General features: G+C 71.2%; 47 protein-coding genes and 2 riboswitches (2 of these 49 only partly in view). Of the genes, 18 read left to right on the forward strand and 29 right to left on the reverse strand.

The window, feature by feature from the left end; translation table 11 throughout:
• The 6 genes from ACPXBU_RS02105 to ACPXBU_RS02130 all read right to left on the reverse strand — a co-directional run.
• Positions 1–1,099: the 5' portion of an ABC transporter substrate-binding protein gene (locus ACPXBU_RS02105; RefSeq protein ID WP_425755977.1), read on the reverse strand. Its footprint begins 95 nt before the window's first position; the window shows 1,099 of its 1,194 coding nt (coding positions 1–1,099); its start codon is at positions 1,097–1,099; the stop codon falls past the left edge of the window.
• Between the two features lie 49 nt (positions 1,100–1,148).
• Positions 1,149–1,553, reverse strand: coding sequence for a roadblock/LC7 domain-containing protein (locus ACPXBU_RS02110; RefSeq protein WP_184185936.1), 405 nt, complete (start codon positions 1,551–1,553; stop codon positions 1,149–1,151).
• A gap of 16 nt (positions 1,554–1,569) precedes the next feature.
• Positions 1,570–3,960, reverse strand: a complete 2,391-nt coding sequence (locus ACPXBU_RS02115) for a sensor histidine kinase (RefSeq protein ID WP_393368647.1) — start codon at positions 3,958–3,960, stop codon at positions 1,570–1,572.
• A gap of 253 nt (positions 3,961–4,213) precedes the next feature.
• A complete protein-coding gene (locus ACPXBU_RS02120) occupies positions 4,214–4,696 on the reverse strand; it encodes a helix-turn-helix transcriptional regulator (protein WP_393368649.1) in 483 nt (160 codons plus the stop codon).
• A gap of 246 nt (positions 4,697–4,942) precedes the next feature.
• Positions 4,943–6,235, reverse strand: coding sequence for a cytochrome P450 (locus ACPXBU_RS02125; RefSeq protein ID WP_425755980.1), 1,293 nt, complete (start codon positions 6,233–6,235; stop codon positions 4,943–4,945).
• Between the two features lie 390 nt (positions 6,236–6,625).
• Positions 6,626–8,980 carry an AbfB domain-containing protein gene (locus ACPXBU_RS02130; protein WP_425755982.1) on the reverse strand — a complete coding sequence of 785 codons (2,355 nt, stop codon included), beginning with the start codon at positions 8,978–8,980 and terminating at the stop codon, positions 6,626–6,628.
• A gap of 286 nt (positions 8,981–9,266) precedes the next feature.
• Here ACPXBU_RS02130 and ACPXBU_RS02135 point away from each other — a divergent pair, with 286 nt between their 5' ends.
• Both ACPXBU_RS02135 and pdxY read left to right on the forward strand, forming a co-directional pair.
• Positions 9,267–10,061: a S1 family peptidase gene (locus ACPXBU_RS02135; RefSeq protein ID WP_425755984.1), complete on the forward strand. Its 795-nt coding sequence runs from the start codon at positions 9,267–9,269 to the stop codon at positions 10,059–10,061.
• Positions 10,062–10,200: 139 nt separating this feature from the next.
• Positions 10,201–11,052: a pyridoxal kinase PdxY gene (pdxY, locus tag ACPXBU_RS02140; RefSeq protein ID WP_425755986.1), complete on the forward strand. Its 852-nt coding sequence runs from the start codon at positions 10,201–10,203 to the stop codon at positions 11,050–11,052.
• An 87-nt stretch (positions 11,053–11,139) separates the two neighbouring features.
• Here pdxY and ACPXBU_RS02145 read toward each other — a convergent pair whose 3' ends face one another.
• From ACPXBU_RS02145 to ACPXBU_RS02185, 9 genes are all read right to left on the reverse strand, one after another.
• Positions 11,140–11,472, reverse strand: a complete 333-nt coding sequence (locus tag ACPXBU_RS02145; RefSeq protein ID WP_393368664.1) for a putative quinol monooxygenase — start codon at positions 11,470–11,472, stop codon at positions 11,140–11,142.
• A 10-nt stretch (positions 11,473–11,482) separates the two neighbouring features.
• Positions 11,483–14,791: an ATP-binding protein gene (locus ACPXBU_RS02150; RefSeq protein ID WP_425755988.1), complete on the reverse strand. Its 3,309-nt coding sequence runs from the start codon at positions 14,789–14,791 to the stop codon at positions 11,483–11,485.
• Positions 14,788–15,519, reverse strand: a complete 732-nt coding sequence (locus tag ACPXBU_RS02155; protein WP_425755990.1) for a hypothetical protein — start codon at positions 15,517–15,519, stop codon at positions 14,788–14,790. The genes ACPXBU_RS02150 and ACPXBU_RS02155 overlap by 4 nt, the downstream gene beginning before the upstream one ends.
• Positions 15,516–16,619 (reverse strand): endonuclease domain-containing protein, encoded by a 1,104-nt coding sequence (locus ACPXBU_RS02160; RefSeq protein ID WP_425755991.1) that lies wholly within the window; start codon positions 16,617–16,619, stop codon positions 15,516–15,518. The genes ACPXBU_RS02155 and ACPXBU_RS02160 overlap by 4 nt, the downstream gene beginning before the upstream one ends.
• A gap of 74 nt (positions 16,620–16,693) precedes the next feature.
• Complete coding sequence (locus ACPXBU_RS02165) at positions 16,694–18,112, reverse strand: WGR domain-containing protein (RefSeq protein ID WP_393368676.1); 1,419 nt, start codon at positions 18,110–18,112, stop codon at positions 16,694–16,696.
• 141 nt (positions 18,113–18,253) lie between these two features.
• Positions 18,254–19,300 carry a polysaccharide deacetylase family protein gene (locus tag ACPXBU_RS02170; RefSeq protein ID WP_425755994.1) on the reverse strand — a complete coding sequence of 349 codons (1,047 nt, stop codon included), beginning with the start codon at positions 19,298–19,300 and terminating at the stop codon, positions 18,254–18,256.
• 419 nt (positions 19,301–19,719) lie between these two features.
• On the reverse strand, positions 19,720–20,304 hold the full coding sequence (locus tag ACPXBU_RS02175; RefSeq protein WP_425755996.1) for a histidine phosphatase family protein: 585 nt from the start codon (positions 20,302–20,304) through the stop codon (positions 19,720–19,722).
• The gene (locus ACPXBU_RS02180; RefSeq protein WP_393368682.1) at positions 20,301–21,071 is read right to left on the reverse strand and encodes a CbtA family protein; all 771 of its coding nucleotides are present in this window, start codon (positions 21,069–21,071) and stop codon (positions 20,301–20,303) included. The genes ACPXBU_RS02175 and ACPXBU_RS02180 overlap by 4 nt, the downstream gene beginning before the upstream one ends.
• Complete coding sequence (locus ACPXBU_RS02185; RefSeq protein WP_393368685.1) at positions 21,062–21,265, reverse strand: CbtB domain-containing protein; 204 nt, start codon at positions 21,263–21,265, stop codon at positions 21,062–21,064. Before ACPXBU_RS02185 ends, ACPXBU_RS02180 begins: the two co-directional genes overlap by 10 nt.
• Before the next feature lie 57 nt (positions 21,266–21,322).
• Positions 21,323–21,397: riboswitch (cobalamin riboswitch) on the reverse strand.
• Between the two features lie 292 nt (positions 21,398–21,689).
• Between ACPXBU_RS02185 and ACPXBU_RS02190 the strand changes: the two genes are divergently transcribed.
• The 4 genes from ACPXBU_RS02190 (at position 21,690) to ACPXBU_RS02205 (ending at position 25,795) form a co-directional block, all read left to right on the forward strand.
• Positions 21,690–22,568, forward strand: coding sequence for an amidohydrolase family protein (locus ACPXBU_RS02190; RefSeq protein ID WP_425755999.1), 879 nt, complete (start codon positions 21,690–21,692; stop codon positions 22,566–22,568).
• A 308-nt stretch (positions 22,569–22,876) separates the two neighbouring features.
• Positions 22,877–23,884 (forward strand): ABC transporter permease, encoded by a 1,008-nt coding sequence (locus ACPXBU_RS02195; RefSeq protein WP_393368691.1) that lies wholly within the window; start codon positions 22,877–22,879, stop codon positions 23,882–23,884.
• A gap of 40 nt (positions 23,885–23,924) precedes the next feature.
• Positions 23,925–24,977 (forward strand): ABC transporter substrate-binding protein, encoded by a 1,053-nt coding sequence (locus ACPXBU_RS02200; RefSeq protein ID WP_393368693.1) that lies wholly within the window; start codon positions 23,925–23,927, stop codon positions 24,975–24,977.
• Positions 24,977–25,795 (forward strand): ATP-binding cassette domain-containing protein, encoded by an 819-nt coding sequence (locus tag ACPXBU_RS02205; protein ID WP_393368696.1) that lies wholly within the window; start codon positions 24,977–24,979, stop codon positions 25,793–25,795. Before ACPXBU_RS02200 ends, ACPXBU_RS02205 begins: the two co-directional genes overlap by 1 nt.
• Positions 25,796–25,899: 104 nt before the next feature.
• On the opposite strand, the gene ACPXBU_RS02210 is transcribed toward ACPXBU_RS02205, so the two are convergent.
• Entirely contained in the window at positions 25,900–26,622 is a 723-nt protein-coding gene (locus tag ACPXBU_RS02210) for a FadR/GntR family transcriptional regulator (RefSeq protein ID WP_393368698.1), read from the reverse strand.
• Positions 26,623–26,631: 9 nt separating this feature from the next.
• A complete protein-coding gene (locus ACPXBU_RS02215) occupies positions 26,632–28,026 on the reverse strand; it encodes an L-fuconate dehydratase (protein ID WP_393368701.1) in 1,395 nt (464 codons plus the stop codon).
• Positions 28,027–28,581: 555 nt separating this feature from the next.
• Positions 28,582–28,798, forward strand: a riboswitch (cobalamin riboswitch).
• A 196-nt stretch (positions 28,799–28,994) separates the two neighbouring features.
• Here ACPXBU_RS02215 and ACPXBU_RS02220 point away from each other — a divergent pair.
• Positions 28,995–31,313, forward strand: a complete 2,319-nt coding sequence (locus ACPXBU_RS02220) for a ribonucleoside-diphosphate reductase subunit alpha (protein WP_425756681.1) — start codon at positions 28,995–28,997, stop codon at positions 31,311–31,313.
• Between the two features lie 47 nt (positions 31,314–31,360).
• Complete coding sequence (locus ACPXBU_RS02225) at positions 31,361–32,356, forward strand: ribonucleotide-diphosphate reductase subunit beta (RefSeq protein WP_393369115.1); 996 nt, start codon at positions 31,361–31,363, stop codon at positions 32,354–32,356.
• 126 nt (positions 32,357–32,482) lie between these two features.
• On the opposite strand, the gene ACPXBU_RS02230 is transcribed toward ACPXBU_RS02225, so the two are convergent.
• Positions 32,483–33,403: a MerR family transcriptional regulator gene (locus ACPXBU_RS02230; RefSeq protein WP_425756002.1), complete on the reverse strand. Its 921-nt coding sequence runs from the start codon at positions 33,401–33,403 to the stop codon at positions 32,483–32,485.
• 118 nt (positions 33,404–33,521) lie between these two features.
• Between ACPXBU_RS02230 and eno the strand changes: the two genes are divergently transcribed.
• The 3 genes from eno (at position 33,522) to ACPXBU_RS02245 (ending at position 38,255) form a co-directional block, all read left to right on the forward strand.
• Positions 33,522–34,787, forward strand: a complete 1,266-nt coding sequence (eno, locus tag ACPXBU_RS02235; protein ID WP_425756004.1) for a phosphopyruvate hydratase — start codon at positions 33,522–33,524, stop codon at positions 34,785–34,787.
• 93 nt (positions 34,788–34,880) lie between these two features.
• Positions 34,881–35,378, forward strand: coding sequence for a GNAT family N-acetyltransferase (locus tag ACPXBU_RS02240; RefSeq protein WP_425756006.1), 498 nt, complete (start codon positions 34,881–34,883; stop codon positions 35,376–35,378).
• A gap of 261 nt (positions 35,379–35,639) precedes the next feature.
• Positions 35,640–38,255 carry an ATP-binding protein gene (locus tag ACPXBU_RS02245; protein WP_425756008.1) on the forward strand — a complete coding sequence of 872 codons (2,616 nt, stop codon included), beginning with the start codon at positions 35,640–35,642 and terminating at the stop codon, positions 38,253–38,255.
• Between the two features lie 61 nt (positions 38,256–38,316).
• Here ACPXBU_RS02245 and ACPXBU_RS02250 read toward each other — a convergent pair whose 3' ends face one another.
• Both ACPXBU_RS02250 and ACPXBU_RS02255 read right to left on the reverse strand, forming a co-directional pair.
• The gene (locus tag ACPXBU_RS02250) at positions 38,317–39,831 is read right to left on the reverse strand and encodes a cellulose binding domain-containing protein (protein ID WP_425756010.1); all 1,515 of its coding nucleotides are present in this window, start codon (positions 39,829–39,831) and stop codon (positions 38,317–38,319) included.
• A 129-nt stretch (positions 39,832–39,960) separates the two neighbouring features.
• On the reverse strand, positions 39,961–40,314 hold the full coding sequence (locus ACPXBU_RS02255) for a TraR/DksA family transcriptional regulator (protein ID WP_425756012.1): 354 nt from the start codon (positions 40,312–40,314) through the stop codon (positions 39,961–39,963).
• A 109-nt stretch (positions 40,315–40,423) separates the two neighbouring features.
• Here ACPXBU_RS02255 and ACPXBU_RS02260 point away from each other — a divergent pair, with 109 nt between their 5' ends.
• Together ACPXBU_RS02260 and ACPXBU_RS02265 are read left to right on the forward strand one after the other, a co-directional pair.
• Complete coding sequence (locus tag ACPXBU_RS02260; protein ID WP_425756014.1) at positions 40,424–41,014, forward strand: TetR/AcrR family transcriptional regulator; 591 nt, start codon at positions 40,424–40,426, stop codon at positions 41,012–41,014.
• 120 nt (positions 41,015–41,134) lie between these two features.
• On the forward strand, positions 41,135–41,485 hold the full coding sequence (locus tag ACPXBU_RS02265) for a DUF1330 domain-containing protein (RefSeq protein ID WP_393368721.1): 351 nt from the start codon (positions 41,135–41,137) through the stop codon (positions 41,483–41,485).
• A 63-nt stretch (positions 41,486–41,548) separates the two neighbouring features.
• On the opposite strand, the gene ACPXBU_RS02270 is transcribed toward ACPXBU_RS02265, so the two are convergent.
• The 5 genes from ACPXBU_RS02270 to ACPXBU_RS02290 form a co-directional block, all read right to left on the reverse strand.
• Complete coding sequence (locus ACPXBU_RS02270; protein WP_425756017.1) at positions 41,549–42,766, reverse strand: ferritin-like domain-containing protein; 1,218 nt, start codon at positions 42,764–42,766, stop codon at positions 41,549–41,551.
• Positions 42,763–43,608 (reverse strand): phosphate/phosphite/phosphonate ABC transporter substrate-binding protein, encoded by an 846-nt coding sequence (locus ACPXBU_RS02275; protein ID WP_425756019.1) that lies wholly within the window; start codon positions 43,606–43,608, stop codon positions 42,763–42,765. Before ACPXBU_RS02275 ends, ACPXBU_RS02270 begins: the two co-directional genes overlap by 4 nt.
• The gene (locus ACPXBU_RS02280; protein WP_425756021.1) at positions 43,608–44,777 is read right to left on the reverse strand and encodes an acyl-CoA dehydrogenase family protein; all 1,170 of its coding nucleotides are present in this window, start codon (positions 44,775–44,777) and stop codon (positions 43,608–43,610) included. Before ACPXBU_RS02280 ends, ACPXBU_RS02275 begins: the two co-directional genes overlap by 1 nt.
• A 76-nt stretch (positions 44,778–44,853) precedes the next feature.
• On the reverse strand, positions 44,854–45,801 hold the full coding sequence (locus tag ACPXBU_RS02285) for an ion transporter (RefSeq protein ID WP_425756022.1): 948 nt from the start codon (positions 45,799–45,801) through the stop codon (positions 44,854–44,856).
• Between the two features lie 88 nt (positions 45,802–45,889).
• Positions 45,890–46,747 carry an SDR family oxidoreductase gene (locus ACPXBU_RS02290; protein WP_425756024.1) on the reverse strand — a complete coding sequence of 286 codons (858 nt, stop codon included), beginning with the start codon at positions 46,745–46,747 and terminating at the stop codon, positions 45,890–45,892.
• 97 nt (positions 46,748–46,844) lie between these two features.
• Between ACPXBU_RS02290 and ACPXBU_RS02295 the strand changes: the two genes are divergently transcribed.
• Positions 46,845–47,240 (forward strand): winged helix-turn-helix transcriptional regulator, encoded by a 396-nt coding sequence (locus ACPXBU_RS02295; RefSeq protein ID WP_425756683.1) that lies wholly within the window; start codon positions 46,845–46,847, stop codon positions 47,238–47,240.
• 38 nt (positions 47,241–47,278) lie between these two features.
• Here ACPXBU_RS02295 and ACPXBU_RS02300 read toward each other — a convergent pair whose 3' ends face one another.
• The gene (locus ACPXBU_RS02300; RefSeq protein ID WP_425756026.1) at positions 47,279–48,241 is read right to left on the reverse strand and encodes a helix-turn-helix transcriptional regulator; all 963 of its coding nucleotides are present in this window, start codon (positions 48,239–48,241) and stop codon (positions 47,279–47,281) included.
• 62 nt (positions 48,242–48,303) lie between these two features.
• Between ACPXBU_RS02300 and ACPXBU_RS02305 the strand changes: the two genes are divergently transcribed.
• Positions 48,304–49,146 carry an NAD(P)H-binding protein gene (locus tag ACPXBU_RS02305; RefSeq protein ID WP_425756028.1) on the forward strand — a complete coding sequence of 281 codons (843 nt, stop codon included), beginning with the start codon at positions 48,304–48,306 and terminating at the stop codon, positions 49,144–49,146.
• 25 nt (positions 49,147–49,171) lie between these two features.
• Here ACPXBU_RS02305 and ACPXBU_RS02310 read toward each other — a convergent pair whose 3' ends face one another.
• Together ACPXBU_RS02310 and ACPXBU_RS02315 are read right to left on the reverse strand one after the other, a co-directional pair.
• Complete coding sequence (locus ACPXBU_RS02310) at positions 49,172–50,107, reverse strand: phosphotransferase family protein (RefSeq protein ID WP_425756685.1); 936 nt, start codon at positions 50,105–50,107, stop codon at positions 49,172–49,174.
• 139 nt (positions 50,108–50,246) lie between these two features.
• Positions 50,247–51,209: a helix-turn-helix transcriptional regulator gene (locus ACPXBU_RS02315; RefSeq protein WP_425756030.1), complete on the reverse strand. Its 963-nt coding sequence runs from the start codon at positions 51,207–51,209 to the stop codon at positions 50,247–50,249.
• A 427-nt stretch (positions 51,210–51,636) separates the two neighbouring features.
• Between ACPXBU_RS02315 and ACPXBU_RS02320 the strand changes: the two genes are divergently transcribed.
• From ACPXBU_RS02320 to ACPXBU_RS02330, 3 genes are all read left to right on the forward strand, one after another.
• Positions 51,637–52,299 carry a hypothetical protein gene (locus tag ACPXBU_RS02320; RefSeq protein WP_393368748.1) on the forward strand — a complete coding sequence of 221 codons (663 nt, stop codon included), beginning with the start codon at positions 51,637–51,639 and terminating at the stop codon, positions 52,297–52,299.
• 129 nt (positions 52,300–52,428) lie between these two features.
• Entirely contained in the window at positions 52,429–54,423 is a 1,995-nt protein-coding gene (locus tag ACPXBU_RS02325; protein ID WP_425756032.1) for a Xaa-Pro dipeptidyl-peptidase, read from the forward strand.
• 198 nt (positions 54,424–54,621) lie between these two features.
• A complete protein-coding gene (locus ACPXBU_RS02330; RefSeq protein WP_425756034.1) occupies positions 54,622–56,130 on the forward strand; it encodes a phosphoesterase in 1,509 nt (502 codons plus the stop codon).
• A 103-nt stretch (positions 56,131–56,233) separates the two neighbouring features.
• Here ACPXBU_RS02330 and ACPXBU_RS02335 read toward each other — a convergent pair whose 3' ends face one another.
• Positions 56,234–56,567, reverse strand: the 3' portion of a protein-coding gene (locus tag ACPXBU_RS02335; RefSeq protein ID WP_393368756.1) for a MarR family winged helix-turn-helix transcriptional regulator. The gene runs 248 nt beyond the window's last position; 334 of the gene's 582 nt are visible here — the last part of the coding sequence; the start codon falls outside the window, past its right edge; it ends in the stop codon at positions 56,234–56,236.

The following is a 56,567-nucleotide window of genomic DNA, read 5'->3' on the forward strand; positions in this document are numbered from 1 at the left end:
AGTGCGTGGTGGTGGAGAACTGCCAGGTGCCACGCGGGCTGGCGATCTGACCGAGCTGGCCGATGGCCGTGTTGATGGCGTCCGGAGTCGGGTTGCTCCCGGCGGCGCCGACCGCCCGGTCCAGGACGGCCGCCGCGTCGTACGAGGCGAGCGCGTAGGTCGTCGGCGACCCGTCGTGCTTGGCCTTCCACGCCGCCACGAAGGCGCGGTTCTCCGCGTTGTCCAGGTCAGGTGAGTAGTTGAGCACCGAGAAGATGTCCCGGGCCGCGTCGCCCTGCGCGTTGAGCACGCCGCCCTCGGTGAGGAACCCGGCCGCGTACAGCGGGACGTCCTTGATCTCGGACTGCGCGTACTGCTTGACGAAGTCCACGGCGGCGCTGCCGGCGTAGAAGGTGTAGACGGCCGCCGCGCCGGAGGCCTTGATGCGGGCGAAGTACGGGGTGAAGTTGGTGGTGGTTGGAAACGGGGTGAAGGTGGTCTTGCCGTCGGTGTTCGCGAGTTTCCCGCCGATCTTGCCGAACGTGTCGGTGAACCCCCGCAGCTCGTCCCAGCCACCCTGGTAGTCCGGGCCGATCGCGTACACCGAGCCCTGCACGTTGTCGCGGACGTGTTGGGCGATCGCCTCCCCGGGCTCGTCGGAGAGGTATGAGGTGTGCCAGACCCGGGAGACGTCCTTGAGTTCCGGTCGCCCGTTGGAGCCGACGAGCGGCACCTTCGTCTCGTCGAGCAGCGGGGTGACCCCGGCGACCGAGCCGCCGCCGACGATGCCGGTGAGCACTGACACCCGGTCCTGCTTGAGCAGTTTGGTCGCCGCCGGGACCGCGGTCTGGGCGCCGTTGCCCTCGTCGGCGACGACGAGGTCGACCTGTCGACCGCCGAGCTTGCCGTCGTGGGTGTCCAGGTAGAGCTGGAAGCCGTCGCGGATCTCCGTGCCGACCGCCTGGTACGTCCCGGACAGCGACGCGAGCAGGCCGATCTTTATCGGGCCGCCGGCACTCGTGCCCGGCGCGTCGTCGCCGCAGGCCGTGCTGGCGGTCAGGACGACCGCGAGCAGTGTGGCGGTGAGGGCATGGCTGCGCCCAGAGGTGAGGTGAGGCATGTCTGAACTCCAGAGGAAGAGGGTCTCCGGCGTGGGGGCGCCGGGGCGGTCAGCGGCTGCGGGCGAGTGCCGCCCGGGCCGCGGGGGTCAGGGCGTCCCCGATGCGGTTGGCCAGCTCGGTCATCTCGTAGGAGACCTTGCCCACGTCGCACTCGGGCGCGGCGAGCACCAGCAGCGAGGCGCCGTCGTTGAAGGCCATGGAGAACATGAACCCGCCCTCCAGCTGCGTGACGTTGGAGATCACCGCGCCGGCGTCGAAGAAGGCCGCCGCCCCGCGCAGCAGGCTGACCAGTCCGCTGCCCGTCGCGGCCAACTGGTCGGCCCGGTCCGGGGGCAGGTCACGGGTGGCCGCCACCATCAGGCCGTCGCTGGAGATGGCGATCGCATGGCTGACCTCGCTCGCGCGCGCGGCGAAGCTGTCCAGCAGCCAGCCGAGGTCCTGTTGGTCGCTCACGTGCTCTCCTGTCGCGTCATGTGTTGCCGAGGTTGATCGGGGTGCGCCTGCGGTTCGCCACACCCCGCGCGTACGCGGCCATCGCCGTCGCCACCTGGGCCGGGTCGCGGTACTCGGACCGCTGTTGCTGGTGGGGCACGCTCACGCCGCCGGGCACGAGATGCCGTTGCGGCTCCCGTTTGGGCAGGCCGGCCGTGGTGGTCGTGGCGACGTCGGGGGTGTGCGCCTGGGCGGCGGTGTGCCAGGCCTCGTCGGCGGGGCTGGACCACTCTCGGTCGTCGGTGCCGTCGGCGGCGTCCGTCTGGAACCAGTGGTTGACCTCTTCGAAGATGAGCAGCTCCTCGGTGGGCGCGTCACCCCGGTCCGGGGGTGGGGGAGTCGGTCGGAACACCGGCGCCGCCGGCAGGACCCGGTCGGCCGGGGGACGTCCGGCGGTGGGCTCGGGACGCGGCTGGTACGGCGGCGGCGGGCTGGCCGTGCGCGCCGCCCGCCGCGAGAGGCGGCCGGGCGCGAGCAGGTACTCCTCCGGTGGCAGCGACCGGATGATCGCCGCGGGCAGCGTCGCCTCGGCGAGGGTGCCGCGTCGGGGGCCGCGTCGCAGTTGGACGGTCGCGCCCAGCCGGGCCGCGAGCTGGCCCACGACGACGAGTCCCATCGCCCGTACGGCCGCCACGTCGATCGCCGGTGGGCGGGCCAGGAGGTCGTTGAGCTGCTGCATCCGCTGCGGGGACAACCCCATGCCCTCGTCGCTGATCTGGACGATGACACGGTCGCCCAGGCTTCGACCGCTCACCCAGGTCTCGCTGCCGGGCGGCGAGTACGTCGTGGCGTTGTCCATGAGTTCGGCGAGCAGGTGCACGACCTCGTCGACGGTCTTCGCCGCCACCGCGACGTCCCCGTCGATCATGCCGAGCCGGATCCGCGCGTAGTGCTCGATCTGGGACAGCGCCGCCTGCAGCACCTGTTGCAGGGGGACGTCGCGCTGGCGTACGCGGCCGACACCGACGCCGCCGAGCACGAGCAGGCTGGCGTTGATCCGTCCCATCCGGGTGGCCAGGTTGTCCAACGTGTACAGCTGGTGCAGCCGGTCGGGATCGGTCTCGTCGCGTTCGACCAGGTCGACCTGGGCCAGCACGGCGTCGACGAGTCGCTGTTCGCGGCGGCTCAGGTGGATGAAGATGTCGGCGGTGTTGGCGCGCATGACGGCCTGCTCGGCGGCGGTCCGCACGGCGGCCTGGTGCACCGCGCTGAACGCCTGACCCAGCTCGCCGATCTCGTCGTCGCTGGACGGTTCGAGGGCGGCGGAGGCCTGTTGGCGGGCCAGCCGGTGCGGGTCGACGGCGGCGCTGCCCGGTTGCTGGAGCTGGGCCACCACGGCGGGGAGCTGTTCGAAGGCCACGGCGTTCGCCGCGTCCCGTAGGCGACGCAACCGTCGGGTGATCTGCCGGGCGACGGCCCAGGTCACCAGCGCGGTGAGGAGCAGCGCCAGCAGGACGCCGACGGCCTCGGCCACGGCCCGGCGGCGCTGGTCGGCGTGCGCGGCCCGGACGTCGTCGCCGACCGCGGCGTCGGCCCGTGCGCGCAGGTCGGCGAGGCGGGCGGCACGCGCCTGGGTGGTGGAGACCCAGCCGGCGGTCTCCAGTTGCAGTCGTGACCCCGGCTGGGCCCGCGACACCTCGTCCTGCATTCGTTGCAGGGTGAGCGCCTCCTTGCCGGTGCCGGCCTGCTCCCACCAGACGCTCCACTCGGGCGGGGCCAGGGCCAGGAACGACAGGCTCGACTCGGTGTAGCTGGTCCGGGCCGCGGTGATGTCCTGTTGCATGGCGGGGGTGAGTTCGCCGCCCGCGACCGCGCGCAGCACGGCGACCTGCTGTTGACCGAGGGCCTCGGCCGTCTTCGACAGGGCCGCCGAGGCGCGGATCCCGTCGGCGAGCGCGGTGTTGACCACGCCGTGCGAGATGTTCTCCCGGAAGCTGATCAGGTCGGCGATCGCGATCCGGTAGCTGAAGGTCATCGCCGACACCGAGGCGTGCGCCGCGGTGCGTACCTGGGTGCGCAGCGGGGCGAGGCTGTCCAGGGCCGCGTCGATGCGGCTCAGGAGAGCGCGGTTGGTGCCGGCGTCGGCCGGCAGCCGGTCGCGCTGTGCGCGGTAGCGCGCGACGGCGTCGTCGGTGGCGGCCAGCTCCACGCCAAAGGTGTCCTGCTGCTCCGGCGTGGGGTAGGTGAGCAGGTCGGCGGCGGCGATGCGTTCGCGTTGCAGCCGGTAGGCCAGGTCGCCGGCCTCCGCGCCGACCTGTGCCAGGATCCGCAGGTCGCTGGCGCGTACGGTCTGCCGTGCGCTCTCGGTCAGCGCGAGACCGGCGAAGCCGATCACGGCGACGAGGGGTGCCGCGACGATGAGGCGCATCCGCCCGGCTATCTTCCAGCCGCGTTGGCGCGTCGGGTAGGGTCTGGCCGCGTGGGACCGGGTGCTCGACGCCAAGATTGACTCCCACGACTCGTCGATGACGGTCTATCCGCACGTTGCCGAATGCAAGTCCCATTCGGCCGGAAGCCGCGCTCGTAGACCAGACCTGGCCGTGGTACAAACTGCCCGTACCAGCATCTGTACCCATCGTCAGCGCCCGGTGACGCCGCGAGACCGATCGGGAACGGTGTGGTCAGCGCTGGTCGTCGAGCGGGTCGGCCCGGGGGTGTCGCCGCTCCGCGTCGTCCTGGTCCGGTGGGCCGTTGAGCACCTGACCGATCAGTTCACGCAGCTCGTCGATCGCGTCCACCACGGCGCCCGGGTCGCGCGCGTCGCGCCGGGCGCGCTGGCGCGGCACCGGCTGATCCCGCCGGGCTGGCTCCGGGGCGCGGGGTCCGCGGCGGCCGTCGGCCGCCAACTGCTCGGCGGCCACCTGTGGCCACAACGCCGCGAGCCGGCCGCCGGTCCCGAGTACGTCGTCGCAGCGCAGCGCGAACTCGTGACTGCCGAACCGGCGACCCGACTCGACCGCCGCCACCGTCTCCCGGCTGAACCGCACCAGATCCGCCAGGGCCCGTTGGGTCAGGCCCCGGCGAACGCGGCAGTTGCGCAGTTCCCAGCGGAACCGTTCGCTGGCCACGGAGGGAGCAGAGCTCGACGGGGACGTGTGCTCCATGCGCTCACCTTCGTGGCTACGGGGAATCAGCAGCGGACGCCAGATCGAGATTCGCCGATGAGCTGAACAATCATAGAGGGCAATTCTTAACCCAGGATGCGATGGGTGTGAAGACGTTCACCGACATGAATCGCCGGGCAATGCGGAAAAGGTGTCCGCGCGGGCCGAGCTGCGCCGGGCCAGGTGAGCCGCGCCCCCGGTCCGCGCTCGGCCGGCGCAGGTGAGCCCGCTGGCACACGCTCACGGTCAGGCGGCAGCCGCTTCGGTGGCCGCCGCACCGCGCGTCGCCGCACCGTCGGCGGGCGCCCTGATATCGATGACCGCGACCAGCGCGTGGTGGGCGCGAAACGCGACATTGGGTTTGTACGACCGTTGTTGCGCAGTCGCCAGACGGAGACCGGGAATGGCTTCGGTGAGTCTGGTGATGGCGATCTCGGCCTCCAGTCGCGCCAATCCCGCGCCGATGCAGAAATGCGGGCCGTGGCCGAACGACAGGTGATTGCCCACGTCCGCCCGGTCGGGCGCGAACCGGTCCGGGTGGGCGAAAACCGCGGGGTCGCGGTTTGCCGCCCCGATCAGCAGCAGGCAACGCGCCCCGGCGGGAATCGTCACCGTCCCCAGGGTGACGTCGCGGCTGGTCACCCGCAGCCAGCCGTCGATGGCGGGCGCGAACCGCAGGGTCTCGGCCACGAACGCGGGGACAGCACTACGGTCGGCGGCGAGGTCCGTCCAGTGCCGGGGACTGGACAACGCCTGGTCGAGGGCGTGCGCGAGCAGGCCGGCGGTGGTTTCGTGGCCGGCGACCAGGAGGTTGAAGGCCAGGCTCGCCACCTCGGGCACGGTCAGCACCGCGTCGTCGTCGTCCCGGTAGGCCAGGGCGCGGCCGATGAAGTCGTCGCCCGGGTGTCCACCGTCGACGCGCCGGCGGACCAGATCCTCGCAGTAGCGCCAGAAGTCCAGCAGGCCCTGCGCCAGGCGCACCTGCTCGGCCGGGTCCGGTTGCCCCCAGACCAGAGCGATCTGACCGTCCGCCCAGCTCCGGATCCGCGCGACGTCGACGTCGGGCACCCCGAGGATGTCCAGGACCACGAGCAGGGGAAGTTCGGTGGCGAGTTCCGGGATGAGGTCGACCCGCTCGCCCTGGCGGGCGGCGAGCCGGGAGACCAACTGCTCGACCCGCCGCCGGACGATCGCGCCGTACTCGGCCTCGACCCGCTCGGTGGTGTTCGCGAAGGTCGCCCGCAGTGCCCGGCGGGTGCGGGGATGCACGGGCGGGTCCGCGGCGGCCGTGGTGGGTGGCGCGTCGAGCTGCATGAGCACGCTCATCGCCTCCGGGCACACCTGGTAGACCGGGGCGAGGGTGAGGGCGTTCGTGAACGTCGTGGCGTCGGCGAGGGCACGTCGGACGTCGGCGTGCCTGCTGATCAACCACAGGTCCAGGTCCTCGGCGTAGTGCACCTCGCCGGGGTCGTCGAGAATTCGCCGCCACATGCCTGCCGGATCGGTGAGATAAACTCCGACGAACGGATCCAACCGCATGAACGCCTCCTGGTGAACGCGGCGCGAAAACCCGGCAGCGCCTCCATTCGGCGATCCACGTCAGTCGGGCCGATAATGGCGCGCAACTGCCTCTGACTCTTCACGGTGCGCTGAGCGGATGCGCAAGTCAAGATTGGCAAGCATCTATTTATTGCAGGCCTGATTGCGTATTGCAATGGACGGCTGAGGTCGGCTGGATGCAAGTTGCGCCTCGGTCCTTGCCACCGTCCCCATGACCGGAGAAACGACAGCCGGTACGCCAGGTGACGCCCGTGCCCGGTCGTGGCCCGACCGGGACGCGCGCCAGCGGCCCGGCCCGTCGCGGGAGGCTCTCCGCCAGGCCGGAGCCTCCCGCGACGGGCCGACGTCACGTGGTCGTCGCCTGCGGGGTCAGGGCGCCCACGGGGTGGCGACGGCCCAGGTGCTGTCGGCGGCCCACAACGTCGGTGTGTTGTACGCGTCGCCGCCGGTGCCGTTGCTGAGCCAGATCTCCGAGTCGTAGTGCCGCAGGTACCTGCCCCGGAAGTTGTACGACTCCAACGACACGCCCGTGCCGGTCAGTCCGACGCGCGCGCACCAGGTGGCGTCGGCCCGCAGGAGCGCCGAGCCGTCGTCGGGTGAGTTGCGGACCCGCGAGTTCTGGTGGCGCAGGTACTGCCCCGGGAAGTTGACCGACTCGAACGAATAGCAACCGGTGCCGGCCAGCCCGGCCCGGATGGTGTACGTGGCGTCGGCCTTGAGCAGGCTGGAGCTCGCGGCGTCGACCACCTCGGTGTAGGCCAGGCTGTCCCGGTGGCGCAGGTAGCGGTTGGTGAAGCCGGGCGTGGTCACCCGCAACGACCGCCGGGTGTCGACCGGCAGGGCCACCGGCGCCGAGCTGCCGACGGTCTTCGAGGCGTTGATCAGGGCGGTGTTGGCGGCGCGCACCCGCGCCTGATCCATCTTGATCACCTGCCGGTCGTAGGTGAGGAACCCGTTCAGCTCGCCCTCCAGATCGGTGATCTCGGTGTAGATCGACGCGCTGAGCCCCTTGCCGAGCATCAGGTTCTGGCTGCCCTGCACCAGCCCCACGTACCGGTCGGTGAGGGCGCTCGAAGTCGACTGCCACTCGTAGGCGAAGAAGCCGCCGCTCGGGCTGTACTCGTGGCCCGGGGTGTGCAGGCCCAGGCCACCGAACTCACCGAGCACGGCGATCCGGCTGCTCGACGGCACGGGGGAGTCCGGCCCGAGGTAGACGTGCCAGTCGTCGATGTCGCCGTTGCCGGGGTCGCCGAGGGACTGACAGCAGTTGTGGCCGCTGTGCGGGTTGACCAGCCGCGTCGGGTCCTGGTTCTTGATGTTCTGCGCGACCCGCCGGGTGTCGGTGAGGGACCGCTCACCCCAGCCCTCGTTGTAGGGCGTGTACGCGACGACGGCGGGCGAGCTGCGGTGCTCGTCGACGATCTCGCGTGCCTCGGCCTCGAACTGTGCCTGCTGGGCGTCGGTCGGGTCGACGTCCTGCGCGGTCAGCGACGGGATGTCCTGCCAGACAAGCAGGCCGAGGCGGTCGGCGTGGTAGAACCAGCGCTGCGGTTCGACCTTGATGTGCTTGCGCACCATGTTGAAGCCGAGATCCTTGTGCTTGCGCAGGTCGAAGGCGAGCGCGGCGTCGGTCGGGGCGGTGTAGAGCCCGTCCGGCCAGAAACCCTGGTCGAGGGTGCCGACCTGGAACACGAACTGGCCGTTGAGCTTGGGGCGCAACACCCCGTTGACCAGGCCGGTGGTGATCTCCCGCATGCCGAAGTAGTGCGTGGTCCGATCCACCGCGCTGCCCCCGGCGCCGCGCAGGGTCACCCGGAGGTTGTAGAGGAACGGGTCGTCGGGTGACCAGCGGCGGGCGTTCGGCACCGGGACGCTGAACTCGCTGAAGCCGCCGCTGGCCGAGCCGACCACTGTGCTCCCGTTCAGCGCCTCGGCGAGCACGCTGTGGCCGCTCACGTCGCCCCGGGCGAAGACCCGGACCCGCAGGGTGTTGGTGGCGAGGTTGGGCTGGACGTCGACGCTGGCGATGGAGGTGGTGGGCACCGGCTCCATCCACACCGTCTGCCAGATGCCCGAGCTGGGGGTGTAGAAGATGCCGCCGGGCGTCTTGGTCTGCTTGCCGAGGGCCGGCAGGCTGCCGTTCTGTCGGGTGTCGGTGGGGTCCCAGACCTTGACGACGATCTCGTTCGTGCCGGCGGTGAGCTGGGGCGTCACGTCGAAGGTGAAGGCGTCGTAGCCGCCGGTGTGCGCGCCCACCCGGACGCCGTTGACCCAGACGGTGCTCTGCCAGTCGACGGCCCCGAAGTGCAGCAGGGTCCGCCGACCCGACCAGGTGGTCGGGATGGTCACGGTACGCCGGTAGAACAGGTAGTTGCGGTTGTCGTTGGCGGCCCGCTGGATGCCGGAGAGGGCGCTCTCCACCGGAAAGGGCACGTTGACCCGCTCGGGCAGGCCGACGCCGAACTGCGGGGCGTCGTCGGTGGCCGACTGACGTAGCTGCCACTCGCCGTTGAGGTTGAGCCAGTCCGGCCGGGTCATCTGCGGGCGCGGGTACTCGGGCAGTGGTGTGCCGACCAGGGCCTGGCTGGTCCAGGGGGTGGTCAGTGGCGGTGTCTTGGCCGGTGCGGCGTACGCCGGCCGGGTTGGCGCGGCGAGAACGCCGACGACCAGGGCGAGGATGAGCAGCAGCGGCAGGGCGGGGCGGATGGGGACCTGACGTGTCATGCCGTCTCCGAGGGGCGAGTCGCCGCGGGCGGTACAGCCAGGCCCGAAGCGCGTGGGTGATGGGGCATCGGGTGGTCATGGTCGCATCGACATACGTCATTTCTTGTACAACGTTATAGAGCCGCGATGGTCCTGTCGTCAACGCCCGTGCGCCGAGGCGAGATCCATAGCCCCGGTGGTACGACCCAGAGAGGATGGCCCGTTAGATCCATATCTCTCAATATGATGACCGCTATCTCGAATGGGGTGCGCTCACGAGGCGTGCCATCCTGATGCGGAGGAATGCATGGTTCGCTGGCGTACCCTCACTGGCCTGTTGGCCACCGCGTTGGCCGCGGTGACCGCGGCCAGCCTCACTCTCACCGCGCCGGCCGCGGCGGCCGACAACCCCATGACGCCGAACGTCGTCGGTGGCACCCGCGCCGCCCAGGGTGAGTTCCCGTTCATGGTGCGGCTCTCGATGGGTTGCGGCGGGGCGCTCTACAGCCCCCGGCTGGTGCTCACCGCGGCACACTGCGTGGGCTCGACCGGCACCAACACCAGCATCACCGCGACCGTCGGAGCGGTGGACCTCCAGTCGTCCAGCCGGATCACCGTCCGGTCCAACTACGTCTACCGTGCCCCCGGCTACAACGGCGCGGGCCGCGACTGGGCGCTGATCCGGCTGGCCACCCCGGTGAACGGGCTGGGCACCCTGCCGATCGCCAACACGACCGCCTACGACAGCGGCACCTTCACCATCGCCGGCTGGGGCGCCGCGCGTGAGGGCGGCGGCCAGCAGCGGTACCTGCTCAAGGCGACCGTCCCGTTCGTCAGCGACTCCACCTGCAACGCCAACTACGGCGGCGACCTCATCCCCGCGCAGGAGATCTGCGCCGGCTACGCCAGCGGCGGCACGGACACCTGCCAGGGCGACTCGGGCGGCCCGATGTTCCGCCGCGACGCCGGCAACGCCTGGATCCAGGTGGGCATCGTCAGCTGGGGCAACGGCTGCGCCCGACCCAACTACCCGGGCGTCTACACCCAGGTGAGCTACTTCGCCTCGTCGATCGCCTCCGCCGCGGCGAGCCTCGGCGGCTGACCGTACGACCGCGCGGGCGGCCCGGACGACGAGGTCCGGGCCGCCCGTCGTGCCGGCACCGGGTGGGCGGGGAGTGGGCCACCCGACAGATTCGGCGGGCCGTGCGCGTGGCACCGGCCGCGACGGCGATGATGGGCCGGTGAAGATCCTGTCCATCCAGTCGTCGGTCGCCTACGGTCACGTCGGCAACTCGGCGGCGGCCTTCCCCCTGCAACGGCTCGGGCACGAGGTCTGGCCGGTCGTGACCGTGCACTTCTCCAACCACACCGGCTACGGCGCGTGGCGTGGGCCCATGCTGCCGGCTGCGGACGTGGCCGAGGTGATCGCGGGCATCGAGGACCGGGGGGTCCTCGGCAGCGCCGACGCGGTGCTGTCCGGCTACCAGGGCGACCCGGCCATGGGCGCGGTGATCCTGGACGCGGTGGAGAAGGTCAAAGCGGCAAACCCGACCGCGGTGTACTGCTGCGACCCGGTGATGGGCGACGTCGGACGGGGGATGTTCGTCCGGCCGGGCATCCCGGAGTATCTGCGGGACACCGTCGTGCCCCGCGCGGACATCATCACCCCGAACCAGTTCGAGCTGGACTTCCTCGCCGGCAGGGCGACGAACTCGCTGGCGGAGGTGCTCGACGCGGTCGACGTGGTGCGGGCGACCGGGCCGCGCCACGTCCTTGTGACAAGCGTGCTGCACGGCGACCTGCCGCCGGGTTCGCTGGAGGTGGTGGCCGTCTCGGACGAGGGCGCCTGGGCGGTGACCACCCCGCTGCTGCCCATCAACCCGAACGGCGGCGGCGACGTCACCGCGGCGCTGTACCTCGCGCACCTGTGCACGACCGGCTCGCCGGCGACCGCGCTCGAACGCACCATCGGCTCCGTCTTCGCCATTCTCCAGGCGACGCTCGCGGCCGGCACCCGGGAGATCCAGCTTGTCGCCGCCCAGGACGTGATCGCCGATCCGCCGGCCCGGTTCACCGCCCGCCGGCTCCGCTGAGGCAGCGGGTCGGGAGACGCCAGCGCCGGCCGGCGGCCCCGGACCGCGACGATGGTCAGCGGGCCGGGGCCCCGTCCCGAGCGACGTTCAGCGGCCCTCGGGTACGGCCATCTCGCCGAGCAACGACCAGTCCTCCTGCGGCACCGTGGCGTTGACGATGCGCGGCGTCTCGGCCAGGTGCGGCGGCAGGGTCTCCTGCGCCGCGCGGAAGTGGTCGGACCGCACGTGGGCGGCGCCGGCCTGGTCGTCGCGGAACGCCTCGACAAGCACGTACTCGGTCGGGTCGTCCAGGCTGCGGGACCAGTCGAACCAGAGGCAGCCCGGCTCGGCCCGCGTCGCCTCGGTGAACTCGGCGGCGATCTGCGGCCACCGGTCGGCGTGCTCGGCCAGGACCCGGAACTTGGCGGTAATGAAGATCATAGGCTTCAGGCTACCCAGCCGGGTGGGCGCGGGCGACGACCTCCTCGGGAGTCAACGGCGCCCTCGGATGGTGGGTCAGGCACAGCGGGGTACGGACCTTGACGAACGAGAATCCCTCCCCGGCGGCGTAGAACTCGCCGCTGTCGAGCAAGCCGATGTCCGGAAGTCGCCCACCCTTGGCCTCGGCGAGCTGCCGGGCCGCGTCGATCTGCGCGGGCGCGTTGAGCAGCCCGAAGAACTGCGTCGTCGCGTTTCCGGAGATCTGGTTGTGCAGACCCTTGGGCGCCTGGGTGGCGAAGACCAACCCGAGCCCGTACTTGCGGGCCTGCGAGGCCAGCGCGATCGTGCTGGCGGTGCAGGCCGTGGTGCCGGTCGACGGGGCGAGCGTCTGCGCCTCGTCCATCACGAACAGCCCACCCAACGGCCGGTCCCCGGCCGGATGCCGTTTGATCCAGGCGAAGAGGGCCATCTGCAACTGGTTGACGAAGCTCTGCCGCTGGTGGTCGGAGGTGAGGCCGACGAAGCTGATCACCGACACCCGGGCACGCCGCCCCGGCGAGGGAGTCAGCAGCAGCCCCGGATCGGCAGGTGCGCCGACCCCACCGAAGAGCGGATCGGTCACCATCGCCGCCTTGAGCGCCTCGGCCAACTCCTCGGCGAGCTTTCCGGCGCGGGCCAGCCGACTGACCCCCTCGGGCAGGTCGGTGAGGAACTCGGTGAAGCCGGGCAGACCCACCATCCCGCTTCGCGCGTAGGCCTGGAGGGCCTCGGTGAGGACGGCCTTGCCCTGCTGGGCGAGCCTGCTCGACCGATCGACGCCGGCGCGGGGCGCGAGCGCCTCCACGGCGGAACGGACCGCCTGGTCGAACTCGTCGGGCCAGTCCCGCAGTGAGGTGAAGTCGGGCAGTGGTTGGAAACTCAGCGGCCGACCGGCGGTGACGCGGGGCGTCCACACCACCACCTCGGTGTGTGCCAGGTAGTCGGTGGCGCGTTCGGCGTCGCCGGGGTCCCAGCCGCTCGGCGGCTGGGGCCACGCGTCACCGAGCCGGGCGAGGTCGTTGTTGGGGTCGAGCACGATCGCGGAGACTCCCTCGCGGGCGCACTCCTCGACCAGTCGACGAATGAGCACCGTCTTGCCCGAACCAGACCCGGCGAACACGACTGTGTGTCGGCGCAACGATTCCAGGGCCACTGTGAACGGATGGCCGCCGTCGACCGTCCGCCCGAGCCCGATGGTCGCACCGTTGGCGTCGACCGCGAGGTCGCCGGAGTCGGCGGGTCCGGCCACGGCGGTCGGAGCTGTCGACCGCCCACCGGTCCCGTCGTCGACCGGCGCGCCGGTCGGGCCGGCCTCGCCGCCCGGCGGAGGCGCGGTGCCACCCGGCGGAGGCTCGGCACCACCCCACGGAGGTTCGGGACCTCGCGGCGGCGGCAGCCCGTCGTCGGGACCTGCCGGCGGTGCGTCGTCGCGGGGCTGCTCGGGGCCGGGCAGGACCGCCCGGAACAGTTCGGTGCCGCTGGCCGGACGACGCGACACCAGCCACTCCTGCAGGGCCGTGGACGGCTCGTTCGACAGCACCCGCAGTGCCGCGAAGACCCGCAGGTCCGCCTCCGGCACCCCGCGCCGCACGCCGCCGGCCGCGTCGAAGCCGGTCAACACCTCGGTGGTACGCCTGCCGGTCGGCCACCCGCCGTTGCGCAGCAGGATCAGTCGCCGTTGGGGTAGGTCCCGATCCAGTCCGGCGAGCGTGCAGGCGGCCTTGACTCGTGCCGTCACCGCGATGGCGTTCGGGTGCGCGACGGCTCGGAAGCACCAGTGCGCCTCGTTCTCGGTAGCCTCGTCGAGCACCTCGATCAACCGACCGTGCAGAGCGGGCTTGCGCCCCGGCGGGGGATCGTACTTGTAGGTGGCCCCGCTCGGCGCCTGCTCGGCGATCCAGGCGGCCAGGCCGGCGGCGAGCAGCCGCGGCATGTGCTCGTCCTCGCCAGCCGGGTCGACGGCGGCCGACACATCCGCGGCCTCGACCAGTTCGGCGAACCGTTCGTCCAACTCGCGCAGGCTGCGTTCGACAGTCGTCGGGTCCGCCGCCGCCCCGCGCACGGTGCCCGCCGTCGGCGTCGAGTCGGTGCCGTCGATGAGTCGGTCGAGTTCGACCACCTCGTCGTGGTCACGGCACCAGGCCACATGCCGGTCCACCCGGCGCAGCAGTGCGCGCGGCGTCAGGGTGGGCGCGTCGGCGAAGGCGGCGGGGGAGATCGGCCAGGTGGGGTGGGGTGGCACGAAACGCGGACCCCCGAACGCGGCGGCGAGGCGCTTCGCCACGATGGCCTGCCCGATCTCCGGGGTGGGGATCCGGTCGGGCAGGGTCGCCGCCCGGAAGCGGTCACCGACCGGAGTGGGCACGGTACGTGTCATCAGCACCCAGGTGTCCGGCAGACACGAGACGACGACGAGCGTACGACGGGTGATGTCGCGGAGCTTGAGGAGGCCGTCGGCGATCGGACCGAGCACCTTGGCCTGCCCGTCCTCCAGCCCCTGGTGCTGGTTGAGCAGTGAGGTGCTGGTTTGGGCGAACAGCGTGTCGAGCTGATCCACGGCGATCACCGTGGGGTCCAGGGTCAGGGCCATCAGCCGGGAGATGTCCTGCACGATCTGCTGCGGGGGGCGGATGGCGCCGCTCAACCCCCACGCCGCCCGCGCGGCCGGGTCGCCCGGTTCGGAGATGAGGTGGGCGTACCCCACGTCCTGTGCCTCGAAGTCGATGGCACCGTGCAGGACGAGCGCCCGAGCGGTGTCCTGGGCGTCCCGCCCGACCTCCCGGTCACGGGCGCGCAGTGCCCAGATGAAGGCGTCGAGCTGCGCACGGGTCACCGGTCGGGCACCGGCGACCGCGTCGCGGACCTCCACCGGCAGGCCGAGCTGCGGGGTGAGTCGGCGCAGGAAGGTCTTCAGCTGGGTGCCCCAGCCGACGTGGGCGCGGCCCATGCCCTCCACCAGGGCCAGGGCGACGCTTTCCCAGAACGTCTTTCCGCTGACCATGTCGACGAGGAAGAAGTAGCCGCCGTCACGCTGGATCCGCTCGCGTACCGCCCCGAGCAGGTGCGTCTTCCCGGCACCCGCGCGGCCCTGCATGGCCACGCCGAGCGGCATGCTCGTGTCGTCGGTGCGGGCCCGCGCCACCCCGCGCAGGATCTCCGCGGCCACCTTCTCGTGCAGCTCCGGCACGTTGTGCGGGCTGGGTCTCCAGACGTCGTCCGGGGTGACCGCCGGGTTGAGACTCACCGCTTCCAGCGCGGCCCGCTGGTCGTCCGAGATCATGCCGGGCCGATCGCCAGGGCGTGGTTGTCCTCGTTCCCGATGCGAACGGCCGCGGCGCGGTCCCGCGCGGTCAACGACTTGGTGTTCGCCACCGGGATGATGCGGACGTCCGCCCGGCCGACCATCGCCCGCAACGTCGCGTCGAGGGACGCCCGGTCGGTGTCGACGAGCCGGTCGCGGACATCGGCGAGGCCGACCCAGTCGCCCGGCGCGGCGGCCAGTTCCCGGTACGCCGCCCGAACCAGCGCCTCCACCTCCGCCGGAGAGGCCGGTGTCGCCGCTGCGGGTGCTGCCGCCGTGGGTGCCGCCGCCGCTGCGGGCGCCGGTGCTTCGTGTCGCGGCTCGCTGGTCGCCGGGGCCGTTGCCTCCGTGTGCTTGAAGAAGTCGCCGTGGCTGACGCGGAGCCGGTCCAGCGAACGGTGCAGGTTGGACAGCACGACGAACAGCGACCGGGTGGTGGAGCCGCCCTGCTTCGGCGGGGTGGAGGTGTGCAGGTGACGGATCACCCGCCAGCCCTCGTCGGTCAGCTCGTGGGCGAACGGCCGGTGCGTCCGATCGGTCTCCACCAGACCCAGGTCGACGAGCTTCTTGTTGTCCTGGCCGGTCAGCGTGAAACCGGCCAGCTCCTTCAGCTCGACGTTTGTGACTCGGCGCGCCTCGACCATCAGCACCACGAGGGCGTTGATCTGGTTCGGCGTCAGGTGCGGGACGTCCGCCGGGCTGGTCATGATCTCTCATCTCCATGGGTGTGCGTGCCGTCGGCGCGTCGCCGGGCCAGCAGCCGACGGATCCCGTCGACCACCGCCGGCGCGTCGGTGAGCACCTGCTCGTTTGTGAAGCGGAGCACGTCCAGCCCGAGGAGTTGCAGCTGCACGTCCCTCCGCCGATCGTTGGCGAAAGCGATTCGCCCACGATGCTCCGGGCCGTCCACCTCGACCGCAAGACCCTCGACGGGCCAAAAGAGATCCAGCCGGTACGACGCACCCAGCGGATGCCACTCGTAGGTGTGGTTCCACCGCCGGCCCCGCGCCCAGTCGTGCGGTGCGAGCGCGCGTTCCAGTGCCTGCTCGGCCGCGCTGTCACCACGCGGCACGCCCGCGATCGGCGGCCAGGCCAGCACCGTCGGGCCCCGCTGTGCGGACGTGGCCGGCGGACGGTCGGTCGAGCTGGCCAACTCCGCGAATCGCGCCGGCACCAGCATCGGCACCGACCGCACCCGGTCGGCGTGGCATAGCGGCCCGCCGGCCAACCACACGGTGAAGCCGCCGTGCCGCACGAGCCATTCGGCGGCGGCCACGAGTGTCCGCTCGGCATCCGCGCCCAGGTCGGGCAGGGCGATGACAAGTACGCAGCCCTCCCGGTCGTACGCCTCGGCGAGTACGCGGGCGAGCCCGGCGGCGCGTACCCCCGGGGCGAAGTGGGACCGGCCGGCGGGTCGGCGCGGACCGCGCAGCGCACGCTCGGCGAGGTCGACGAGAAACGGGCCGAAGTGTCGGGAGCGGGCTGCCGCGTGGGCCGCGAGGGCGCGTACCGCCGCCACGCCGAGCGTGCCCTCGCTCTCGAACCGGTCCGCGCCGGCCAGCCAACTGGGGAACATGGCGAGCGCCGCGGTGTCCAACTGGTCGAGGAGATCGTCCACGAGGTCGACGAGCGGACCCACAGTCGTGGGTCGGAAGTGCACGACCGTCGGCGCCGCCGGCGGCAACGGGTCGAGTGCCACCCGCAGCACCTCGGGGTCGACGGCCGGGAGGTGACTCACCCGCCGCATGGGCGGGGCGGCCCACCAGGCCCCGTCGCCCCCGCCCTCGGCCCGGACGGGTTGCGCCATGCCGGCACCCTATGACACCGGCGAGGCCGGCCGGTGTCCCGTCGGTGTGCCGGCGCGACGGCCGCGACCGACAGTCAGCGCAGGCGGCGGATGTCGCCGAACGCCCGGTAGAACCCGCCCCGGCTGGACTCGCGGACCTCGGTCACCAGGTAGCGGGCGCCCGGCTCGCGGATCCCCTTGGGGAACTGCACGGACCAGTCGTGTCGGTAGCCGTCGGACAGCACCTGGACCCGCAGCCGGCCCCGATCGTCCAGGCACTGCACCACCACGCCCGCGCCCGAGTCGCTTGTCACCTCGACGATCGTCGGCTGCACCGGCAGTGGCGCCTGGCGGGGGGCCTTGACGTCGCGCACCTCGGGCACGTCCCCGGCCTGGGCCGACCGGATCGCCGGCTCGCTCGCGTCGATGCAGGCCAGGTAACCGCCGGTGGTGACGACGTAGAGCCGGTCGTCGTGGTACTGCATCGAATACGCCGAGCCGCAGCCGGTGCCGAGCTTCCACAGCCGGGTGCCGTCCGCGTCGAAGCAGTAGATCGAGGACTGGCTGTCACCGGCGAAGACGTAGCGGCCGCCCTCGGCCGTGGCGCAGGAGAACACCGGGGCGTCGCACCGGTAGCTGCCCTCGGGTCGACCGGCCTTGGACAGCCGCACCACCTCGCGGGTGCTGGTCCCGGCGAACACGCTGCCCCGCTCCTGCCAGCCGAACAGCACCGAGCCGGTGCTGGTGTGCCACAGCTCCTGGCCGGTACGCCACTCGTATCCGGTCACCCCCCGCGAATGGCCGTGGTAGATGGCGTCGTCGTCGCACCGCACCATCCAGGCCGAACGCCCCCGCCCGGGCCTGCGCCACAGGAACTCGTCCTCGTGGTCGACGGCGGTGATCCCGCCGTCGGCATCCGAGACGCCCAGGACGCCGTCGTGGATGTCCAGCCAGTAGATGTCGATTTCCGGGGCGATCGCGTACGCCACACGGGGCACCTTGCCGGAGAGGTCGTAGACGTTGCCGTCGTCGCAGCCGGCGTAGATCCAGGCGTCGTCGGCGACGATGCACTTCACCCCGTCGGGAAGGCGGACCTGCCCGCGCACCCGGGCGTCGTGGTCGAGCGTGGTGATCACACCGTGCTCGTTGCCGACCATGCAGTGCCGCCCGTCGACGAAGATGCCGAAGGCGGGAGCGCCGGAGTCGTAGCGCCAGAGCACCGGGGCGGTGTGGGCGGTGGAGCGGGTGCTGACGATCTGCCGCCGGGAGACGCTGCGCTTCTGTCGCACGCCCGGGACCGCCGGCGCGTAGCCCTTGCGGACCTTCTCGCCGATCTTCTTCGCCGCGGCCGCTCGGGCCCGAGCGTTGTCCGGGTAGGCGCTGGCCTTGACCTGCCCCTGGTCGCCGATCCGGCCGTAGCGCACGGTCAGTGTGGCGTTGTCGACGATGACCTCGTAGAACTTGTGCGCACCGTCCACTTCGGACAGTTCGAGGTAGGTCGTCTCCTGGGACATGAGGGCCTCCGGGGGGTCAGCGACCGACCTGGGCGGGCCGGCGCGGCGACAGTGCCCACACGTTAACGACCGCCACCGACACAATCGGCGGGTGCCCGGAGAGCGCCGGGCACCCGCCGACACCGGATCGGCCCGGTGCGGTCAGCCCGCGGTGCAGGAGCGGACCTGCGGACGGGCGCTGCTGTTGCCGTTGGTCATCGTGGTGAAGCCGAAGGTGTTGCCGCTGCCGTTGGACCGCATGGTCATCACCGTCCCGCTGCTGTCCCAGGTGGCGTTGCCGTTCCAGACGGTGGAGACGCGCTGCGGCGCGGTGATCGCCACCACCACGCTCCACGTGCTGGCGCCGCTGACCGTCACCGACGTGTTGTACCTGTCGCCCCAGACGTTCGTGGTCGTCGCCGTCGCGGTGCAGCCGCCGGTGCCGGGGGGCGGGGTCGCCGTGCTGGGCGGCGGCGTGCCGGTGCTGGGCGGCGGGGTCGTGCCGTCGGGCGCGACCGCGCGACCGGTGGACGGCGAGATCATGCCGGGGCACAGGTTGCGGCTGGTCAGGTTAGCCATGATCTGGGGGATCGCGTCGCGGGTGTTCTGGATCCCGTCGTGCATGAGGATGACCTGACCGGCCTGGAGGCGGCTCGCGTTGGACACGATCTGGCTGACGCTCGCGCCGTTCCAGTCCTGTGAGTCCACGTCCCAGATCACCTGGCGCATGCCGAGCGAGGACGCGACCGACTGGAGGGTGGCGTTGGTCTCCCCGTACGGCGGACGGAACAACTGCGGTCGGACGCCGGTGGCCGACTGGATCGCCGAGCTGGTCTGGGACAGGTCGGACTGCATCTGCGACTGGCTCATCGAGGTCATGTGGGCGTGGTTCCAGCTGTGATTGGCGACCCACATGCCGGCGGACACCTGCGCCTGCGCCGCGGAGCGGTTGTTCTGGACGTTCTGCCCGACGTTGAACATCGTGGCCCGTACGCCGTTGCCGCGCAGCACGTTGAGCAGCGCGCCGGTGCTGCCGGTCGGTCCGTCGTCGAAGGTGAGGCCGACGTAGCCGTTGCAGGAGGCGGCGCTGGACGGGGCCGAGGTGGCGGCGAGGACGACGCCGCACGCCGCGACGGCGGTGGCGAGGACGGCCAGTGCCGCGCGCAAACGCCTCGACCGCAGGGCCGGGCCGGGGGAGACCTTGCTCATCTGATGCCCCTTCTCGCGGGCCGGACGCGCCTGGAACGGGGCGGCGCGGTCCGGTCGGGTGTGGGTGAGTGGGGAGGCCAACCGAATCCGTCGCGAAGCCGATCGCATTGACCTCGATGGATCGGAGTATTACAGCGGGATTTCCGGTGCGTCAACAAGTTCCGGTAGTCCTCCGGAACAAGGCAGTGGCACCGCTCCGAGCTCCACCCCGTGCTCTACTGGCAGAAGCCCCGGGAAGCAACGGGCTCGATCATCGGTCGATCAGGCCGGCCGCCATCTCGACAGGCGCATTGATCCGGAAAGGTGGCCGGAAGTATCGGTGAGCCCCGGCCGGCATCGCCGCACCGTGATCCACTCGGTTCCCGACCATCGGTGGGCCGTCTCCACGAGTCCGCCCCGCCCGGTCGCGAGGGGTGACCTCAGGAGCCCAGCCGCAGGTGCCAGCGCGTGCCCTGGCTGGTGAGCCGGACGATCGCCAACGGTTCCACGTCCACCTGTCGGTACGTCGACACCGGCAGGTCGAGGGCGTGGACGACAGCGACCCGGAGAACCAGCGGATGGGTCACCGCGACGATCCGCCCGCCGGCTGTGCGCTGCCCGTCCAGCCAGCGACCGACCCGGTCCCGCACCGTCGTGACCGACTCGCCCCCGTGTGGCGCGCGGTCCGGTGCGGACAGCCACTCGTGCAGCGCCCGCGGCTGCTCGGCGGCGATCTCCTCGAGTGCCCGTCCGGTCCAGTCGCCGTAGTCACAGTCGGCCAACGCCGGCTCGATGGTGGGCAGCAGGCCGAGGGCGTCGGCGGTCTGGGTGGCCGCCGCCGCCGGACTGGACAGGCAGGCGGTGCCGGCGCTCAGGCGCCCGGGTCGGTCCGCTCCGGCGTGGGCCAGGGCGCGGGCGGCGCGCAGGCCCCCCTCGTCCAGACCGTCGTCGGGCCCACCGAAGCGGGCCCGACGCAGGGCGGCGGTGTGACCGTGGGCGACCAGCCGGAGGCTGGTGGCGGTCACCTGCTCGGCAGTGCGGTGGCGGTCCGGCGGCGCAGGTCGCGGTGCATCAGGGCCGCGAACACCAGGCCGATCCCGGTCCAGAGCACCACCTGAGTGCCGAGCGAGGCCAGCCGGAAGTCCCACAGCAGGGTCGCCGGGAAGTCCGCCGGAACCTCCTGGAAGGAGGGCATCACCACATAGGACACCACGGCGACCAGCAGGAACCCGCCGGCGGCCGCGGCGGCGCGCTGCCACAGCGGCGCCGTGTTGCCGACCGCCCGATAGCCGAGGGAGCCGGCCCACACCGCCACCAGGCCGAGCACCACCATCAGCAGGTAGGTGACGGTGCGCTGGTTGATGGTGGCCGGGTCGCCGACGGCCGGCGGGTTCGCCGGATACTTCAGGAACGGCACGATCACCGCGCCGAGCAGCGCCGCGCCGGCCAGCAGCAGGCCCGAGCGGCCGTCGTCGTAGGTCCGCCTCCGGCGGGACAGCAGGACGTACGCCGTGGCCAGCAGGCCACCCATCGCGGCGCCGAAGAGGCTGGTGGCCAGGAACAGGCCTCCGCGCTGGCCGGTCCGGCTGACCAGGGCGTCCTCGTGGTCGTGCCCACCGGTCGCGGGCTCGGCGTGCGTCGCCGCCTCCTCGATCGCGATGGCCGCCTCGACGCGCGGTTCGCCGGCGACATAGGCGAACACCCCGGCGAGCAGGCCGGCGAGCAGGCCGGCAAGCAATCCGCGGACGAGGACGGTGACGAACGACGGGGCGGTGGCCGACGTCAGTGGCACGGGACACCCAGCAGGTGCCGGCCGTCGTGCATCAGCTCGTGCAGGTACGTCCCGCTGCGCGAGACCGCTCCCTGATCGAAGGCGACGAGGTAGGCCAGCAGGCTGAGCAGGACGACAGTGGCGAGGACCGTCCACAGCAGACGCGTGTTGCCAGCGGGGTGCACCAACGGCTGGCTGGACGTGGAAGTAGACATCAGACACGAACCTCCCCGGGGATGACGCGTCCCCATCGCAAGGCTGCGGACGAGCGAGCGTCCTGGCTCGCGGCCCCATTGGGTCGGGACCGCTTACAGTGGCGCGACCGCGCCGGATTCACACCGGCTTCCCTCGCGTCGCCGCAGATAGTGGGTCGACGGTATCGGGGTCGCCGCAGGCGGTCAACCCGAGCCCGTGAGCAGGGCGGCAGTCCACGGTGAGTAGTGGTATCGACAAGTTTGAATTCTAAAGATATGATGCTTGGTTGCGCTGAAGCACCCATTTGGCGGCCCCGCAGGCCTCCTGTTACCGCTAACATGGTCAAACTGCCGGATCGGTTCTGGAACATCGAGTCGACCCGGACGTCTGACCAATGACTGGGCGGGGTGGGGGAGAGCACGTGAGCACGCCAGGACATGTTCGATGACGAGCACCGAGGCCGCGTCGGACCGGGGCATCGTCGACGCGCACCATCATCTCTGGGTCCGCGCACGGCACCCGCAGCCCTGGATCGATCCGCACACCATGGCCGCGATCGACAACGATTTCACCCCGCTCGATCTCGCCCCGGTGGCCCGAGCCGCCGGAGTCACCCAGACCGTCGTGGTGCAGTCCATCGCAGCCCGGACGGAGACGCCCGAGCTGCTGGGCATCGCGGCCGACGATCCCCTCATCGCTGGCGTCGTCGGCTGGGTCGACCTCACTGCCGACAACGTCGCTGATCGCCTCGACCGGCTCCGGGCGGCGCGCGGCGGAGAGCGACTGGTGGGCATCCGCGACCTCGTCCAGTCCGAGCCCGACCCGGCGTACCTCGACCGCCCGGACATCCGGCGGGGCATCGCCGCGGTGGGTGCCGCTGGCCTGGCCTTCGACCTGCTGGTACGCGACCACCAGCTGCCGGCGGCGACCCGGCTCGTCCGCGACCTGCCCGAGATGCGGTTCGTCCTGGACCACCTCGGCAAGCCCTCGCTCGGGCACGCCGGCCTCGGCGACTGGCCGCGCGACCTGCGGGCGCTCGCTGCCGAGCCCAACACGACGGCGAAGCTCTCCGGTCTGGTGACCGAGGTGGACGGCCCCTCCTGGACGACGGCGGACCTTCGGCCCGCGGTCGAGCACGCACTCGACGCGTTCGGCCCGGACCGGCTGATGTTCGGCTCCGACTGGCCGGTGTCTCTGCTCGCGTCCTCGTACCCGCGCTGGGTCGAGGCCCTCACCGAGCTGCTGGGCCCGCTGGGCGACGACGAGCGGGCGGCGATCTGGCGGGAGACGGCCCGCCGGGCGTACCGGCTGGACCCGGCCTGACCTCGCGGCGGCGCGCGGACTGACCGGCCGCACCTCGGGCCGGCCCTGCCGAGGAGCGGCGGTTTGGTCTGACGTATGCCGTGGCCGAGCCGGGTAACGACGACAACACTCCCGTAAGACCTTGGCAACATGAGTCAATGCGTGGCAAGGTAACGCCTGATCGAGGGAAACATCCGACCTATCTCGACGGGTACGTGGGCACAAGCTCACGTACCCTGCCGGGAGGTTCGGTGGGTCAGAGGTTGCCGGCTCGTCGGGGACTCCCCCGTCCCGCGCTGGCGCCACGGTTGGGGAGGTCAGATCCGACGATGAGCACCGTCGAGGCATCCGCCGGCACGCAGCGCGGCGAACTCAGCGACTGGTTCCGCGAACGGATCTCCCACGCCGTCTCCGAGTTGACCGCCGCCACCGCGCTCGTCGTCCTGTTCGTCGCGCTGACCTTCGCCAGTCCCTATTTCCTGACCGCGGACAATCTCTTCAACATCGGAGCGCAGACCGCGGTGATCGCCATCATCGCCACGGCGCAGACGATGGTCATCATCACGAAGGGCATCGACCTGTCCGTGGGGTCGGTCGCCGCGCTCGCCGGCGTCGTGGGAGCGATGGTCGTGCGCGATCTCGGCTTCTCGCTCTGGGCGGCGACCGTGGTCGCGATAAGCGTCGGCGCGCTTGCCGGTCTGCTGAACGGGCTGCTGGTGACCGTGGCCCGGATCCCGCCGTTCATCGCGACACTGGGCACGATGTCCGTGGGCCGCGGTCTGGTCTTCATCATCACCGGCGCGGTCGGCGTCTACGGCCTGCCCCGATCCTTCCAGCTGCTCGGCAACGGCGAGATCCTCGGCATCCCGTTCGCCGTGCTGATCACCGTCCTGGTCGCGGTCGGGGTCGCCTTCCTGCTCTCCCAGACCCGCTTCGGTCAGTACACCTACGCGATGGGCTCCAACCTGGAGGCGGCTCGCCGCTCCGGGGTCCGGGTGGGGCGTCACCTGACCGGGGTGTACGTGCTGGCGGGTGTGCTGGTCGGGCTGGGCGGCATGATCGCCGCCTCCCGCGTCAACTCCGGCCAGCCCAACTACGGGATCTCGTTGGAGCTCGATGTCATCGCCGCCGCGGTCATCGGCGGCGCCAGTCTGTTCGGTGGTCAGGGCCGGATCGTCGGGACCATCATCGGCGCGTTCCTCATCGCCCTGGTGCGCAACGGCGCTGTCCTGCTCGACATCAGCATCCACTACCAGCAGGTGATCGTCGGCCTGATCATCTGGGCCGCCGTCTACTTCGACCAGTACCGCCGCCGGCGGCTGGAATCACGGGGTTGACATGCCATTCCGAGACTCCGAACGAGGAAGGACACACACCATGGCGCACACCACCACCAGCCGGCGGACGCGACGGTCGATCCTGGGCGTACGGGCGGTTCTGGCCGCGGCCGCGGCGACCGCTCTGCTCAGCGCCTGCGGCGGGGTCGAGGTCCGCGACGGGGGCGACGGCGCGACGAAGGACGCCAGCGGCCCGTTGAAGCTCGCCGTCGTGCCCAAGGCCGTCGGCGCCGACTACTGGAACACCGTGAAGGCGGGCGCGGAGTGCGCCGCGCAACGCGCGGGCGACGTCACCGTGCAGTGGGACGGGGTGACCACCGAGACCGATGTCGAGGGCCAGGTCAACCTGATCCAGAACTTCGTCACCAAGAAGGTCGACGGCATCGTCTACGCGGCGACCGACTCCAGCGCGCTGGCGCCCGCGACCGACCAGGCGCTCGCCGCGAAGATCCCGGTCGCGATGATCGACTCTGGCACCAGCCCGCAACCGTCGAGCGTGCCGCTGTTCGCCACCGACAACCGCGCGTCGGCCACCGAGGCGGCGAAGTTGCTCGCCACCGAACTCGGCCCCGGCAACCACCAGGTGGCGCTCGTGGAGTTCCAGCCGGGATCGCAGACCAACACCGAGCGCGTGGACGGCTTCAAGGCCGGCCTCGCCCAGTATCCCAACCTGAAGCTGGTCGGCCAGCAGCCCAGCCGCAGCGACGTCAACGAGGCGCGGCGCGTCACCGAGAACATCCTCACCGCCAACCCCAACCTCGCCGGCATCTTCGCGGCCAACGAGCCGAGCGTGCTCGGCGCCGCGCAGGCCATCCAGGCGGCCGGGAAGTCCGGCAAGGTGGTCATCATCGGGTGGGACGCCGCCCCGGACGAGATCGCCGGGGTGCGCAGCGGTCAGATCTCGGCGCTGGTCGTGCAGAACCCGTTCAAGATGGGCTACTTCGGCGTCGACAAGATGGTCAAGCACCTGCGGGACAAGGCCCCGCTGGCATCGGCCGACACCGGCGTCACGTTCGTCACCAAGGAGAACATCGACTCCGCGGAGATCAAGGCGGTGCTCGAGCCGAGTTGCGCCAACCCCCCGGTGCAGTGATGGGCACGACCCCGACGGCAACCGCCGACAGCGACACGCAACCGACCTCCGAGGATCCTCCGGTCCTCGAAGCCCGTGGCATCGTCAAGCGGTTCGGGCACGTCGAGGCGCTGCGCGGCGCCGACTTCACGGTCCACCGGGGCGAGGTCGTCGCGCTGATCGGTGACAACGGCGCCGGCAAGAGCACCCTGATCAAGACGCTGTCCGGTGTGCACCCGCCCGACGAGGGCGAGATCCGGGTGGATGGTCGTCCCGTCCAGTTCTCCACGCCTGTCGACGCCCGGCGTGCGGGTGTGGAGACGGTCTACCAGGATCTCGCCGTCGCCGACGATCTCAGCGTGGCCGCCAACCTCTACCTCGGTCGGGAGATCCTGCGCTCCGGGCCGCTCGGCCGGCTGGGTCTGCTCGACAAGCGCGCCATGCGGCAGGGCGCCGCCGCGGCTCTCGACGAACTGGGTGTGCGGATCCCCCGGGTCACCACCCCGATCGCGATGTTGTCGGGTGGGCAGCGACAGTGCGTCGCGGTGGCCCGCGCCATCATCTGGGCGACGAACGTGGTCATCCTCGACGAGCCGACCGCGGCGCTCGGCGTGGTCCAGACCGGGCGGGTGCTCGACGTCGTCCGGCGGGCCCGCGACGCCGGCATGTCGGTGGTGCTGGTCAGCCACAACATGCCGCAGGTGCTCGAGATCGCCGACCGGGTCGAGGTGCTCCGGCTCGGCCGCCGGGCGGCCCGGCTGCGCGCCGACGAGGTCACCACCGACGACCTGGTCGCGGCGATGACCGGGAGCACCGCCGGAGAGCGGGACGACCGCTGAAGTCGTCGACCGGGGCGCGCGCGATCACGTGATCGAGGGCGCGCCCCGGAGCCGCCGGGCCGCGGGCGGGTGCGTAGCGGGTCGCCGTACGCCGGAGTGGTTGTTCAGAACCGCGCCGGCTCGACGTTTGCCTCACCGTCGTCGGGTTGCCCGTGCAGCGATTCCTCCACCCCGATCAGGTGGTTGGCCATCCGGATCCGGGCGCGTTCCGGGTCCCGGGCCACGAGGGCCTTCAGGATCGCGACGTGCTCGTCGTGGGTACGCCGGTCCGCGCCCTCCTCGTGCAGGCTCCGCCAGAGCCGCCCGCGCAGCGTGCGCCCGGCGAACGCCTCGATCAGACCGACGAGCACCGGATTGTCGGCGTGCACCGCGATGATCCGGTGGAACGCGATGTCGATCTCCATGATCCGTTCGTGCTCCTGCGGCGACCGACCGGCGATCCGCGCGGCCTCGTCGAGGAGCACCCCCGCCTGGGCGAGGGCCTCGTCGGTGATCCTGGTCGCCGCCAGCCGGGCGGCCTCGCACTCCAGCAGCCGCCGGACGATGTGGACGTGCCGTGCGTCGCCCTGGCCCTGGAAGTCGACCACGAAGCCCATCGGGGCCAGCAGCTGCGGCGCGTCGAGGTTCGTGACGTAGGTGCCGTCACCCTGGCGGATGTTGACGATGCCGAGGATCGACAGAGCCGACATCCCCTCGCGCAGCGAGCCCCGCGAGACGCCGAGCGACTCGGCGAGGTCCTTCTCGATGGGCAGGCGGTCCCCGGGCTTGAAGTGCCCTTCGAGGATCATCCGCTTGATGCCGTTCACCACCTCGTCGGTGCGCGACATGACATCCCCCTAGCGGCCGGCGGGCGTGGCCGTCCCACCCGCGATCACGTACGACTCCGGAGAAGACACCGTAGTCGGGTCTGTCGTCGCCCAGTAGCCGCCGTCGGGGAACCGGTAGAGCTCGACCGACTCCTGGCGCATCCGGGTGGAGTAGCCGGGCTGGCGGGGCAGGACGTAACCGCTGCCCGAGCCGGTGTCCTGGATGATGCACGGGTCGGTGAAGTGCTCGTGCAGGTGGTCGACGAACTCGGTCACCCGGTTGGTGAGATCTCCGGAGATCGCGACGTAGTCGAGCACCGACACGTGCTGGACCATCTCGCACAGCCCGACACCGCCGGCGTGGGGGCACACGGGGATGTCGAACTTCGCGGCGAGCAGCAGCACGGCGACGATCTCGTTGATGCTTGCCAACCTGCCGGTGTCCAGTTGGCAGAAGTCGATGGCCTCGGCCTGGAACAACTGCTTGAACATCACCCGGTTGTGGCAGTGCTCGCCGGTGGCGACTCCGATCGGAGCGACGGCGCGGCGGACGGCGGCGTGGCCCAGGATGTCGTCGGGGCTGGTCGGCTCCTCGATCCATAGTGGCTCGAACTGGGCGAGGGCCTTGACCCACTCGATGGCCTGACCGACGTCCCACACCTGGTTGGCGTCGATCATCAGGTTGCGGTCCGGGCCGAGGATCTCCCGGGCGATGCCGCACCGGCGGATGTCGTCCTCGAGGTTGGCGCCCACCTTCAGCTTGACGTAGCCGTAGCCGGTGTCCACCGCCTCCTGGCACAGCCGGCGCAGCTTGTCGTCGCCGTAGCCGAGCCAGCCGGCCGAGGTGGTGTAGGCGGGGTAGCCCGTCCGGTCGAGCTCGGCGAGACGGGCCGCCTTCGTGCCCTCCTTGGCGCGCAGGATGGCCAGCGCCTCGTCCCGGGTCAGCGCGTCGGACAGGTAGCGCAGGTCCGCGATGTCGACGAGTTCCTCGGGGGACATGTCGACGAGCAGCCGCCACAGCGGCTTGCCGGCGACCCGGGCGACCAGGTCCCACGACGCGTTCAGCACGGCGGCCAGCGACAGGTGGACGACGCCCTTCTCCGGGCCGAGCCACCGCAGTTGCGAGTCGGAGGTGAGCAGGCGGTAGACCGCGCCCATGTCCGACGCCATCGTCGCGACGTCCACGCCCACGAGACGCTGTGCCTGGTGGACGGCCGCCGCGACGACGATGTCGTTGCCCCGGCCGATGGTGAAGGTCAGACCGTGGCCCGCGAGTGGCGCACCGGTGCTGTCGACGCCGTCGGTGTGCAGGACGACATAGGCCGCCGAGTAGTCGCCGTCCTTGTTCATGGCGTCGGAGCCGTCAGCGGTCAGGGAGGTGGGGAAGCGGACGTCCTCGACGGTGACGGCGGTGATCTGCGGCATGCGCTCCTCGCCCGGTTAGGCTAAAGATCAGATGATCTCTGGGAGTATACGGAGGGTCAATCCGACGCGTCAACGACGTCGATCACCCGGGAATCGAAGACATCTAATGTTTTTCCCGCGCCGCCGATTCGTCGACGTGCCGTCGGCGCGGTCGACGTGCCTGGTCCGCAGGCCCCGGCCGGGGCGATGGCGGTCTGTGTCGCGCTGGTAGACGCCCTGACTGCCGGCGACGCCGCGGGCTGCGGAGGCGCCCCGAGAGCGATGGGGACGGTGACGCGAGAAGTGGATAGTGGTCCGGAAGATTGGATGTCCACTCCGGAAAGTTGCATTGACCGTCGAGTATGGGTAGGGGTCTTTACATCTAAAGACTTAATACATCACACCTTTCCGAATGTCGACACCCGCTCGGCCTGCCGCGTGCCGCGCGGGCGTTCGCCGGCCGCGCGTCGACGGGACCCGGCCCGGTAGGCGTGGCCGGTGACGACCATCACGGGCGTCGCCGTCGACACGCCCGAGACCGACATGTGGGGTGTGACAACGGCAGCGTCCCTATATATGGTGTCGAGCGCAGCTGGTTCGACCGCTCAGCCCGAGCGGTCGAGGCAAGAGGGAACCCGGTGGAAATCCGGGACTGTCCCGCAGCGGTGAGTGGGAACGACAGCCGTCATGAGCACTGGGCCACGAATCGGCCTGGGAAGCGACGGCCAGTAGGAGACCGGCCAACCCGGTCGTGCCCACGAGTCCGAAGACCTGCCAGCGCGCCGCGTACCCACACCCGGGTGAGCGGCGGTCCGAGGCCGCGTGGGACGGCCGACGCCACCTGACCCACGCCGTCCCGGCGTGGCGTCCGCCGGTGTCTGTCTCCACGCGTTCGAGGGGCCATCAGGTCTCGAACTCGCGAGGAGTGAGTGGTGACAGTCACCGAGGTAGTCCCGGCAGTCGGCGACCCGGCCGTACGGCGGACGCCGATGCAGGTCCGCAAGCGCAACGGCGCCACCGAATCCGTGGACGTCAACAAGATCGTCCGGGCGGTCGAGCGGTGGGCCGACGACCTGACCGACGTCGACCCCATGCGGGTCGCCACCCGCACGATCAGCGGCCTGTACGACGGCGCGACGACTGCCGAGCTGGACCGGCTCTCCATCCAGACCGCGGCCGAGATGATCGGCGAGGAACCGCAGTACTCCCGCCTCGCCGCCCGGCTGCTCTCCAGCTACGTCGGCAAGGAGGTCCGTCGGCAGGGCGTGACCTCGTTCAGCACGGCGATCCGGATCGGCCACGCCGAGGGCCTGATCGGCGACGACACCGCCGCGTTCGTCGCCGCGCACGCCCCGATGCTCGACGACGCCGTCGATCCGGACGGTGACCGGCGGTTCGAGTACTTCGGCCTGCGCACGGTGTACGACAGGTACCTGCTGCGCCACCCGACCAGCCGCCTGGTGCTGGAGACCCCGCAGTACTGGCTGCTGCGGGTGGCCTGCGGGCTGTCCCAGACGCCGGACGAGGCCGTCGACTTCTACCGACTCATGTCCAGCCTGGCCTATCTGCCCAGCTCACCGACGTTGTTCAACTCCGGCACCCGGCACACCCAGATGTCCTCCTGCTATCTGGTCGACTCCCCACGCGACGAGCTGGACTCGATCTACCAGCGCTACGCCCAGGTCGCCAACCTGTCCAAGTTCGCCGGCGGCATCGGCATCGCGTACTCCCGGGTTCGCTCCCGGGGCGCGCTGATCCGCGGCACCAACGGGCAGTCCAACGGGATCGTGCCGTGGCTGCGCACGCTGGACGCGAGCGTCGCCGCCGTCAACCAGGGCGGCCGGCGCAAGGGCGCGGCCTGCGTCTACCTGGAGCCGTGGCACCCGGACATCGAGGAGTTCCTGCAACTGCGGGACAACACCGGCGAGGACGCCCGGCGCACCCACAACCTCAACCTGGCCAACTGGGTCCCGGACGAGTTCATGCGCCGGGTCGAGGCCGACGAGATGTGGTCGCTGTTCGACCCGCACGAGGCGCCCGAGCTGCCCGACCTGTGGGGGGAGCGGTTCGACGCCGCGTACCGCCAGGCCGAGGCGCAGGGCCGCCACGTGCGGCAGGTCCCGGCGCGGGAGCTGTACGGGAAGATGATGCGCACCCTGGCCCAGACCGGCAACGGGTGGATGACGTTCAAGGACGCCGCCAACCGGCTCTGCAACCAGACCGCCGAAGACGGCAACGTGGTGCACCTGTCCAACCTCTGCACCGAGATCATCGAGGTGTCCAGTGACGCCGAGACCGCCGTGTGCAACCTCGGCTCGGTGAACCTCGCCGCGCACCTCACCGACGGTGGCATCGACTGGGAGCGGCTGCGCGCCACGGTCCGTACCGCCGTCACCTTCCTCGACCGGGTCATCGACATCAACTACTACCCGACCGCGCAGGCGGCGGCGAGCAACCCCCGCTGGCGGCCGGTCGGGCTCGGGCTGATGGGTCTCCAGGACGTCTTCTTCGCGCTGCGGCTGCCGTTCGACTCACCGGCCGCCCGGGAGCTGTCCACCCGGATCAGCGAGGAGCTGTACCTGACCGCGCTGGAGACCTCCGCCGACCTGGCGCGTCGCTTCGGCGCGCACCCGGCGTACGCGCAGACCCGCGCCGCGCGCGGCCAGTTGCAGCCCGACCTGTGGGGCGTCCAGGGCACGCAGACCGCCAGGTGGGACGCGTTGCGCCAGCGGGTCCAGGCGGACGGGCTGCGCAACTCGCTGCTGGTGGCGGTCGCCCCGACCGCGACGATCGCGTCGATCGCCGGGTGCTACGAGTGCATCGAGCCGCAGGTGTCCAACCTCTTCAAGCGCGAGACCCTGTCGGGGGAGTTCCTCCAGGTCAACACCGCGCTGGTCCGCGAGCTGAAGGCCCGCGGCCTGTGGACCGAGCGGATCCGGTCGGCGATCAAGCGGGCGGAGGGGTCGGTGCAGGACATCGCCGAGCTGCCGGCCGGCGTCCGGGAGTTGTTCCGCACCGCCTGGGAACTGCCGCAGCGTGCTCTGATCGACCTGGCCGCCGCCCGGGCCCCGTTCATCGACCAGTCCCAGTCGCTGAACCTGTTCCTGGCCGCACCGACAATCGGCAAGCTCTCCTCGATGTACCTGTACGCCTGGAAGGCCGGGCTGAAGTCCACGTACTACCTGCGCTCCCGCCCCGCCACCCGGATCCAGCAGGCCACCGTCGCGGTGCTCGCGCCGGTGGTGGCCGACGCGGAGGCGCTGGCCTGCTCGCTGGAGAACCCCGAGTCGTGCGAGGCCTGCCAGTGACCCCCGCCGACGCCACCACCGCCACCACCGACACGAGGACCACGCACATGCTGCTCGACCCCGGGATGGACCTCACCCTCCGCCCGATGCGCTACCCACACTTCTTCGACAGGTTCCGCGACGCCATCCGCAACACCTGGACCGTCGAGGAGGTCGACCTGCACGCCGACCTCGCCGACCTGGACAAGCTGTCGCCGGCCGAGCGGCACCTGGTCAGCCGGCTGGTGGCGTTCTTCGCCACCGGCGACACCATCGTCGCCAACAACCTGGTGCTCAACCTCTACCAGCACGTCAACAGCCCCGAGGGTCGCCTCTACCTGTCCCGGCAGCTCTTCGAGGAGGCCGTGCACGTCCAGTTCTACCTCAACCTGCTCGACACGTACGTGCCGGACGAGGCCGAACGCTTCGAGGCGTTCGCCGCCATCGAGAACATCCCCTCGATCCGCCGTAAGGCCGAGTTCTGCTTCCGCTGGATCGACTCCCTGGGCGACCTGCGAGAGCTGCGGACCCGGGACGACCGCCGGACGTTCCTGCTCAACCTGATCTGCTTCGCCGCCTGCATCGAGGGGCTGTTCTTCTACGGCGCGTTCGCGTACGTCTACTTCCTGCGCTCCCGCGGCCTGCTGCACGGCCTCGCCTCCGGCACCAACTGGGTGTTCCGCGACGAGTCGATGCACATGGCGTTCGCCTTCGACGTCGTCGACACCGTCCGCGCCGAGGAACCGGACCTGTTCGACGACGACCTCGCCGACCAGGTGCGGCAGATGCTCGCCGAGGCCGTCGAGTGTGAGGTGCAGTTCGCCGAGGACCTGGTGGGCCACGGGGTGCCCGGCCTGACGTTGGCCGACATGCGGGAGTATCTCCAGCACGTCGCCGACCGCCGCCTGGCCCAGCTCGGCATCGCCCCGCACTACGGGTCGAGCAACCCGTTCGCGTTCATGGAGTTGCAGGACGTGCAGGAGCTGTCCAACTTCTTCGAGCGGCGGGTGTCGGCGTACCAGGTCGGGGTGGCCGGCACCGTCGCCTTCGACGACGACTTCTAGGAAGCCCACGCGCCCCGTCCGCGCCGATCTTGCACTTTCTGTTGTCGATATGCGCGCAATGCTCTCTTATGTCGCGACAGGAAGTGCAAGATCGCGGGGAAGGGGCGGCGAGTTCGACGACGACTGCTAGGCAGCGGCGGCGACCGATCCCGGGGCCTGGCGTCGCTTGGTGAGCCACCGCATCACGTGCAGCGGGTGCGACGCCGGGTCCGGAATCGGGTGGAAGACGTGTTCCACCTCGCCGTCGGCGATGATCAGGGTCAACCGCTCGTAGAGCGTCATGTCCCCCGCGGTGCGCGTCGGCAGCCGCAGCGCGGCGGCCAGGGTCAGCCGCGGGTCGGGGATCAGCGGGTAGGGCAGCCGCAGCCGGTGGGCGAGTTCCCGCTGGTAACCGGTCGACTGCGCGGACAGGCCGTACACCCGCGCCGCGCCGGCCGCGCGGAGTTCCGCGTGGTGGTCGCGGAACCACGCGGCCTGCTCGGTGCTGCCCCGGGCGCCATGGACCTCCAGCAGACCGTTGGGCAGATCGACGCCCGGCCGCCCGGTCAGGGGGTACACGAAGATGACGCTGCGTCCGACGCCGAGCGCGCCGAGATCGACAGGTCGGCCGTCGGTGCCGTAGAAGGACAGCTGCGGCAGGCGGGTCCCAACCAGCGTGGCGGGGTCGGCGCCGACCGTGTCACCGCCGGGGACGACCTGGGTCGCGGCCGCGTCGAGACGCGCGTCCAGTGCGTCCCGCTGGGCGGTCAACCTGCCGATCCGCTCCTGCAGGCCGGTGATGGTGCTGCGGTACGTGGCCACCGCCGCCGCGCACACGTCGGCGTCGTCGGCGCCACCGGCGATCGACTCGACGAACGGGCGGGTCTCCTCGACGGTGAGGCCGAGCGCCATCAACTCGCGGATCTGGGCCACCAGGCGCACCGCGATCGGGTCGTACTCCCGATAGCCGTTGCCCAGCCGTCGGGGCACGACCAGCCCGGCCGACTCGTAGTATCGCAGGGCCCGGACCGTCGTCCCGGTCCGTCGTGCCAGTTCACCCACCCGCATCCCGCGACCCTAAACCCGTACCCCGGGGTACGGGTCAACGTGTCGATCATCGCGGTGCCAGGACGGCCGTTTCCTGCCAGTCTGGCGATGAAAAGGCATCCTGAGCAGGGAGTGTGTGATGACGGCAATCAGCCGGGTACGGGGTCGGCAGATCCTCGACAGCAGGGGCAACCCGACCGTGGAGGCCGACGTGGTGCTCACCGACGGTTCGAGCGGGCGCGCGGCCGTGCCCTCCGGGGCGTCGACGGGAGCGAACGAGGCTGTCGAGCTGCGCGACGGGGATCACACGCGCTTTCACGGCAGGGGCGTCACGACGGCGGTCGCCGCCGTGAACGGTGCGATCGCCGACGCGGTGATCGGGCTCGACGCGGAGGACCAGGCGTTCGTCGACGAGACGATGATCGCTCTTGACGGTTCGACGGACAAGAGTCGACTCGGCGCCAACGCGATCCTCGCGGTGTCCCTGGCGGCGGCAAAGGCGGCGGCATCGGCGCACCGGCAGCCGCTGTACCGCTACGTCGGCGGGGTGGGGGCCCGGCTGCTGCCGGTGCCGATGATGAACATCATCAACGGCGGCGCGCACGCCGACAACCCGCTGGACTTCCAGGAATTCATGATCGCTCCGGTCGGGGCGCGGACGTTCGCCGAGGCGGTCCGGATGGGCGCGGAGGTCTTCCACACCCTCCGGAGGTCCCTGGCGGCGGCCGGGCACAGCACGAACGTCGGTGACGAGGGCGGCTTCGCGCCGACCTTCACCGACGCCGACGAGGCGCTGCGTTTCGTGCTGCGCGCGATCGAGGACGCCGGCTACGAGCCCGGCGCCGACCTGACGATCTGCCTCGACCCGGCCAGCTCGGAGTTCTTCACCGACGGCGTCTACGACTACGTCGGCGAGGGGCGGCGGCGCACCGTCGAGGAGCACGTCGACTACCTGCTCGACCTGGTCTCCCGGTACCCGATCAGCTCGGTCGAGGACCCGATGGCCGAGGACGACATCGCCGGGTGGAAGCGGCTGACCGCGCTGGCGGGGGAGCGGGTGCAGTTGGTCGGCGACGACGTCTTCTGCACCGACGTCGACCGCCTGCGTGACGGGATCGAGGGCGGTTACGCAAACGCGATCCTGGTCAAGGTCAACCAGATCGGCACGCTCACCGAGACCCTCGCGACGGTGGACGCCGCCCACAAGGCGGGCTACCGGGTGGTGATGTCGCACCGCTCCGGCGAGACCGAGGACACCACGATCGCCGACCTGGCCGTGGGCGTCGGCTGCGGCCAGATCAAGACCGGCTCGCTGTCGCGCTCCGACCGCACCGCCAAGTACAACCAGCTCATCCGCATCGAGGAGGAGTTGGGCGACCGCGCCGTCTACGCGGGAACGCGCTGACTCCGGCGGCCCCTGCTCCGTGGGTGGGGCGTCTCTTGGGTGACGGGCCTAGGTTTACGTGCAGACAGCCTCTGATCTGGAGGGAACCTGCTGATGGCTGACATCACCGTGCGTTCCATGACTGCCGCCGACGCCGACCGGGTGCTGGCGATCTACCAGGCCGGCCTCGATGCCGGCAACGCCAGCTTCGAGACCACCGCGCCGACCTGGGCGGCATTCGACGCGACCCGGTTGACCGGGCACCGGTTCGTGGCCGTCGACCCCGACGGCACCGTTCTCGGCTGGATCGCCGTCTCGCCGACCTCGACCCGCGCGGTCTACGCCGGTGTGGTCGAGCACTCCGTCTATGTGGATCCAGCCGCCCAGGGCCGCGGCGTCGCCCGGCTGCTGTTGGAGGCGCTCGTCGCCTCCACCGAGGCCGCCGGCATCTGGACGATCCAGTCCGGGATCTTCCCGGAGAACGCCGCCAGCCTGACGCTGCACCGGCGGGCCGGGTTCCGGGTCGTCGGCGTACGCGAGCGGGTCGGTCGCCACCACGGCCGCTGGCGTGACGTCGTCCTGCTGGAACGCCGCAGTCCCGCCATCACCTGACGGCAGGCGTCAGTCGCCCGGGCTCGTCGGTACGGGTCAGTCCGGCAGGGCCACCCCCGGGCGGGAGGCTTCCTCGCGCCCGGGGGCGCGGCGACAGGGCCGACTGGGCCGGTCGGATCGACCAGACGACAGCGTGGGCGAGGACCGCCGGATTCGCCATGGTGATACTCACACTCGGTGCACAGCGGGCCGCAACTCGTCACGTACATGCGACCATCGATGCACGTTACGTAAGTGCGGGCGCTGGGTGGGTGGGGGAGCATGCCCAAGAGTCAGGTGCGGCGTGACCATTTCGGAGGTCTCCTCAGGACCCTCCGCCTGGAGCGGCGGCTGACCCAGGAGGAGCTTGCCGAAGCGGCCGGTTCCAGTGTCCGTGGCATCCGGGAGATGGAGCGCGGCCGGGTGCGCAGCCCGCAACGACGGACTGTGGTTCTGCTCGCCGACGCCCTGCGGCTGGCCGGGGCGGACCGCGACCATTTCGTCGCCCTGGCCCGGGTCGAGCGGCAGCCGCACGACCGAGCGGCGGTACCGGAGGACCACGCGGAGGTGCCGGAGGATCGCGTGAAGGTGCCGGAGGATCGCGTGACGGTGCCGGAGGACCGCGCGGCGGTGCCTGACCACTGCGCGGAGGTGCCGGAGGATCGCGTCACGGTGCCGGGCGATCACGCGGAGGTGCCGGAGGATCGCGTCACGGTGCCGGGCGACCGCGCGGAGGTGCCGCGCGATCGCCTGTCGGTGCCGCACGGCCGCCCGGCGGTGGTCGTACCCGGGGAACTGCCCGCCGCCGTTCCGGACCTGGCCGGCCGCGGGGAGATCCTGGAACGGCTCTCGGCGCTGGCCGCCGACGTCACCGTGGGACGGCCGGACACCGCCTCGGTGGTGGTGCTGCACGGGCCGCCGGGGATCGGCAAGACCAGCCTCGCCGTCGCCGCTGGACATCGGCTCAGCTCGGCCTTCGCCGGCGGTCAGCTCTTCGTCGACCTGCAGGGCGCCTCGCCGGACGGCCCGATCGACCCGTCCGAGGCGTTGGCCGGATTGCTGCGGTCGCTCGGGGTGCCGGACAGCCGGGTGCCGGTGTCGCCGGCCGAGCGGGGTGGTCTGTTCCGCACCCTCACCCGGGACCGGCCGCTGCTTGTGGTTCTGGACAACGCGGCAAGCGAGGCACAGATACGCCCACTGCTGCCGGCCGGGCGGGGATGCCTCGCGCTGGTCACCTCCCGGCGTCCACTGACGGGTCTCGCCGGCGCGGTCCGCCTGCCGCTCGACCTGCTCGCCCCGACGGCCGGTCGACTGCTGCTCGAGGCGATCGTCGGTGCCGACCGGATCGCCGCCGAGCCGGCCGCGGCCGACCACATCGTCAAACTCTGCGGCCGGCTGCCGCTGGCCGTCCGGATCGCCGGCAACCGCCTCGCCAGCCGTCCGCAGTGGTCGGTCGGCTGGCTGGTGGACCTGCTCCGCGACCAGCGTCAGCGGCTGACCGTGCTGACCGCTGGGGACCTGGGCGTCCGCTCCGCGTTCGAGGTCTCCTACCGGCAACTGGACCCGACGACCGCGCGGGTGTTCCGGCGGGCCTCGCTGATTCCCGGCACCGACTTCGAACCCGCGCTGGTCGCCGCCGTGGCCGGCACCGACGAGGAGACCGCGGCGGCGGCCCTGGAGGAGTTGGTCGAGGCCAGCGTCCTCCTGACCATGGGGGACCGGTACCAGTTCCACGACCTGGTCCGGCTCTACGCCCAGGAACGCCTCGACGCCGAGGAACAGCAGGCCAGCCGGACGGCGGCGCACGAGCAGATGGTCGGCTGGCTGCTGCGGCGTACCCGGGAGGCCGGCCTGATGTTCGAACCGGTCGCCCGTCGGGTCGACTCCCCGTTCGACGACGACCGGGCGGCGGCGTACTGGTTGGATCGGGAGTCCGGCAACTGGCTGGCGGCGCTGCGCGACGCGGCCCGGAGTGGCCGGCACGCGGACGTGGTCGCGGTCACCAGGGCTCTGCACTGGTACTCGGACGCCAACAGCCACCGGCACTCCTGGGACGAGATCTTCTCGCTGGGAGTGGCCGCGGCCCGGGCTGCCGGTAGCCCGCGCGACGAGGCCGTCCTGTTGAACTTCCTGGGCTGGGCCCGGTACTTCTGCCGGGACCGCAACACCGACGGGCTGGCCGCCCTGGCCCGGGCGCTGGAACTGGCCCGCCGGATCGGGGACCGCCGGGAGGAGGCGTGGGCGCTCGCCTACACCGCCGCCATCCTGATCCGCATCGGCCGCGGCCGGTCGGCCGTCGAGAGTGCCCGCCGGGCCATGAGCCTGTTCCGCGAGATCGGGTACGCCCTCGGCGAGCACAGCGCGGCGAGCGTGCTGGGCGGAGCGCTGGCCGCACTCGGCCGGTTCTCCGAAGCGGCCGAGTTGCACCGCGACGTGCTGGCGTTCTACGCCCAGGGCAACGGTCTCAGCCGTACCGGCGCGGCGGTGGCCCGGGCCGGCGCGATGATGAGTCTCGGCGCGGACCTGGCCGGGTTGGGCCGGTGGCGGGCCGCCGCCGACGAGTACGCCCGCGCCCGGCAGGTGTTCAACCGGTCCGGCGCGACGTTCAGCGAGGCCGTCGCCATCCACCGGTACGGGCTCGCGCTTCAGGCGTTGGGCGAGGTCGACGCGGCGGCCGAGGCGCTGCGGGCGGCGCTGGCCCTGTATGCCGCGCTGTCCTGCCCGTGGTGGGAGGCACAGACCCTGTCCGCGCTCGCGGCGCTGGCCGGCTCGGCTCCGGGCCGGGCCGCCGACGCCCGCCTGCTGCGCGAGCGGGCGCTCGACAGGTGCGGCGAACTGGACGCCCCGGAGGTGCGGACCCTGCGCGCCACCCTGCGACGCGAGCTTGCCGAGTCCTGATCCCGGACACGGACCGGGCCCCGCCGACGGTGCGGCGGGGCCCGGTGTGCAGGGACAGCTGTCAGTTGCAGGTGGTGCCGTTGAGGGTGAACGGTGCCGACGTGGCGGGGGGGCCGCTCGCGGTGAAGCCGAAGTTGACGGCGCCGCCGGTCGGGATGCTGGCGTTGTGGTTCTCGTTGGTGACGGTCACCGCCGAGCCGGCCTGCTGGAAGAGGCCGTTCCAGTGGCCCTCGACGAGTTGTCCACCCGGGAAGGTGAAGCCCAGCGACCAGCCGTTGGCGGCCGGGCCGTCGTTGTAGACGGTGACGCTGGCGCTGTAGCCGGTGACCCACGAGTTGGTGACGACGAAGGAGACCCGGCAGGTGCTGGCGATCTTCGTCGCCGGGACGATGTTGCCGTAGTCGTCGCGGGCGGTGGCGAAGTCCTGGAAGCCGAAGCCCCGACCGGCCGATCGGGTGGTGGTGCCGGCGGCGAGCACGGTGCCGTTGGCGTTGACGGCGTAGACCGGGCCGCCACTGTCGCCGCCCCGTGCGGCCTCGTTGCCGTCGAGCTGCGTGGCCTCGACGAGGTCCTCGATGTCGTCGTAGTGGTAGTCGACCCGCAGGTTGCAGACCGGACCGCCGATGGCACCCGCGGAGGTGTAGCCGGACTGGCACAGCAGTTGGCCGGGGAAGACCTCGGTCCAGCCGATGACCTGGGCGCGGACCTCGTCCTGCTGGCCGCCGACGTAGAGGTGGTTGCCGGGCGTTGCCGTCGAAATGATCATCGTGTCGTGGTCGTCGTTGCTGTCCACCGCGTAGCCGACCAGGGTGCCGGTGCCGGTGGTCTTGTTCCAGCCGACGTGCCAGGGTGAGCCGATGGCACCGCAGTGTTCGGCGGTGAGGATGTAACCGGCGTTGGTGTCGGCGTTGCGTACGCCGAAGCCCGCGGTACACCCGGGCGTGGTGAACCCGATGCCGGCCCCGCCGTCGAACGGCGCGGCGTCGTTGGCCCGTGACCGTTCGACCATCTGGTCGCGTTCGACGAGGCTGGTACGCACGCCGGTGACCGGTAGCTTCGGCAGCTTGGCGCTCGGGGTGCGGTCAACGGCGATCTCGATGCCGCTGCCGTCTGTGCGTAGCCGGACCGCGTGGCTGGCGTCCGTCGGGTCGGCCTCCACCACCGGCGTGAGTCTGGTGGCCGCCTTGCGCAGTTCGGCGCGGGAGTAGGTGGCGTTGGCCACCTCGACCGGCGCGGCGCGGCGGGCGGCGGTGACGGCCGCGGCGATGTCGGTGGGCGGCGCACCCTTCCACCACAGGGTGACGTGGTCGTCGACCAGGCCGATGCCCGCATAGCCGCGTGCCGGCGCGCGGTCCACCGCGGTGCGGATGACATTGGCCGCGTCGACAAGTGGGGCCTGGGCGACCATCTGGTCCAGGGTCTGTGCCGGGATGATGTCGAGGAGGGACTTGGCGGCCCCGGCGGCCCCCGGTTGGCCGGACTCCGCGTACGCGGAGGTGGGACCGGTGAGCGCCGTCGCGCCGACCAGTGCCCCGACGACCACCGTACGGGTGATCGCTTTCCGAAGTGATGTCATGCCGCTGAGTCAAGCAACGGCCGCTGCCGGGAGACAGGCAGGACGCCCGGCAGGAGTCAACATGCCGGCGGTCCTGCCGGCAGTCGTGCCGGGCGGTGTCGACGCCGTCGGGCGGGGCCGCCGGCACCGTCACCGCCGGCTGGCGCAGGCCACGCAGGTCCGCGCCGACGGGCGGGCCAGCAGGCGCTCGGCCGGAATGGGACGGGCGCACCGTTCACACACGCCGTAGCTGCCGTCGTCGACCCGGCCCAGCGCGACGTTCAGCTCGGCCAGGCGGCGGCGGGCCGCGCCCAGCACGGCGGTGAGCTGCGCGCGTTCGAAGGCGATGGTGCTGCCCTCGGGGTCGTGTTCGTCGTCGGCGTTCGACGACCGGGACGCCTCGAAGAGGCTCCGCAGGTCGCCCTCCAGGGCGGTGGCCTGGGCCTCGGTCTGCTCGCGTAGCCGCAGCAGTGCCTCGCGGACCGCGCTGGAGTCGCTGGTCATGGCCCTCCACGGTACTGCGGGATGACGGCGGTCACATCGCTGGCATTTCGAGACGACCGGTCATATCGTAGTGGTGTCAGCCAGGGCCCGAGCGAAGGAGCGTCACGACATGCCACGACCCAAGTCGTCGACCTCGGCCGGGACCAGGCAGCGGTTGTCCGACGCCGCGTTGGATCTGTTCCACATGCGCGGTTACAACGGGACGAGCGTTCAGGACATCGTCGCCGCCGCCGGTGCGCCCAAGGGCACCTTCTACAACCATTTCGCCAGTAAGGAGGATCTCGCCCTCGACTCGGTGGCGAGATACTCGGCGGCAATGGGGCTGGAGATGCTCGACGAGAAGCGGGGTGGGACGCCGCGCGAGCGGATCGTCGGCCACCTGCGATACATCACCGGCCTTGGCGACACGATGGGGGATCGCGGTTGCCTGCTGGGCAACTTCGCCAGTGAGATTCCCGCGCACAGCGACGTCTTGCGGGCTGCCGTCGACGCCGGTCTCGGTCGCTGGGTCGCCGTGCTCGCCGTGGCGATCGAGCAGGCGCGGGCTGCCGGTGAGGTGCACGGTGACGAGCCCGCCGGTGACCTGGCCGGCTTCATCGTCTCCAGCTACGAGGGTGCGGCGGCGCGGGCGAAGGCCTCCGGTGACCTGACCGCCCTCCACGAGTTCCTCACGATCACCACGGGGCGGATCCTCACGTGAGTCGCGCCGGATCCAAACCGTAATAGTCCGCGTTGTCCTGTTTGCCACGGACTGTATCCGTTATAAGACGACCGGTCGTACGCATTCGACCGGGTAACCATCACCCCATAGGAGTGAGACATGAGCACGTACCTGATCAACCACCTGCGTATCCCGGGTGGAGTGCCGACCGAGGAGTCCCTGCGTTACCTGGAGCAGGTGGAGGCCACCACCAAGCCGTACGGCGCGAAGTGGCTCGTCCTGGACGCCCAGGTGCAGGTCATCGAGGGCTCCTGGGAGGGCTCGGCGGTCCTGATCGAGTTCCCGGACGCGGAGACCGCGAAGGCCTGGTACAACTCCGCCGAGTACCAGGCGATCCTGCCGCTGCGCGTCAACCACACCATCAACGACCTGATCCTGGTGGACTCCGTCAGCCCCGACTTCACGGTGGCCGGCTACGCGCGTCAGATCCGGACCCTGCTCGGCCAGTGACAACCGCTCGCTGACCTGCCGTCGGGCGATCCCCGCGCACGCCGTGGCATGCGCGGGGATCGCCTACATGAAGTTGCGGGTGTGCAGGGCCGAGAGCGCGGCGGCCTCGTCGGCCCGGAAGCCCAGGCGGACGAGCCGGCGCTGGCGGCCCTGATCCATCGCGTGTTGCAGGGCCTGCACCCGGTCGAAGCCGGCGGACACCTCGTCCGGGTGCCAACCACCCGACGCGAGCACCACGAGCGCGTCGAAGACGTCCGCGTTGAGGCCCGCGGTGTCGACCAGCGCGTCGTGGCGGCGGTGGATGGCCGCCCGCAGCCGACCGCGCAGCAGCGGGTCCAGTTGTGCCTGATGTTCCAGGTGCGCCATGCCGAACAGCACGTGCCGGCGCTCGTCCTGCATGGCGAGCCAGCAGATCCGGCGCGTCACCGGGTCAGGGGCGAACTGGTGCAGGAACGACAGCAGATCGACGAAGCTGCCCTCGCCGAGCACGGAGAGCAGGAACGAGGCGAGGGCGAAGTCGGACTCCGCGACGAGCGTGAAGAGCGACTGCCGGCCGCCGGCCGACGACGTGCCCAACTCGACGCCGCGCAGGAGTGCCCGTCGGCTGAACACCTCCATGTGCCGCGCCTCGTCGGCCATCTGCACGGCCAGAAGCTGCACCACCTCGCGAAAGTGCGGGTGGATGCGCCCCACGAACCGGGCCGGTACGACGAGCGCGGCCTGCTCGTTCTCCACCAGGTAGGTCATCACCTGCACCACCGCGGCCTCGACGTCGGCCGGCAGCACGAACGGATCGTTCCACGGCACCGCTGCCTGCGGATCCCACTGTCGTGCCGCCGCCTGCGCGTACAACTGCGGGGCGATCTCGGCCCACACCAGGTCCCGGTCATCCAGGTCGAACCGGGCCTCGGGGCCGCCGGCCTCGAGCAGCGCGCCCCGGGCGCCGAGCCCCCAACGCGCCGGTGGGCGGCTGCTCAGCGCCGACGGCAGCGCGGGCCCGGCCCGTTCCGCGCCGAACCAGCGGTCGTCGTCCGCCGTCCCCCGTACGACCACCGCCACCAGATCACCGCTGTCGCCCCGAGCCGGCGACTCGACCCGATGACCCCGACCACGGCACCAGGCGGGCAGGTGTACGGGCAACGCCGGGTCGCGACCGAGCACCGCCACCCGGCCTCCGGGTGGCAGGCCGGCCAGGGCGCGTTGCACGAGCAGGTGCGCTCCCCGGCCGAAGCCCAGATCGCCGAGGTGGACCTCGACGTCGGCGGCCGGCGGGCCGCTCACGGGCGATAGTCCGTGGCCGTCACCCGCCCGTCGGGAGAGTAGAAGCCGCTGACGTCGACCGCCCTGGCAAGCAGGGTGTATCCGCTGGTGCGACCGTCCTTCCAGGCCGTCAGCCCCTCCAGGTCGAGCAGCGGACGCACCTGCGGATCGGCGTACGACATGCCGAGCAGCAGTGTGCCGAAGAGCTGGACCCCGGCGGACTCCGGATCGCGGACCGTCATGTTGCAGTGGTCGTAGGGCGCGGTCTGCCCGACGATCCGGGTGCCCTCGGGCGGCAGCGTGCCCTCCCGCACGAACCCCAGGTGGTTGGCGTCGATCATGCAGGCGGCGTCGACCTCCCCGCTCAACAGGGCACGGGCCGCGTCGCGCTCCCCGCCGACGTGGTCGCCGTGCAGGCCGACACCGACGTCGAAGCGGCGGACGTCGACGTCGACGCCTGCGGTCGCGAGGTGGTCGAGCGGGAGCAGCGTCGCCTGTGGACTGTCCACCGCGCCGACGGCCACCCGCCTCCCGGCGAGATCCGCGACCTGTCGCACCGGGGAGTCGGCACGCACCACCACGACCGAGGTGAGGTCCTGGTCGGTGTCGCGCATGGTCAGCGCGTGGACGGCGGCGCCGGTGGCTGCCGCCAGCCGTTCGGCCCGCAACCAGGCCAGCGGCGAGTTCCAGGCCGCGTCGATCCGGCCGGCGACGAGATCCTCGACCTGTCGCTCGTAGTGCGAGTAGAGGACGAAGTCGAAGTCCAGGCCCCGCCCGCGCAACCAGGCTCGGAAACCCTCCCAGATGGTCACCACCTTGGGGTCGTACGCGACAGCGCCCATCAGGACCCTCGGCGCCGGCATCAGCGGTTGGCCTCGTCGAACAGGGGCAGCCCGGTGGCGACCCGACCGACGAAGTCGTGCAGGGCGTCGGTGGTCGGTGCCATCACCCGGGCCGCGCGCGCGTCGCGGAAACGGCGCTCCAGGCCCAACTCCCGGCGGAACGCGCTGCCGCCGCAGAGCTGCATCGCGCCATCTGTCACGTCGGCGACGGTCTCGCCGGCGAGGGCCTTGACCTGCAACACCCGCAGCATCGCGTCGTCGCGGCCGGTCTCCAGCGCGGTGAGGGTGTCGCCCAGGAAAGCGCGCAGAGCGTCGGTGCGGATCATCAGTCGGGCGAGGTCGCGGCGAGGAACTGGCGCGTCGCGCAGGGCGGCGCCGGTGTGCGTGAGCGTCGTCCCGGTGAGATGCCGGCAGGCCTCGGCGACCGCGCTGTCGGCCAGACCCAGACAGAACGCGGCGTTGAGCACCAGGAACCAGGGGAGAACAGCGCCCAGGGCGGTGTCCAGCCCCGCGCCGTCGGCCGCCATCATCGCCGTCGACGGGACGCGGAGCCCGTCGGCGGTCATCGGCCGGGAGCCGTTGCCGCGTAGGCCGAGCCCGTCGAAATCGCCGGTCACGGTCAGGCCGGGGCTGTCGGCGGGCACGAGCCAGAGCGTCATCGGCCCCGCGTCGCGGGACAGCGGGAGGCTCGACCAGACGTAGCTGTTGGCCTCGCCGGCCGAGGTGACCCAGCTCTTGCGGGCGTCGAGGCGGACCGTGCCGTCGTCGGTGGTGCTCGCGGTGCCGGTCGGTGACCAGAAGTGGCTGCGCGAACCGTACTCGGAGAAGGCCAACGTGGCGAGATGGCCGCCGGTGGCGATGGCCGCGCGGACCTCGCGCGGGCCGTGCGCCTCGATGACGGCGGTCGCCGCGTAGTGCATCAGCACCACCATCGCGGTGGACCCACACTCGGCGGCCAGCCGCTCGACGACCTCGGCGACCACGCGCATGCCGTGACCGCCGCCACCGACCTCGGTCGAGGAGGCCAGGCCGAGCAGGCCGGCCGCGGCGAGGGCGTCGACACCCGGTCGGGGGAAGGTCCCCTCCCGGTCGACGATCGCCGACCGCGGGCGGATCACCTCGTCGATCACCGTGCCGAGCGGGTCTGCCACGGCGGCGTCGGGATGGGCGCTGTCGACAGTCGTCGTCATGGCGGTGCCCTTCGGCCGGAGCGGTGGGACCGCCGTCGACACTATCCGAAGGGGAGCACGGAGCGCGAGGGTCGGATCACCGTCTGCTGCGGCTGCCGTCCCGGTGCGGCCGGCCGTGCCCGTCGTCCCGGTCGATCCGCAACTCGCGTTCCAACTCGGCGATGACCGCCCGCAGGTCGTCCAGCCGCTGGGTGAGCGCGATGCGGTCCACCTCGTCCGGTACGCCGTCGCCGTCCTCGTCGTAGTCGGGGGCCAGCCGCTCGGTCATCTCCAACCGGCGTGCCTCCTCCATCGAGTTGACGATGACGGCGATGAGGATGTTGAGCAGCAGGTTGACGGTGATGACGACGTAGCTGACGTAGTAGAGCAGCGTCCACGGCGAGATGGCCATGCCCTGCTCGATGAGGTCCGGCAGCGTCTCCAGCGACAGCAGCACGAACAGCGTCAGCAGCGACCTGCCGATGTCGCCGTACTCGTCCGGGTACCGGCTGCCGAAGATCAGCCAGCCGGCCATCCCGTACACGTAGAGGGTCACCACGGCCAGGGCGAGGAAACCGGTGACGCCCGGCAGGCTGCGCCACAGCGCGGAGACGATGGTCCGCAGGCCCGGCGAGAACCGCACCAACCGGACCATGCGGGCGACCCGTACGACGCGCAGCAGCGCGGGATCGCCGTGCAGGCCCGGTATGAAGATCGCCGCGATCACCACGAAGTCGAAGACGTTCCAGCCGTGCCGGAAGAAGTCCTGCGGACGCCTGCCGTACGCCGCCAGCCGGACGCCGATCTCGACGACGAAGACGGCGCGGAAGACCAGCTCCAGCCAGTGCAGTGCGGTGCCCGCCGGAGTCAGGTCGTCGTACGTCTCCAGGCCGAGGACGACCCCGTTGGCGAGGATGACCACCACGATGACGATCTCGAAGGGGCGTGACCCGGCGAGCCTGGCGCAGTGCGCGGTCCAACGGGATCGGTGCTGCTCGGGTGGGCCCGGCTCGCGCCGCTGGGCGGGCACGGGGCTGGCGGGCATGCCCGCCAGCCTAGCCAAGATCAATGATCGCGGGCGACCGCGCGGGCGACGGGACGAGATCCCGCTGCCCGCGTGGTCGGTGGCCGGGTCAGGCCCGCGCTGCCCGGACGGCGTCGCGCAGCGGGGTGCTCGGCCGGCCGAGCAGCTGGCTCAGGTCGTCGCTGTCGGTCGCCAGCTCACCGAGGGCGATCGAGTGGTCGAGTGCGGCGACGAACCCGGCGGTGCCGGCGTCGAGCCCGACGTTCTCCAGGGTCGAGGCCAGCTCGGCGGCCGACAGGTCCCGGTGGACGACCGTCGTGCCGGTGACCTCCGTGACGGCCTCGGCCAACTCGTCGAAGGTGAACGCGGTCCCGCCCAGTTCGTGGACGGCGTTACCGTCCTGGGGGCGGGTCAGCGCCGCGACGGCGGCGCCCGCGTAGTCCGCCCGGGTCGCGGCGGAGATCTTGCTGCCCCCGCTGGCGCCGAGGATCGTGCCGGTCTTCAGGTACTGCGGCAGTTGGTCGGTGTAGTTCTCGATGTACCAGCTGTTGCGCAACACGGTGTGGGTCAGACCCGACGAGGCGAGAACCTCCTCGGTGGCCCTGTGCTCCGGGGCGAGCGGGTTCGTGGTGGTGTCGGCCTTCAGGATGCTCGTGTAGATCAGGCGTTCGACCCCGGCGAGGGCGGCCGCCTCGATGACCGCGGTGTGCTGCGCGACGCGCTGACCGGGAGTGTCGCCGGAGATGAGCAGCAGGCGGCGTACGCCGGCCACGGCGCCGGGCAGCGTCGACGGGTCGTCGTAGGTGGCCTGGCGGATCTCGACCCCGCGCGCGGCCAGGTCGGCGGCCTTCTCCGGACTGCGGACGACGGCGGCGATCTCGGCGGCGGGTACGCCGGAGTCGAGCAACTGCTCGATCACGAGGCGGCCCAGCCGGCCGGTGGCGCCGGTGACGGCATAGGTGGGCATGGGAACCTCCGGTTGGACGGTGACGATTTGCCAGCACTTACGAATCTACAGCACAAGCTGATAGGTAACCGTCGGGTAGGCTGGTGAGGTGAACGACATGCCGGCCCAGGACCCGGCGGGGCCTACCCAGGAATTCGTCAGCGATGTCTTCGCGCGGGGATGCACCTCCCGCGCCGCCTTCGAGGACGTCACCTCGAAGTGGGCTTCGCTCGCCCTGCTGGCGCTCGGTGAGAGCCGCTACCGGTTCAACGCGCTGCGTCGCCGCATCGACGGCATCAGCGAGCGGATGCTCTCCCAGACCCTGCAGACCCTCGAACGCGACGGAATGCTCACCCGCGAGGTGCTCACCGCGATCCCACCACGCGTCGAATACTCGCTGACCCCCCTCGGCGCCCGGGTCGCCGAGCAGTTGCGCGGCCTCGCCGACCTGCTGGAAGCCTCGGTGCCCGAGGTACGGACGGCCCGCGACACCCACGAGCGCGACCGGGCTTGAACTGCAACGGCACTCGCTCCGCCACACGGATCGTTGCCTCATGTGCCGCCAGCGGCTCGTCGGTACCGGTTGGCGAGCATGTTCAGGTGAGCGATGAGCTCCGGCGGCTCGATGACCTCGAAGTCCGCGCCGAGCAGTCCGAACCAGACAGCAAGCTGCTCGAGGTTGTCCGACCCCGTCCGCACCTGGCAGCGGTTGTCGTCGACCACCTCCACCGGTCCGACTGCGGGTGGGAGTCGCTCCAGGGCGACTTCGGCGGGCAGGTGAACAATGATCGTCGCCCGGTGCCGCCACACCGCACTGCCGATTCCCCGCAGCACATACGTTCCGATGTCCGCATCCGGCAGTGGGCGACCGAGGAATCGAGGCCCGTGCGGTAGGCGCAGCGCAATGCGGTCGACCCGGTACGTGCGCCAGTCCGTACGCTGCATGTCCCAGCCGACGAGGTACCAGCGTCTACCCCAGTTGACCAGGCGGTAGGGCTCGGCCTCGCGTCGGGACTCGGTGGCGTCGTGGGAGCGGTAGTCAAAGCGCAGCCGTTGCTGATCTCGGCAGGCGGCGGCGATCTCACTGAGCGTCGAGGCCGCGACCTGGTTGTCATCGGCGCCGGCAGAGACAGCGACGCTGTAGTTCTGTAGAGCGCTGATCCGGTTGCGCAGTCGTGTGGGCAGCACCTGTTCGAGTTTGGCCAGGGCGCGTGAGGAGGATTCCTCGACGCCAGCCACGGAAGGTGTGGCGGTGCGCAGTCTGATGGCGATCGCGACAGCCTCGTCGTCATCGAGCAGCAGCGGCGGCAGAATGGCGCCGGCTGCGAGGCGGTAGCCACCGTCAGTGCCGAATGTGGCGTGCACCGGGTAGCCGAGAGTACGGAGGCGCTCCACGTCGTTACGCACAGTTCTCGTGGTCACGCTCAGCCGCTCGGCCAGTTCCGTGCTGCTCCACCTACGCGGGGTCTGCAGCAAGGACAGCAGGCGGAGCAACCGCGCTGACGTCTCCAACATGCCGGAAGTTTCCCACCCCAGTAGGAAGCTGATGTTCCTACTGGGCTGCCAGAGTCAGCGGCATGGACAACACGAAGATTCTGGTGACTGCGGCAAGTACGCCCGTGGGCCGTTCCATTGTCGAGCAGTTGGTGTCGATCGGCGTGCCGGTCCGGGCGCTGACCCGTGATCCCCAGCAGGCCGATCTCCTCGCCGGCGCCGAGGTCGTGGCGGGAGACCTGAACGATCCCGCGAGTCTGGCGGCCGCGGTAGAGGACATGGACGGAGTCTTCGTCCTCGCCATGGGGGCTGGGGTGCCAGAGCTCATCGAGGCGGCGAAGAACGCGGGCGTCAAGCGCGTTGTGTTCCAGTCGACGGCGGAGATCGACGACGACGCCGATCAGCAGCCTAACGACGTCGCGGTGGTACACCACGGGATCGAGCAGGCGATCATCGGCTCCGGCATGCAATGGACCTTCCTGCGGCTGGACATCAACTCTGCCGACGCGCTGCAATGGGCCTTCGACGTCCCGGGCCAGCTCGCCGTCGGAGATGTCGTTCGCGGTCCCTACGCGGATGCTGCCGGCTCGCCCATCCACCCCGCGGACCTCGCCGCAATCGCTGTGGTGGCGCTGACGCAGGACGGGCACAGCGGGCAGCGGTACCACGTCACCGGACCGCAGTCGTTGACGCACCGGGAGCAGATTGAGCTGATCGGCAAGACCCACGGCCGGGAACTGCGCTACGAGCAGAGCGATCCCGCCGCCGCCCGTGCGGAGATCGCCCCGCATGCGCCTGCGGATCTACTTTTCGCCACGTGGGAGGCACACCTCGACAAGGCGGCACCGGTCACGGACGCGATCGAGCGAGTCACGGGCCGCACGCCCCGGAGCATGCGCGAGTGGGCCGAGGCGCACCCGGCCTAACTCGCCGCCGGCGCGGGGCGCGGCGTCAGAGCGGGGTGAGGGCTTTGGCGATGTTCCACTCGGCGAGGTCCAGCATCCACTGCCGGTTGGGGAAGTCCGTCTCCGCGATCCGCAGCGGGCCCTCGATCAGGGACAGCACCTGCGCGTACCGGTAGAACTCGAGCCGGTGCGGGTCGAGGTCGACGGGGCGCAGTGCCGGGTAGGCGTCGCCGAAGCGCAGCCGGAGCCAGGCGTGCTCCCACTCGACGTCGAAGTACGTCAGGCCCTCGATGTCGATCAGGGCGGGTTCGTTGGCAGGGGTGACGAAAACGTGATCGGGCCCCAGTTCACCGTGCACCAGCCCGTACACCTGTCGTGCGCTGACCGCGCCGCGCAGGTGACGCACATGGGCGACCACCCGGTCGTGGGCGTCCGCGAGTCGCGCGTCGCGGGTCGCCACCGCGTCGAGATGGCCGAGTGCGCGGTCCGCGACGACGTCCTCCGCGCATCGGGCCTGGGCCGCCTCGCCGCGGCTGATCGCCGCGAGTTTGCCGAAGTGCGAGCCAAGCGTGGTGTGCATGCGGCGCAAGGAGTCACCGAGCGTCGACAGCGGAGCCGCGGCTGCGACCGGGTCGCGGGCCATCAGCGCTTCCAGAGTCACCTCACCGACGTCCTCGACGAGCGCGATGTCGGAGGGGAGATAGCGGCCGCCCCGGTCGAGCATCAGCAGCCGCGGGACCCGTACGCCCGCGGCGGTGAGGGCCGCGTGGTTGATGGCGAACAGGTCCGCGCCCGACGCGTCGGTGAACGGGTCGTCCGGGACGGTCGGTGACGCGGGCCAGAAGTTCTCGTCAGCCGCCCACACGTAGAGAATCACGGTCGTCTGGTCGTCCAGCCGAAGTCGGTAGACACCCTTCTTGCTGCCGCCGGCGAGCCGATCCAGGGTGGTGAGTCTCCGGGCGCTGCCCAACTGATCCGCCACCAGGTCGCGTACATCGTCGGGCTGGAGGAAGCCGCGCCGCTCGACAGCCGCCTCGTCCCTGGGTGTCGTCGCCGGGACGGGGCTTCCCGGTCCACCGGGGACCGGCGCTCCGTACCCGTCGGGCTGGCCCGTGCCCGTCTCAGGCATGGAGCGTCTCGCGGGGCGGCACGCCGTAGCTGGCGTGGTATCGGGCGGTGAACCTGCTGTGGCTGGCGAACCCCCACCGACTGGCGATCGCCGAGACGGTCTCCTGGCGGGGGTCGGCGCGCAGCAGGTCGTGGTGTGCCCGGGCGAGCCGGATCCGCCGCAGGTACGCCATCGGGGTGGTGCCGCGATGACGGCGGAAGGCCAGTTGCACCGCCCGCAGCGAGACGCCCGCGGCAGCGGCGATGTCGGCCGCGCTGATGTCCCGGTCGGCGTGGTCCTCCATGAAACCAATCGCCCGTCGCAACGTGGCGGTGCTGGCGTCGTGTCGGTCGGCTGCGGTCGGCTCGGTGAACGCGGTGTTCGGAAAGACCGCGAGCGCCGCCGCGGCGAGCATCCGCGCGGCGTTGCCGATCACCAGCGGTTGCGCACTGACGGTCGGGTTGTTCAGGACGACGTCGCTGACGAAGCTCGTGGTGGTGCGCCACTGTCGGGCGAGGGCCTCGTCGGCGGGACCCAGGTCGGTGAATCGGATCCGACCGGGTCGCCGGGCCGGCGCGGCGGTGGCCACCTGCTCCAGCACCGCCAGATCCAGCACGCAGAGCTCCACCTCGCCGGGATGCCAGCGTACGGAGCAGGCCTCCTCCGGCTTGGTGACGAGGAAGACGTCGCCGGGGTCGAACCGGTTGACCGATCCGGCGCAGACGCGATCGACGCGGGCGGTGCGGGTGCGCCCGAGGACCAGCCCGTCGAGGGTGCTGGCGCCGATGTCGAGGTGCCCGGTCTGCCGGGTGGTCGCGATGGCGAAGGGGCCGGCGTCGACGCGCTGATGTGTGAGCCGGAACTGGTTCCTGCTGTCCAGGCGCAGTTTCGGGTCGTACGTCGCGGACAGGAACTCGTGGATGGCCACCGGGTCGCGGCTGTCGAAGTGTCGGGTCTGCAGTGGTGCTGACGTCATCGGCTGTCTCCGTCCGGTGGAGGTGCCGCCGGGAGGTGAGCTGGTGCCGGCGGCCAGGTCGCAACGTGCCGAGGTGCTCGGCGCTGACTCGGCATGACGGTGGCCGGCGGTGCGGTGAGGTGGAACGTCGCGAGCGGGACGGCAGCGACCGATCGAGGTGGCGTCGTGACTGACTGGTCGGCGAGGAGCTAAGGGGACGCAATATCCGTAGATGGGAATGTCATCATACGACAATCACCGTCAGTCGTCCTACCAATCACCGCAGTGTGTCGGCCTGCCGACTTCGCTTTCCGACTAGCCCGTCCGCGGGTTCTGCGTCCACTGTCCTAGCCATCGTCGCGGGCGACAGCGAAATCTTGTTCATGATTCCCCGGCGTCGCTGGCGATCGGGCCGCCGCCGGGTGACCCGCCGACGAGAGGGTGCGCCTTGGACAGTACTGATCCTGACCGCGTCGTTCGACTGGCCGTGGCGGAGGCGCTGGCCCGGGTGGTGGACGAGGACAGCCTGGGGCTGGGTGAGAGCGACGTCGTGCAGCGACTCGGGGCCGACCTGCGCGAGGTGCTGCGCCGCGCGCTCGACAACCGCGTGCCGCTGACCACGCCGGGCTTCGTCGACCTCTGCCGTGACCTCGGCCTGACCCGCGAGGCGTTCGACCTGCTGGGGCACTACCTGATGACCGCTCTGCTGGCCCACCACGTCGGGCCGGACGCCCTGATCCGGGTGGGGGTGCTGCTCGGCACCGTCGGGCGTTACCTGCCGGGGGCCCGGCCGAGCGCACCCCGCAACGGGCGCCCGATGCCGCGCCGCCGCGACGTACGCGCGGACAACAGCGTCGTCGGCCGGTACCGCCGCGCGAAACTGCCGGAGCACCTGCCCAACCCGCCGAGCTGGACCTGCACCGGATGCGGTCGCGAGTGGCCCTGCGCCACGAAGCAGAGCCAGCTGCTCGCCGAGTTCGGCGGAGCGCGTACCGCCCTCGCGGTCTATCTGGGCTCCTGCCTCGTGGCCGCCGCCCAGGATCTGCCCGCCGTGCCGCTGCCCCGGGTCCGGCTCCGATTCCTCGGATGGCTGCCCCGCGCCCGAATCTGAGCAGTGCGTCAGCCCGCTCGGTCGTCCGAGGACTGTTTGTCCGGCACCGGGGCCCGCCGCGGGCACTAAACTAGACGTGCATCGATTCGATGGAACGTGATACGTGTGTCGCTCCCCGGGAGGACATCGATGAGGTTCGCACCGTTGTCCGCCGGCGCCCCCGCAGGGGTCGCCGGCGTCCTGGCCGGCCTGCTGGTGGCGGCACTGCCCGCCGCGTCGGCGGTCGCCTCGGGCCCGACACCCGTCCCCGCGGTCGAGACGGCGGCGCGGCCCCGCCCGCTCCCGCCGCACGTGGTGGGCGACCAGACCGTCCCCGTCTACTCCTACGCCGACGCCATCCGGGAGAGCGTCTGGGTCCAGACCCGCGCCGACAGTGATGGTGACGGCGTGCCAGACCGGGTGGCGGTGGACCTCGTCCGGCCCCGGGAGGCCGCCAACGCGGGCGTACGCGTGCCGGTCATCATGGACGCCTCGCCCTACTACCTCTGCTGTGGTCGGGGCAACGAGGGCGAACTGAAGACGTACGACGCGGACGGCGTGATCGCCAAGGCCCCGCTCTTCTACGACAACTACTTCGTCCCGCGCGGGTACGCCTTCGCCGCCGTGGACCTGGCGGGCACCGCCCGGTCGACCGGCTGCGAGGACGTCGGCGGTCCCGCCGAGGTGGGCAGCGCCACCGCGGTGATCGACTGGCTCAACGGGCGGGCCCGCGCGTACGACGCCGCCGGGCGGCCGGTCAGCGCCGCCTGGAGCACCGGGCGGGTCGGGATGATCGGCAAGTCGTGGGACGGCTCGGTCGCCAACGGGGTCGCCGCCACCGGCGTGCCGGGGCTGGCCACAATCGTGCCGATCTCGGCGATCTCCAGCTGGTACGACTACATGCGCTACCGGGGGACGGTTGTCGCCACCGACTATCCCGGCTATCTGCACTCCGTCGTCAACGGCCGCCCCGAGGAGGCCTGCGCGCAGGTGTTGGCACGGCTGCGGGCGGACAGCGCCGAGGAGACGGGCGACTACAACGGGTTCTGGGCGCGGCGGGACTACCGGCCCTCGGCCGACCGGGTCCGGGCCAGCGTCTTCCTGGCACACGGCCTCAACGACCTGAACGTCACGACCAACCAGTTCGGCCGCTGGTGGCAGGAGTTGGCCGAGCAGGGTGTGCCCCGCAAGCTCTGGCTGCACCAGACCGGTCACCAGGACCCGTTCGACGTTCGGCGCGCCGAGTGGGTGGCCGCCCTGCACCGCTGGTTCGACTACTGGTTGCAGGGGCTGCGCAACGGGGTGATGGACGAGCCGCGGGTCGACCTGGAGACCGCGCCGGGCACGTGGACGACGCAGCGCGACTGGCCCGCTCCCGGCACCCGGGACGTGCGGGTGGCCCTCGGCGCCGGTGACGGTGTGACCGGGACGCTCGGCGGGCGCGGCGCGCGGCCGGGTCAGGAGCAGGAGTACGTCGACGAGTCGTTGTTCGAGGACGAGGTGGTCGCCGCGCCGAACACCGCGACCGCCGGCCGGTTGGTCTTCCTCTCCGGCACGTTGCCCACCGCGCTGCGGATCTCCGGCAGCCCGTCGGTGCGGCTGCGGATCCGCGTGGATCGGCCCACCACCGAGCTGACCGCCCGCCTCGTCGACTACGGAACCGCCGACCGGATCCTGCTCGACGGTGCGGGGGGAGTGCGGACACTCGACACCGAGTCCTGCTGGGGCGCCTCCACCGACGTCGACGACGCCTGTTACCGGGACACCGAGGAGGTCACCGCCGTCTCCGACCACGCCGTGCTGACCCGGGGATGGCTCGACGCCGCGCACCACCGCTCGCTGCGGTTCACCACGCCGCTGCGACCGGACCGCTGGTACACGGTGACGGTCCCGTTGAACGCGTACGACGCGGTGGTGCCCGCCGGGCACGTGCTCGGGCTGGTCCTCGGCCAGAGCGACCCGCAGTTCACCGAGGCCGCCGACCGGGACGCCACCGTCCGGGTCGACCTCGGTCGCAGCACGCTTGTCCTTCCGGTCACCGGTCGTGCCGTGCTGCCCGCCGTCGACGTCGCACCGCCGGTGGTGACCGCGCCGACCGGCCCGTCGGCCGCACGGACGCCCCGCGACACCCGGCAGGTGCCCTGACGGTCCCGTCCAGGCCGCCGGCCCGGACCGGAACGCCCTGCGGTCGACAGGTGACCCGCTGCTATCGTCGACAGGTCTTTTGGCAGGTCAGGCCTGGGTGTTCATCGTGGACCCGCTCTCCGTACGACGGATGTTCACGACGTTCTTCGAGGCTTCTTGATCGAAAGAGCAATTCGCTTGATCGAGGAGAGGCCCGCAGTGCGAGACAAGCAACCCGAAGAGACCGAACACGCGCAGCTGTCCCGGCGCAAGCTGGTCAAGTACGCGGGCGTCGGCGCGACGCTGGCCGCAGCCAGCCCGCTGGTCGGCGCCAGCGCGGCGTGGGCTGACGAGGATCGTCGGCCGGGCGATGACGCGGGCGACCGGGGCAACTCCAAGAACCGTGTGTGGCGCGCTGGCGACCACCACGTCCACTCGGAGTACAGCGGCGAGTTCGACACCACGAAGAGCCCGATCGTCTTCCACAAGGGCGCGGACGCGGTCTACCCGATCGTCACCAACGCCATCATGGCGAAGAACTTCGGTCTGACCTGGGCGATGTGCACCGACCACGGTGGACCGACCCACTCCAAGGTGAACATCGAGCAGGCGTACCCCGACCTGTTGCGTTCCCGCAAGCTGGTCCCCGAGGTGCTCCAGTTCTGGGGGATGGAGTTCGACGCGCCCTCGCTGGACCACCACACGCTGATGATCCCGCGCCACGACGACGAGGCGAAGCAGCTCTTCGAGCTGGAGAGCCGGTTCGCCAAGTACGACGCGTTCCCCACCGACCCGGTCCGGGACACCGAGGCCAAGATGGTGGAGTTCCTCAAGGTCGCCCGGGGGATGCCGCACAAGCCGCTGGTGATCGCCCACCACGCGTCCCGCTCGGCGCCCGGGCTCGGCGTCTACGGCCAGGACACCCCGCGGGAGTTCCGCAACGGCAACAACGCCGCTCCGGACGTCTACATCGGCTTCGAGGGCGCGCCCGGGCACCAGGCCGGCCCCCTCAACGGTGGCAAGCGCGGCGGTTACGGCAACCACCCCACCTACGGCGGCTTCGACCAGATGACCGCCCGGGTGGGCGGGTTGTGGGACTCGCTGCTCGGTGAGGGGCGGCGCTGGTGGATCACCGCGACGTCGGACTCGCACGTGCACTGGACCCGCGGCGGCTCCGACTTCTGGCCGGGCGAGTACAGCAAGACCTACGTCCACGCCCGCCAGGACTACGGCGACATCATGGACGGTCTGCGCAACGGCCGGATCTGGGTCACCACCGGCGACCTGATCCGCAGTCTCGACGTCACCGCCACATCCCAGGGCAAGACCGCCGAGGTGGGCGAGACCATCACGGTCAGCCGTCGCAGCCGTACCGATGTCGAGATCGAGATCACGTTCCGTCCGTTGGGCGGCGTGAACGGGAACGGGGACCGTCCCGAGGTTCGTCGGGTCGACCTGATCGTCGGCCAGATCACCGGCCCGAGCGCGAGCCTGGACGCCGACACCAACCCCACCACGAAGGTGGTGGCCCGGTTCGGCCCGCGCGACTGGCGTCGGCAGGGCCAGGACTACGTCATCCGGCACACGCTGCGCAACGTCGAGGCCGACACCTACGCGCGGGTGCGGGGCACCAGCACCGACGAGGCCGAGCCGCTCGCCGACGGGCTGGAGAGCCCGTGGGACGACCTGTGGTTCTACTCGAACCCGGTGTTTGTGCACGTGCGCTGATCCCACGCGCCATCCAGCGGGTCCGTCCGGCCGCGCTCGACGTACCTCGTCGGGGTGCCGGGCGGGCCCGCGTCGCGTTTCTGCCCGGCGGCCGTCGCCGGGGTCAGTCGGTGGCGCGGCGACGGCTTCGGGGGGCGGCGCTCCGCCCGCCGCGGCCGGCCGGGGCGTCGGTCTGGTGCGGCGTGGGTTGCACCTGCGACACCACCTCGCAGAGGTCCCGCAGCGGGTCCGTCGCCTGAACGGAGCAGGCGACCCGCTGGAGCAGTGCCCGCAGCGTCGCCGACTCGGCCGGCGTGAGCGTGCCCAACAGGCGCGACTCGACCTGCCGCAGCGCCAGACGCCGTTGCTCCCAGGCGGCGCGGCCGACGTCGGTGACGTCGACGAGCCGGTTACGCCGGTCTGCCGGGTCCGCCCGACGGGCGACGAACCCGGGCCGT

The organism is Micromonospora sp. DT231, assembly GCF_049847025.1.
Taxonomy (GTDB): domain Bacteria; phylum Actinomycetota; class Actinomycetes; order Mycobacteriales; family Micromonosporaceae; genus Micromonospora.

Bases quoted from the DNA above. Each gene is read 5' to 3' on its own strand.
- ACPXBU_RS02190 (WP_425755999.1), top strand. From the start codon at position 21,690: ATGACGAGCACCGAGGCCGCGTCGGACCGGGGCATCGTCGACGCGCAC.
- ACPXBU_RS02205 (WP_393368696.1), top strand. From the start codon at position 24,977: ATGGGCACGACCCCGACGGCAACCGCCGACAGCGACACGCAACCGACC.
- ACPXBU_RS02125 (WP_425755980.1), bottom strand. From the start codon at position 6,235: ATGCGGTTGGATCCGTTCGTCGGAGTTTATCTCACCGATCCGGCAGGC.
- ACPXBU_RS02195 (WP_393368691.1), top strand. From the start codon at position 22,877: ATGAGCACCGTCGAGGCATCCGCCGGCACGCAGCGCGGCGAACTCAGC.
- ACPXBU_RS02165 (WP_393368676.1), bottom strand. From the start codon at position 18,112: ATGTCCCAGGAGACGACCTACCTCGAACTGTCCGAAGTGGACGGTGCG.
- ACPXBU_RS02200 (WP_393368693.1), top strand. From the start codon at position 23,925: ATGGCGCACACCACCACCAGCCGGCGGACGCGACGGTCGATCCTGGGC.
- ACPXBU_RS02275 (WP_425756019.1), bottom strand. From the start codon at position 43,608: ATGCCGGCGCCGAGGGTCCTGATGGGCGCTGTCGCGTACGACCCCAAG.
- ACPXBU_RS02185 (WP_393368685.1), bottom strand. From the start codon at position 21,265: ATGTCTACTTCCACGTCCAGCCAGCCGTTGGTGCACCCCGCTGGCAAC.
- ACPXBU_RS02325 (WP_425756032.1), top strand. From the start codon at position 52,429: ATGAGGTTCGCACCGTTGTCCGCCGGCGCCCCCGCAGGGGTCGCCGGC.
- ACPXBU_RS02240 (WP_425756006.1), top strand. From the start codon at position 34,881: ATGGCTGACATCACCGTGCGTTCCATGACTGCCGCCGACGCCGACCGG.
- ACPXBU_RS02135 (WP_425755984.1), top strand. From the start codon at position 9,267: ATGGTTCGCTGGCGTACCCTCACTGGCCTGTTGGCCACCGCGTTGGCC.
- ACPXBU_RS02315 (WP_425756030.1), bottom strand. From the start codon at position 51,209: ATGACGTCAGCACCACTGCAGACCCGACACTTCGACAGCCGCGACCCG.
- ACPXBU_RS02280 (WP_425756021.1), bottom strand. From the start codon at position 44,777: ATGACGACGACTGTCGACAGCGCCCATCCCGACGCCGCCGTGGCAGAC.
- ACPXBU_RS02150 (WP_425755988.1), bottom strand. From the start codon at position 14,791: ATGATCTCGGACGACCAGCGGGCCGCGCTGGAAGCGGTGAGTCTCAAC.
- ACPXBU_RS02260 (WP_425756014.1), top strand. From the start codon at position 40,424: ATGCCACGACCCAAGTCGTCGACCTCGGCCGGGACCAGGCAGCGGTTG.
- ACPXBU_RS02130 (WP_425755982.1), bottom strand. From the start codon at position 8,980: ATGACACGTCAGGTCCCCATCCGCCCCGCCCTGCCGCTGCTGCTCATC.
- ACPXBU_RS02215 (WP_393368701.1), bottom strand. From the start codon at position 28,026: ATGCCGCAGATCACCGCCGTCACCGTCGAGGACGTCCGCTTCCCCACC.
- ACPXBU_RS02245 (WP_425756008.1), top strand. From the start codon at position 35,640: ATGCCCAAGAGTCAGGTGCGGCGTGACCATTTCGGAGGTCTCCTCAGG.
- ACPXBU_RS02115 (WP_393368647.1), bottom strand. From the start codon at position 3,960: ATGCGCCTCATCGTCGCGGCACCCCTCGTCGCCGTGATCGGCTTCGCC.
- ACPXBU_RS02250 (WP_425756010.1), bottom strand. From the start codon at position 39,831: ATGACATCACTTCGGAAAGCGATCACCCGTACGGTGGTCGTCGGGGCA.
- ACPXBU_RS02210 (WP_393368698.1), bottom strand. From the start codon at position 26,622: ATGTCGCGCACCGACGAGGTGGTGAACGGCATCAAGCGGATGATCCTC.
- ACPXBU_RS02225 (WP_393369115.1), top strand. From the start codon at position 31,361: ATGCTGCTCGACCCCGGGATGGACCTCACCCTCCGCCCGATGCGCTAC.
- ACPXBU_RS02230 (WP_425756002.1), bottom strand. From the start codon at position 33,403: ATGCGGGTGGGTGAACTGGCACGACGGACCGGGACGACGGTCCGGGCC.
- ACPXBU_RS02265 (WP_393368721.1), top strand. From the start codon at position 41,135: ATGAGCACGTACCTGATCAACCACCTGCGTATCCCGGGTGGAGTGCCG.
- ACPXBU_RS02295 (WP_425756683.1), top strand. From the start codon at position 46,845: ATGCCGGCCCAGGACCCGGCGGGGCCTACCCAGGAATTCGTCAGCGAT.
- ACPXBU_RS02220 (WP_425756681.1), top strand. From the start codon at position 28,995: ATGCAGGTCCGCAAGCGCAACGGCGCCACCGAATCCGTGGACGTCAAC.
- ACPXBU_RS02120 (WP_393368649.1), bottom strand. From the start codon at position 4,696: ATGGAGCACACGTCCCCGTCGAGCTCTGCTCCCTCCGTGGCCAGCGAA.
- ACPXBU_RS02155 (WP_425755990.1), bottom strand. From the start codon at position 15,519: ATGACCAGCCCGGCGGACGTCCCGCACCTGACGCCGAACCAGATCAAC.
- ACPXBU_RS02290 (WP_425756024.1), bottom strand. From the start codon at position 46,747: ATGCCCACCTATGCCGTCACCGGCGCCACCGGCCGGCTGGGCCGCCTC.
- ACPXBU_RS02300 (WP_425756026.1), bottom strand. From the start codon at position 48,241: ATGTTGGAGACGTCAGCGCGGTTGCTCCGCCTGCTGTCCTTGCTGCAG.
- ACPXBU_RS02145 (WP_393368664.1), bottom strand. From the start codon at position 11,472: ATGATCTTCATTACCGCCAAGTTCCGGGTCCTGGCCGAGCACGCCGAC.
- ACPXBU_RS02170 (WP_425755994.1), bottom strand. From the start codon at position 19,300: ATGAGCAAGGTCTCCCCCGGCCCGGCCCTGCGGTCGAGGCGTTTGCGC.
- ACPXBU_RS02285 (WP_425756022.1), bottom strand. From the start codon at position 45,801: ATGCCCGCCAGCCCCGTGCCCGCCCAGCGGCGCGAGCCGGGCCCACCC.
- eno (WP_425756004.1), top strand. From the start codon at position 33,522: ATGACGGCAATCAGCCGGGTACGGGGTCGGCAGATCCTCGACAGCAGG.
- ACPXBU_RS02255 (WP_425756012.1), bottom strand. From the start codon at position 40,314: ATGACCAGCGACTCCAGCGCGGTCCGCGAGGCACTGCTGCGGCTACGC.
- ACPXBU_RS02160 (WP_425755991.1), bottom strand. From the start codon at position 16,619: ATGGCGCAACCCGTCCGGGCCGAGGGCGGGGGCGACGGGGCCTGGTGG.
- ACPXBU_RS02305 (WP_425756028.1), top strand. From the start codon at position 48,304: ATGGACAACACGAAGATTCTGGTGACTGCGGCAAGTACGCCCGTGGGC.